This window comes from Erwinia aphidicola, from assembly GCF_014773485.1.
Taxonomy (GTDB): Bacteria; Pseudomonadota; Gammaproteobacteria; order Enterobacterales; family Enterobacteriaceae; genus Erwinia; species Erwinia aphidicola.
Window position 1 is genome coordinate 229344 of record NZ_JACXBP010000004.1, and the last position, 57479, is coordinate 286822.

A 57479-nucleotide genomic window follows, 5' to 3' on the forward strand; every position below is an offset into this window, starting at 1 on the left:
ACAGCTCGCCGGTCAGATACTGCGCCACGCCATTGCCGAAGCTCCAGTCGCCTTTGTCGTTGGTGATAAAGGTCATCATCACATCAGTCGGCAGGATCCCACAGCTCTCTTCCAGTTCGCGGCACAGTTCTGCCATAAAGAGCTGCTTCTGCTCGCTGCTGCGCGGGCTGGTAAACACCCTCACCATCACCAGATTATCGGTACGCGGCAGATCCAGGCCGGTATCCTCGAACACCATCTGGTAGCCTTTATTCTCGTGAACAATCTGATAGCGGTCGCGCGCTGGCACGTTAAACGCCGTCAGGACTGCACGGTGGGCGGCATCCAGCAGGGTTTTTAGCTCGGACTCTGAACGGCCCTGAATGACATCGAATTGCAGTAACGGCATAGATACCCCGACTTGGTCATTGTTTAGTGAGGCAGGCAGTATCGCCTGTCAACGCGGGCAATTTAACCCTGATGCGCGGCGGGAAAAAGCGCTATGCTTGAAATGATTATTTACTATAGTGAACAATAAAAATGAAAGAGCTGAAGACGGATGCGCTGTGGACGCATCTGCACTGGCTGACGGTGCTGGCCGAGCAGGGCAGTTTTACCGCAGCCGCAGATCGGCTGGAGGTCAGTAAGGCGGCGATGTCGCAGAAGATCAAAGAGCTGGAGCAGCTGGCTGGAGTACCGCTGGTGACGCGCACCACGCGCAGCCTGCGCCTGACCAGCGCCGGGGAAAAGCTGGTGGATGACCTGCGCGCGCCCTTTGCACAGATTGCCCAAAGTTTTTTCAGCGTGCGCGACTCTGCCGGACCGCTGCGCGGGATGGTGCGCGTGACTGCACCGGTGGCGTTTGCCCGCCAGCAGCTGGTGCCGCATATCACCGCTTTCCTGCGCGAGCATCCGCAGGTGCGCGTGCAGCTGGAAGTTTCTGACCGCCTGGTGTCGCTGGCCAGCGAAGGATTTGACCTGGCCATTCGCCACAGCACCACCTTACCGGAAACCCATGTCGCGCTGCCGCTGTGCCCGACGCGCGCCGTGGTGGTGGCTTCTCCGGCCTATCTGGCACGTTTCGGTCATCCCGCCAGCCCGCATGCCCTGAGTGAACACCTCTGCCTCTACTACCCACGCGGCGTGGAAGCGCCGCGCTGGCGTTTTCAGCCGCTGGCCGGGGGCGAACAGACAGCCGTGAACGTGAGCGGGCCGTTTGCCACTAACAACAGTGAATCGATTCGCGATGCGGCGCTGGAAGGGCTGGGCATTGCGCTGCTGCCGGACTTCAGCGCGCAAGCGGCGCTAAAGGATGGCTCGTTAGTGCAGCTGCTGCCGCAGTGGCAGGCGGTGGGCGCCTTTGCCGAGACGCTGTACGTGGTGCGCCCGTGGTCGGCTCAGGTGCCGCGTGCCGTCAGCGCTTTTATTCACTGGCTGCGTGAGGCGTTTGCGCATAAATCTGGTGAGAATTGTTAAAGTTTTCGCCACTTTCTGCCGATGGTTTAGCATAGTGCAGGCAAGTTGCTGCAGGATCCAAACAATCATAACAAGGTCGTTATATGCAAACCCATCAGCACGTAACCCAGCAGGAGCATCTGCTCGACGACGATACCACTCTGATGACCACCACCGATGCCGACAGCTACATCACCTACGCTAACAGCGCGTTTATTGAGGTGAGCGGCTACGATCGCAGTGAAATCGACGGTCAGCCTCATAATCTGGTACGCCACCCCGATATGCCAAAGGCCGCCTTTGCCGATATGTGGAGCACCCTGAAACAGGGGCTGCCGTGGACCGGGCTGGTGAAAAACCGCCGTAAAAATGGCGACCATTACTGGGTGCGCGCCAACGTGGTGCCGGTGATCCGCAATGGCGAAATCCTCGGCCATATGTCGGTGCGGGTTAAGCCCGGCGCCGGAGAGGTGCGTGGCGCTGAGCAGCTGTATCAGAAGATGAATCAGGGGCGGCTCAAGGGCTGGCGTTTGCATCGCGGCCTGCTGCTGCGCACGGGCTGGCTGCGCCCGCTCTCCCTGTTGAAAACGCTGTCACTGCGCTGGCGCATTCATAGCGCGGTGCTGGCGCTGTGGCTACCGCTGGTGGCGGCGGCGGCAGTCGCCGGGCTGCAGGGCACGGCGCTGGCCGGTTTTAGCGCCTTTTCGGTGCTGATCGCGCTGGGGGTGGATGCCTGGCTGCAAAGCCAGATTGCCCGCCCGATGGCTGCCGTCTGTCGCCAGGCGCTGGACGTGGCCAGCGGCGCTAATCCGCAGGTTGAGCACCTCAACCGGGTTGATGAGATCGGTATGACGCTGCGGGCGGTGGGGCAGCTGGGCCTGATGTTCCGCTGGCTGATCAAAGACGTCAGCGATCAGGTACTCGACGTGCATCGCGCCAGCGACGAGCTGGCACGCGGTAACGACAAGATCAACAGCCATACCGAACAGACCGCAGCCAGCGTGCAGCAGACGGCCAGCACCATGAACCAGATGACCAGCACGGTGCAGCGCAACGGCGAGAGTACCGAGCAGGCCAATCAGTTCTCGCATACCGCCAGCAACGCGGCGGTGAAGGGCGGTGAGGTAATGCAGAACGTGGTGGTGACGATGGATGAGATCGCCGCCAGCTCGCGCCAGATTGCCACCATTACCGGCCTGATCGACAGCATCGCTTTCCAGACCAATATCCTGGCGCTGAATGCGGCGGTGGAAGCCGCGCGTGCCGGCGAACAGGGTAAAGGCTTCGCCGTGGTCGCCGGAGAAGTGCGCAGCCTGGCGCAGCGCAGCGCCGGTGCAGCCAGTGAGATCCGCCAACTGATTGCCGCCAGTAATCTCAAGGTGGAGTCCGGTGCCGGGCAGGTGCATGAAGCGGGCAAGGCGATCGGCGATATTGTCGATAAGGTGCAGAACGTCACCGAACTGCTGCAGCAGATCAGCGTGGCAACGGCCGAGCAGAGCGCCGGGCTGGGCGAGGTCGGGCAGGCGGTAGAAGCGCTCGACCGCCTGACGCACGATAACAGCGCGCTGGTCAGCGAGGGCGCGCAGGCGGCGCAGCGTATGAAAAGCCAGGCCAGCCGTCTGGTAGAGGCAGTCAGCGTGTTCCGCTAATCTGAACGCGGGCCTTGCACGGCCCGCGATGGCTGATGCGTACAGCGTGCCTGTTCGGCAGCTTCTGCCGCCAGATACCCCAAAAAAAGCAGCACAAACGCGTCACCTGGGCGAAGATGTTATCTTGCTGGTTATATTAATCATCTAAGGAGCATCATGAAAAGCTATCAAGTGGCGGTGATCCCCGGGGACGGAATCGGCGTGGATGTGATTAACGCTGCCTGGCATGTGCTGGTCCACAGCGCGGCCAAATTTGATTTCGCCCTTAGCGGCGAGTGGTTCCCGTGGTCGTGCGAATACTATCTTGAGCACGGTGAGATGATGCCGAAAGACGGCATCGATACGCTGAAGAAATTTGATGCGGTGCTGCTGGGTGCGGTTGGCTGGCCGGAAAAAGTGCCGGATAACGTCTCGCTGCACGGCCTGCTGTTGCCCATCCGCAAGCAGTTTGACCTGTTTGCCAATGTACGGCCGCACCGCCTGCTGGCGGGAGTGGAAGGCCCGCTGCGCAAAAGCGAGTTTGATATCCTCTGCATTCGTGAAAACACTGAAGGCGAGTACAGCGGCGCGGGTGGGCGTATTCACCAGGGAACCCCGGCGGAAGTGGCGGTAGAAACGTCAATTTTCACCCGTCGTGGCGTTGAGCGCATTCTGCGCTTTGGCTTTGAGATGGCGCAAAAGCGCAGCAAGCGGCTGGCCTCCGTTACCAAATCCAACGCGCAGAAATACACCATGGTGATGTGGGATGAAGTCACCGAGGAGGTGGCGCGCGACTATCCTGATGTCACGGTTAACCGCTATCATATTGATGCGATTGCAGCACGAATGGTGATGAACCCGGAAACGCTCGACGTGATCGTCGCCTCCAACCTGTTTGGCGACATCCTCACCGATCTCGGCGCGGCCATTCAGGGCGGGCTGGGCTATGCGGCTTCTGCCAACCTCAATCCCGACCCCGCTGTGCCTTCGATGTTTGAACCGGTGCACGGCTCCGCGCCGGATATTGCCGGGCAGGGCATCGCTAACCCGATTGCTGCTATCTGGTCTGCGGCGATGATGCTGGAACATCTGGGCGAGCAACAGGCAGCACGCGCGATCCTGCACGCCGTTGAAACCGTCACCGCGCAGCAGAAAATAAATCACGGGCTGAGCACCGAAGAGATCAGCGCAGCAGTCATTGCCGCGATTTAAATCACGATGGCTGCCGCACGCGTGGCAGCCCGCTAGCAGGGAGAGAGTGATTCATGGAAGCACACGGCATCAGCGATATTATCCAGCCCGGACTGAGAGTGCTGTTCTGCGGCATTAACCCAGGAAAATCCTCCGCCCACACGGGTTTTCATTTTGCGCATCCGGGTAACCGCTTCTGGAAAACCATTTTCCAGGCGGGCTTTACCCGCAGCCAGCTCAAGCCCGGGCAGGAACAGCAGCTGCTGGAGACCGGTTGCGGTATTACCATGCTGGTGGAGCGGCCAACGGTGCTGGCCAGTGAACTGGCGGGCAGCGAGCTGCGTGAGGGCGGCCAGGCGCTGGTGGATAAGATTGAGCGCTATCAGCCCGCGGCGCTGGCGGTGCTCGGCAAGCAGGCTTATCAGCAGGCATTTCGCCGCAGCAAGGTGGAGTGGGGCAGGCAGCCTGTGACGATTGCTGGCACCGAAATCTGGGTACTGCCGAATCCCAGCGGCCTGAATCGTGCTTCGCAGCAGGAGATGACGGCGGCCTATGCGGCACTCGATCAGGCATTGCGTGAGCAGGGGCGTTGATTGCATTACCGTTGCATAAAAATCAGACAGAGCACTGATTTCGGCAATCTGAAGGCGTTGATTTAAAAGCGGATGCGTTACACTGCGCGACGGGTGCTCAGGATCTTTCTGTCCTGAGCCTTGGGTAAGGGACAGATAGAGAAAAGCCCCACTTGAGTTGTACTCAAAGTGAGGCTGCCCTTACGACCGGAAACGTAAAGGTAGCCTTTTACCTGCTGAAAAGCAATGGAGAAGGAGGCCAAAGATGGCGCAAAAACTGCTCGCTTTTTGTTTAATAGTTATGCTGATTTAAGCGCAAAAAAATGGCCCCTCAGTGAGGAGCCATCTTGTTACGCAGACCGTCGGTTAATCGTCGAGGAAGCTGCGCAGCACTTCAGAGCGGCTTGGATGGCGCAGTTTACGCAGCGCCTTCGCTTCAATCTGACGGATACGCTCACGCGTCACGTCAAACTGCTTGCCAACTTCTTCCAGCGTGTGGTCGGTGTTCATATCGATACCGAAACGCATACGCAGCACTTTCGCTTCACGCGCAGTCAGGCCAGCCAGCACGTCGTGGGTAGCAGAACGCAGGCTCTCAGAGGTGGCAGAGTCCAGCGGCAGCTCCAGCGTGGTGTCTTCGATAAAATCACCCAGATGTGAATCTTCATCATCACCAATTGGCGTCTCCATGGAGATCGGCTCTTTGGCAATTTTCAGCACCTTGCGGATTTTATCTTCCGGCATCAGCATGCGCTCAGCCAGCTCTTCCGGCGTTGGCTCGCGGCCCATCTCCTGCAGCATCTGGCGCGAAATACGGTTGAGCTTGTTGATCGTCTCAATCATGTGCACCGGAATACGGATGGTACGCGCCTGGTCGGCGATAGAACGGGTGATCGCCTGACGGATCCACCAGGTCGCATAAGTTGAGAACTTATAACCACGGCGGTATTCAAACTTATCAACCGCTTTCATCAGGCCGATGTTGCCTTCCTGAATCAGATCAAGGAACTGCAGACCGCGGTTGGTGTATTTCTTGGCGATAGAGATAACCAGACGTAAGTTTGCTTCAACCATCTCTTTCTTCGCACGGCGCGCTTTCGCTTCACCGATGGACATGCGGCGGTTGATATCCTTCACCTGCTCAATGGTCAGGCCGGTTTCTTGCTCAATCTGCTGCAGTTTCTGCAGGCCACGATGCACATCTTCTGACACGTCGTTCAGCTTTTCAGACCACGGCTTGTTCATTGCCAGTGCCGCTTTGAACCAGGTTTCGCTGGTTTCATTGCCGGTGAACAGAGTAATGAAGTTCTTCTTCGGCATTTTGCACAGTTCAACGCACAGCTTCATAATCAGGCGTTCCTGAGTACGTACGCGGTCCATCATCACGCGCATGCTGTTTACCAGGAAGTCGAACTGCTTCGGCACCAGGCGGAACTGCTTAAAGACGTCGGAAAGATTCTGGATCTCAGCGATGGCATCAGCGTGGCTGCGGCTTTTCGCTTTGATGACGGTACGGGTTTTCTCGTACTGTACGCGCAGATCGTTGAATTTTTCACGCGCCAGCTCCGGGTCGATGCTGTTGTCATCGTCCGAGCTGTCGTCATCTTCTTCGTCTTCTTCTTCGTTGTCGTCACGCTCAGCTTCAGACAGCTCGGAACCGACATGGGTCGCCGTCGGTGCGATATCTTCTTGCGCGTTCGGATCAACAAAACCGGTGATCAGGTCTGACAGGCGCGCTTCGCCCGCTTCAACGCGATCGTACTGCTCAAGCAGGTAGGTAATGGCTTCAGGATATTCAGCAACCGAGCACTGTACCTGGTTGATACCGTCTTCGATGCGCTTCGCGATGTCGATTTCGCCTTCGCGAGTCAACAGTTCAACGGTACCCATTTCACGCATGTACATGCGCACCGGATCGGTAGTGCGCCCGATTTCGGACTCTACGCTGGATAGCACCTGAGCAGCCGCTTCAGCAGCATCTTCGTCCGTATCGTTGTTGTTTTCATTCAGCATCAGATCATCGGCATCAGGCGCTTCTTCCACTACCTGGATGCCCATGTCGTTAATCATCTGGATGATGTCTTCAATCTGATCGGAGTCGACGATATCTTCCGGCAGATGGTCATTGACCTCGGCATAGGTCAGATAGCCTTGCTCCTTACCACGGGTGACAAGTAGCTTCAGCTGTGACTGCGGGTTTTGCTCCATAAGACGGTATCCACACTTCTGTTAAATTAGATTGGTGTCGGGTCGGCTAAGATGCCAACAATAACAGTGAGGGCGTTTAGATTATTGCCGCTGCCCGTCATGGCGGCTGTCAGGGGCTGCCTGACTCGAATTCGGCACTTAAGCCGCTGATATCTTTGTCGAGGCTATCTCACTTGCCATTTTGAACCCCCGGCTGTGCTCGCACTCCTCACGTACTTCAGTACGCTCCGGGTGCTGCGCGCAGGCGGGTGCGCAAACTAACTACGCCGATAACGCCTCTAAATTCTGTGTGACTTTGGGGCGAACCCTAAAATCTTCTGTGATGTAGGGGCTGACCCTCTTTTCCGGTCAGCCCGCAGCGCCTGGTTAAGCCTGCTGCGGTTACTGTTTCTTCAGAGCCTGGCTTAGCGTCCAGAACTCGCGGCGCTCTTCTGCGCTCAGTACGTGCGTGCGGTCACGAGCAATCAGCTCTTCCAGCCGACGCTCCAGCGCGTCATCGTACATACTGCCCAGCGCATCCTTAAACATGGTGTCCACTTCGTCATCTACTATCATGTGGTTCCATGTTGCCAGGGTTTCAAGGCTCTGGCTAAATTTTGTGCCGCGGTATAACTCTAGTAGCTGTCCGGTCGTCAGGCCAGGTTGAGCAACGCAAGTGCTCACTAACTCAACGAACAGCGGAAAACCGGGTAAATCCGACTGCTCCAGCCCATCAAGCGAGGGCACCATCATCGCCAGCTGCGGGTTCTGGATCAGCAGCCCAATAAGTATACGCATGGTTGTGCGTTTTAGCTGGGGCTGCGCGGGCGGTTTCGCATTTTCCGCTTGCTTTGGCAGCAGCTTCTCCAACTGGCTATCGTCAAGGATCCCCAGCTTGTTGCCCAGCTCCTGACGCAGGTAGATGCGCAGCGTCTCGCCCGGCACCTGACTAATCAGCGGCAGGGCCAGGGTGCTGAGCTGCGCGCGGCCGTCCGGCGAGCGCAAATCGACCTGCGGCATCAGCGTATCGAACAGAAACCCGGAGAGCGGCATTGCCTGCTCCATCCGCGCTTCAAACGCCTCTTTACCCTCTTTACGCACCAGCGTATCCGGGTCTTCGCCGTCAGGCAGGAACATAAAGCGTAGCTGACGACCGTCATTCATGTAAGGTAATGCGGTTTCCAGCGCACGCCAGGCTGCCTCGCGGCCTGCACGGTCACCGTCGTAACAGCAAATCACGGTGTTGGTGGCGCGGAACAGCAGCTGAATATGTTCAGCTGTGGTGGAGGTCCCCAGCGAGGCCACGGCGTAATCCACGCCAAACTGCGCCAGCGCCACCACGTCCATGTACCCTTCAACCACCAACAGCTTAGGCGGTTCAGGATAATTTTTTTGTGCTTCATACAGGCCGTACAGCTGGCGGCCTTTATGGAAAATATCGGTTTCCGGCGAGTTGAGATATTTCGGCATCCCGTCGCCGAGTACCCGGCCACCAAAGCCAATCACCCGCCCACGCTTATCGTGGATAGGAAACATCACGCGCTCACGGAAGCGATCGTAGCTGCGGCCCTGATCGTTGGTGACCAGCATACCGGCGTCGATCAGCGACTGGCGGTCATCAGGATTACGGCCAAAGCGTTTAAGCGCGTTGTCCCAGCCCGCAGGGGCGAAACCGATAGAAAAATGCTTAATGACCTCTTCGCTTAGCCCGCGCTGCGCCAGATATTCACGCGCGCCTGCCGACTGGCTTTGAGCCAGCGCCTGCTGATAGAAATCGCGCAGACCGGTCATTAACTGATAAAGACTTTGACGCTGGTGACGCTCAAGCTGGCTGGGACCGTTACCGCTTTCATACGGCACTTCCAGACCATACAGGGTCGCCAGTTCTTCGATGCTTTCGACAAATTCCAGACGATCGTAATTCATCAGGAAGTCGATGGCGTTGCCGTGTGCACCGCAGCCGAAACAGTGATAAAACTGTTTCTCGCCGTTTACCGTGAAGGAGGGGGTTTTCTCATTATGGAAAGGGCAGCACGCGTGATAGTTTTTACCCTGCTTTTTCAGCTTCACCCGGGCATCAATAAGATCCACGATGTCCGTGCGTGCGAGTAAGTCATTGATAAATACGCGTGGAATTCTTCCTGCCATAAGCCCCGGTTGATCAGCTCATAAACGACAACAAGCCGCGCATTCCTTTCGGAAGCACGGCCTGATAACTACTAACTGGTCTGTATAACGAGAGGGCGAACCCTCAGGCTACTAGTACAGACGAGTGCGGCGTGCGTTTTCGCGAGCCAGTTTCTTCGCGTGGCGTTTTACTGCAGACGCTTTAGCGCGCTTACGTTCGGTAGTAGGTTTTTCATAAAACTCACGACGACGAACTTCAGCCAGAACGCCTGCTTTCTCACAAGAACGCTTGAAGCGACGCAGTGCTACGTCGAATGGCTCGTTTTCACGTACTTTAATTACCGGCATGTAACTCTCACCTCGATAAATTCGGTTTTGCTGCTGACATCGGTGCCAGCTCATTTCAAAATGGTGCGGAATTTTACTCCAACACAGGCTGCGTTGTAAAGCACCATAGCTTAATGTAACCAACAGATGCGCCTGTGCGGCTGCCGGTTTTTTTCAGGGGGCTGATTATACACGAAACCAGCGTCCCTGGTGGGAAAAAAAACGCCTTATTGGTCAAGGCATAACCGCTGAGTCGCTAAAATTGCCGCCCGGCAAAGCGCCGTCATGCTACACTGCGCGCCGCAAGAATGAGGTGAAAAAGCCATGCGTGTTCTCGGAATTGAAACATCCTGCGATGAAACCGGTATTGCCATTTATGACGATGCGGCCGGTTTGCTCGCTAATCAACTTTATAGCCAGGTAAAGCTCCACGCCGACTACGGTGGTGTGGTCCCCGAACTGGCTTCGCGCGATCACGTGCGTAAAACGGTGCCGCTGATCCAGGCCGCGCTGAAAGAAGCCGGGCTGCAGGCGCAGGATATCGATGCGGTGGCCTACACTGCCGGCCCGGGCCTGGTCGGTGCGCTGCTGGTTGGCGCCACCATTGGTCGCTCGCTGGCGTTTGCCTGGGATGTTCCGGCGATTGCCGTGCACCATATGGAAGGGCACCTGCTGGCTCCGATGCTGGAAGATAACCCGCCCGAGTTTCCGTTTGTCGCGCTGCTGGTTTCCGGCGGCCATACGCAGCTGATCAGCGTCACGGGCATCGGTGAATACACCCTGCTGGGCGAATCCATCGATGATGCGGCAGGCGAAGCCTTTGATAAAACCGCCAAGCTGCTGGGGCTAGACTATCCCGGCGGCCCGATGCTGTCGAAAATGGCGCAGCAGGGAGTGGAAAAGCGCTTTGTCTTCCCGCGCCCGATGACCGATCGCCCGGGGCTGGATTTCAGCTTCTCCGGCCTGAAAACCTTCGCGGCAAATACCATTCGCGATAATGACAGCAGCGAACAGACTCGCGCTGACATCGCGCGCGCTTTTGAAGATGCCGTCGTCGATACGCTGGCAATTAAATGCCGCCGTGCACTCGACCAGAGTGGTTTTAAGCGCCTGGTGATTGCCGGGGGCGTCAGCGCTAACCGCACGCTGCGCAGTAAGCTGGCAGAGATGATGCAGAAGCGGGGCGGCGAAGTGTTTTATGCGCGCCCGGAATTTTGTACCGATAACGGCGCGATGATTGCCTATGCAGGGATGGTGCGGATGAAAGGTGGTGCGCATGCGGAGCTGAGCGTCACGGTGCGCCCGCGCTGGCCGCTGGCAGAGTTACCTGCTATTTAACTGCTCGCCTGTTGTGGGTCAGGCATGCCTGGCCCATCAGCACATTCACCGCGTTTTTGTCGGGGTTAAGTAACCCACTTACCGATGCGAATTCACCGTGATTTGGCAGGGGTGAGGCATGCCTCGCCCGTATCTTTACGGATCCTTTCTCTTCTTCTTCCAGATCTTGGTTTCCTGCCCGCGCCACAGGCGCTGAATATTGTCGTGATGACGCAGCAGGATCAGGCAGGAGAGCATGGCGACCGGGAAGGTAAACTGCGGTTTAAACCACCAGACGTAGAACGGCGCGATCAGCGCGCTGATAATCGCCCCCAGCGAAGAGTAGCCGCTCAGCAGTACCGTCAGCAGCCAGGTCCCGGTCATCAATCCCGTTAAATCCCAGCCGATAGGCGCGATAGCACCAAAGGCAGTGGCGACGCCTTTACCGCCTTTGAACTTAAAGAATACCGGGTAGATATGGCCAAGACAGGCCGCAATGGCGGTCAGACCGAGGTAGAGCGGGGTGACGCCGAAGCGATACGCCAGCCAGACCGGCAGCATGCCTTTAAGCACATCAAACACCAGCACCATGGCTGCCGCACCTTTACCGCCGATGCGCAATACGTTAGTGGTGCCGGGGTTGCGCGAACCGTGGTGGCGAGGGTCCGGTAATCCAAACAGCCGGCAAACCAGAATCGCGCTGGAGATGGAGCCACACAGATACGCGAAAATGATCATACCAAGCGCGAATACACTCATAACTCTATTCCGTCTTGTTGGGGTCGTCTTAAAGTCTGCATCCGTGGATAATACGCATAAACCGCCGGGGATGATATCCGGCAACCGTAAAAACAGAGAGCCGTATCATGGATATTGTATTTATAGATCACCTGTCCGTCATCACTACCATTGGCGTTTACGACTGGGAACAGACGATTCAGCAGAAGCTGGTGTTCGATGTCGAAATGGCGTGGGACAACCGCAAAGCCGCGGCCAGCGATGACGTCAATGACTGCCTGAGCTATGCCGACGTCTCACAGGCGATTATCGATCACGTTGCCAACGGTAAATTCGCACTGGTTGAGCGCGTTGCGGAGGAGATTGCCACGCTGTTGCTGGCTCGATTCGCCTCGCCGTGGGTGCGGATTAAGGTCAGCAAACCGGGAGCAGTCGCTCAGGCGCGTGAGGTCGGGGTGATCATCGAACGCGGGACTAATCCGAAATAAACGCAATCTCATTGCCATGACAATGAAACCAAACCACATTATGGTCTGTCTTAAGGTTGCCCTAATTCAGTCCGGGCACAATTTGGCGGTAGCGCAAAGCGACCGCCTTTTTAATGGTTTTAACTTGGTTAGAGGTAGAATTTGATGGCAGATATTCATCAGCTATGGGTGGCAGCAATACTCGGCATTGTTGAAGGGTTGACGGAGTTCCTTCCTGTTTCCTCCACCGGGCACATGATCATTGTCGGTCATCTGTTAGGTTTTGAAGGCGAGAAAGCAGAGACTTTCGAAGTGGTTATCCAGCTTGGTTCAATTCTGGCCGTGGTGGTGATGTTCTGGCGCCGTCTGTTTGGCCTGATCGGTATTCACTTCGGCAAAGAGCCGCATGAAGGTACCGGTACCGGCAAATTAACGCTGATTCATATTCTGTTGGGTATGGTGCCGGCGGTAGTCATTGGTCTGCTGCTGCACGACCAGATCAAAACGCTGTTTAACCCGGTTAACGTGATGTATGCGCTGGTGGTCGGTGGCGTGCTGCTGATCGCGGCGGAGCTGCTGAAGCCGAAGCAGCCAAAAGCCGTGGGCGTGGATGATATTACCTATCGCCAGGCATTCGTGATTGGCTGTTTCCAGTGTCTGGCGCTGTGGCCGGGCTTCTCGCGTTCCGGTGCGACCATTTCCGGCGGGATGCTGATGGGCGTGAGCCGCTATGCGGCTTCTGAGTTCTCTTTCCTGCTGGCCGTGCCGATGATGATGGGCGCTACCGCGCTGGATCTCTATAAGAGCATGGGCTTCCTGACCATGGCCGACTTCCCGATGTTCGCCGTCGGTTTTGTCACCGCCTTTATTGTCGCGCTGATCGCGATCAAGACCTTCCTGCACATCATCAAACGTATCTCGTTTATCCCGTTTGCTATCTACCGCTTTATTATCGCGGCAGCGGTTTACGCGGTGTTTGTTCTGTAAAAACTACCTGTAGGGGCCGATCTTTTGTTTCGATCGGCCCTGGGGTCGTTTGATTCGATCAGCCCTGGGGTCGTTTATTTCGGTCGGCCCGTTACGATGTTATGACGACTTCCACTGTTCCAGCGCGGCCACTCGCCGCCGCGTTAGCTCTTCTCTGACTTCGCTGCCCTTGAATCCGGCCTCAACCACCTCTTTGGTCGACACGCTTTGTGCCACCCGCCAGGCGGTGCGCAGGTAGTCGCCCTGCGGATAAGGATTGCTTTCAAAACCGGTGCGCCCACGCGCATCGGCTTCGCTGGTGATAGCAATCTGCTCAACGCGCTGCGGCTTACGCCAGGCATCCACGCGGTCAAACAGGGCAATCAGCGTAGCGGCTGACTGATTCTGTACGGTGTGCACCAGATCGTGAAATTCGGTAACCAGCAGGGCAAGGTCGCGCACGGTATTCGGCACGCGCAGGCGCTCGCACAGCGCGGCAACCAGCGGCACGCCAGCCGGGCCGTGCCCGTGGTGGCTGGGCCACCTCTCCGGCGGCGTCAGGCCTTTGCCGACGTCGTGAAACAGCGTGGCGAAGCGAATATCCAGCTCCGGGCTGAGCTGGGCGGCCATCGCCAGCGTCATCAGCGCATGCACCCCGGTGTCAATCTCCGGGTGCCATTTGGCCGGGGCCGGCACGCCATACAGATTATCCAGCTCGGGGAACAGCACCGCCAGCGCACCGCAGTCGCGCAGCACCTGGAAATAGACCTGCGGGTTGCGGGTGAGCAGGGCGCTCTCCGTCTCTTTCCATACGCGTTCCGCCGTCAGATGCGCCAGCTCGCCGCTTGCCGCCATGGCGCGCATCAGCGCCATGGTTTCGTCAGCGACGCGGAAATTGAGGTGGGCAAAACGTGCCGCAAAGCGCGCCACGCGCAGTACGCGCAGCGGATCTTCGTTGAATGCGGCCGAAACATGGCGCAGCAGGCGCAGCTTAAGGTCTTCACGCCCGCGATAAGGGTCGTAAAAGTTGCCGTCAGCGTCCTGGGCAATGGCATTGATGGTCAGATCGCGTCGGGCCAGATCCTGCTCCAGCGTGACGTCGGGCGCGGCATAGCAGACGAAGCCGGTATAACCGCTGCCGGACTTACGCTCGGTGCGCGCCAGCGCATACTCTTCGTGGCTGGAAGGGTGCAGAAATACCGGGAAATCGCGGCCAACCTGCTCGTAGCCAGCATCCAGCATCTGCTGGGGAGAGGCTCCCACCACCACCCAGTCTTTGTCTTTCAGCGGCAAATTCAGCAGTCCATCGCGCACGGCGCCGCCGACAAGGTATGTTTTCACTGCGGGTCTCCACAAAGCGGATAATCGGAATTAACCGATCATTAATCGGAACACTATAACATCCATGTTGCACAAATGATAAATCGCAGGCACGACAAAAAGGGCATCCGCAGATACCCTGATTTGTCATCGTTTGGATTAATTCATCCAGCGGTCGCTTTTCTTCCTGCGCGGGATCATATGCGGCAACAGCAGGCCAAGCAGCAGGCCAACACCGGCTACGCCGCCGCCGTACATAAACCACTGCATAATGATGGTGCGCTGTTTATCGTCAAGCTGTACGTTGGCGGCATCCACTTTCTTTTTCGCCACCACCAGCTGGTTTTTCAGCTGCTGATTCTCTTCTTTCAGGCTGTTGATCGCCCCATCGCTGCCGGCGACTTTTTTCTGCATCTCGGCGGTGCGTTCGTTCCAGCTACCGTCGATATTGGCCAGTTTGGCCGTCAGGTCTTTGACCTGCTGCTCCAGCTGCGGCACGCGCGAACGCAGGCTTGGCTGCTCGCTCAGCTGTGCCAGCGGGATCCAGGTGGTGCGCCCCTGGCTGTCACGGATTTGCCCATATTTGCTATTGTCGTTTGACTGCAGCAGGGTGACTTCTTCGCCGGCGTTCAGGGTGCCGATCAGGCGATAATCATTGCCAGGACCGCTGCGGACCCAGGTGGAAAGCTCGTCGGAAATGTAGCGTTTTTCTTCAGCATGAACCGATGTTGCAACGCTAAAAGTGAGTAAAGTCAGTCCAATAAGGTGAGTTTTATTCATTCGAACTCTTATTCGTAAGTGCTGGAAAAAAGTAAAGGCACAGTCTGGAGCGGCCTCGCAGAAAGCTGAATGAGAACTATCCTGGTCTCAGAGAGCGTGAGAGCGGGCACGCGAAAGCGTAATAAAGCAGAGACAGCCCTGTCGCTTGTGCATTACTCTTCGGGTTAAGCTACCTGTCATAAAGCAGGCATAATCAGTTACCTTAACCGTTTACCGTGCCGTTAACGACGTAAATAAGACAATATGACCATCGAAATCGAATTAAAGTTCATCGCCGCGGCAGAAGCTGCATCAAAAATTGCCGATAAACTGGCGAACTGGCCTCACCAGCACAGCGCGGGGCAGAAGCTCACCAACATCTACTTTGAAACCGACGACAGCCAGCTGCGCCGCTGGGATATGGGCCTGCGCATCCGCGGCTTTGGCGACAGCTACGAGATGACGCTAAAAACCGCCGGGCAGACGGTGGGCGGGCTGCATCAGCGGCCGGAATACAATGTGGCCCTCGGCCAGCCTGAGCTCGATATCGCCCTGCTGCCTGCCGACGTCTGGCCTGCAGGCACCGACGTGGCCGCGCTGCAACAGCGCCTCAACGCGCTGTTCAGTACCCATTTCGTGCGCGAAAAGTGGGTGGTTACTTACCTGCAAAGCGAGATTGAAGTGGCTTACGACTGCGGGGAAGTCAGTGCCGGTGCGTTAAGCGAGCCGCTGCGAGAAATCGAGCTGGAGCTGAAAAGTGGCCAGCGTGACGATCTGCTGGCCTTTGCCGCCGAGCTGGCCACGCTGGAGGGCCTGCGCCTCGGCAGCCTGAGCAAAGCCGCACGCGGCTATGCGCTGGCGCAGGGCAATCCACCGCGCCCGCTGCGCCCGGTTCCGCTGCTGAAGGTCAAGCCGAAAGCAACGGTAGAAGAGGGGATGCGCAGCGGGTTCCTGCTGGCTCTCAGCCAGTGGCAGTATCACGAAGAGCTGTGGCTGCGCGGCGTCAGCGGCGCACTGCCGCAGATCAAGGATGCGCTGGAGACGCTGCGTCAGGTCTTCTCTCTGTACGGCGCGCTGGTTCCGCGCAAGGCCAGCAGCGATCTGCGCCAAAAACTGACCGTGCTGGAAGAGGCGCTGCTGGAAGAGAATGTCAGCGCTGAAAAGCTCTGTTTCAGTCCGGTCTGGCTGGAGACCCAGTTAGCGCTTACTAACTGGATCGTCACCGAAGGCTGGCGTGCGTTTGTCGATCAAAAGGCGGATGCCAAGCTGCAGGGCTCATTTAAACGCTTCAGCGATATCATGCTCGGGCGCATTGCCGCCGACCTGAAAGAGACCTTCGCTCACGTCAACCATTCGGGCGAGTATCAGGACAAACTGACGCGCCTGCATCGCCAGCTGCTGGCCGTTCATCTGCTGGCCGGTGCCTATCAACCTGATGTGGTCAACAGCTGGCTGCAAAGCTGGCAGCAGCTGCAGCAGGCGATTGTCAGCCAGCAGGAAGTGTGGCTGGACAGTCATCGCCAGCAGGCGCTGAAACAGGCGGCGTTCTGGAAGAACGGCAGCGTGTAAAACCTTTGGCGTGCGGCTTTTTATAAGGGAGTGATTATGTTGCCATCGTTACTGACCGGGCAGATCGCACTGCTCGATCCCATTTTCAGCGGGGCCAGTGAACAGCAAAAGGCGGTGCTGGCATTTAGCGATTTTATCAGCGATAACCTGGCAAAATGCCCCGACTGGTGGCAGCAGATCCAGCAGCAGCCGCCGCAGCCGGATGAATGGCAACACTATCTGCAGTGGTTACAGACGCAGCTGGCCGCGGCGCAGGATGAAAATGCGCTGATGCGCGAGCTGCGCCTGTTCCGCCGCCATATGCTGACGCGTATCGCCTGGATGCAGACGCTGGCGACCAGCAGTACAGAGCAGAGCCTGCGCCAGCTGAGCGAGCTGGCGGAGACGCTGATAGTCGCCGCCCGCGACTGGCTGTGGCACGCCTGCTGCCGCGATTTCGGCACGCCGGTGAATGCCGCCGGGGAGCCGCAGCCGCTGCTGATCCTCGGTATGGGCAAGCTGGGCGGTGGCGAGCTTAATTTCTCCTCTGATATTGACCTGATCTTCACCTGGCCGGAAAACGGCACCACCCAGGGGGGCCGCCGCGAGCTGGATAATGCGCAGTTCTTCACCCGCCTTGGGCAGCGCCTGATTAAGGTGCTGGATCAGCCCACCGTGGATGGCTTTGTTTACCGTGTGGATATGCGCCTGCGCCCGTTTGGCGACAGCGGCCCGCTGGTGCTGAGCTTTGCCGCGCTGGAAGATTATTACCAGGAGCAGGGGCGCGACTGGGAACGCTACGCGATGGTGAAAGCGCGCCTGATGGGCGACAGCGACGACCGCTGGAGCGAAGAGCTGCGCCAGACGCTGCGCCCGTTTGTCTTTCGCCGCTACATTGATTTCAGCGTGATCCAGTCGCTGCGCAATATGAAAAGCATGATCGCGCGTGAAGTACGGCGGCGCGGGCTGACCGATAACATCAAGCTGGGCGCTGGCGGTATCCGCGAAACCGAATTTATCGTGCAGGTCTTCCAGCTGATACGCGGCGGTCGCGAACGATCGCTGCAAATGCGCTCCTTATTGCCGACGCTGCACGCGATTGGCGAGCTGCATCTGCTGCCGCAAGGGCAGGTTAGCCAGCTGCGCGATGCCTATCTGTTCCTGCGTCGCCTGGAGAATCTGTTGCAGAGCATCAACGACGAACAGACGCAGACGCTGCCGGTGGCTGAGTTGGACCGCGCCCGCCTTGCCTGGGCGATGGATTTCAGCGACTGGCAGGCATTGCATGACCAGCTTGATATCCATATGGCGCAGGTGCGCACCATCTTTAACGATCTGATCGGCGACGATAGCTCAGAGAGCGGCGACAGTCGCGACGCGGGTGAATACGGCGTGCTGTGGCAGGATCAGCTGGAAGAAGCCGAGCTGGCACCGCTGGTGCCGCATCTCGACAGCGCCGCCCGCCAGCTGCTGTGGCGCACCATCACCGAATTCCGCCTGGATGTGGATAAACGCACCATTGGTCCACGCGGCCGCCAGGCGCTGGATCAGCTGATGCCGCGCCTGCTGAGTGAAGTGGTGCCGCGCGATGATGCCCCGGTTACGCTCAGCCGCCTGACCCCGCTGCTGCTAGGCGTGGTCACCCGCTCGACCTATCTCGAACTGCTGACCGAATTCGACGGCGCGCTGAAACATCTGATCCGCCTGTGCGCCGCCTCACCGATGGTTGCCAGCCAGCTGGCGCGCCACCCGCTGCTGCTTGATGAGCTGCTCGACCCGGCCACGCTGTACCAGCCGACCGCCACCGATGCCTACCGCGACGAGCTGCGCCAGTATCTGCTGCGCATCCCGGAAGAGGACGAAGAGCAGCAGCTGGAGGCGCTACGCCAGTTTAAACAGGCGCAGCATCTGCGCATTGCCGCCGCCGATATCGCCAAAACCCTGCCGGTCATGAAGGTCAGCGACCATCTGACCTGGCTGGCAGAAGCGATGATCGAAGCGGTGGTACAGCAGGCATGGAATATGATGGTGCAGCGCTACGGTCGCCCGACGCACCTGACCAGCGACAGCGAGCGGGGCTTCGCCGTGGTCGGCTATGGCAAGCTGGGCGGCTGGGAGCTGGGCTACAGTTCCGATCTCGATCTGGTATTCCTGCACGACTGCCCGGTGGATGCCGTGACGCTGGGTGAGCGCAGCATCGACGGGCGCCAGTTTTACCTGCGCCTGGCGCAGCGCGTGATGCATCTGTTCAGCACCCGCACCTCCTCCGGCATTTTGTATGAAGTCGATGCGCGCCTGCGCCCGTCCGGTGCGGCGGGGATGCTGGTCAGTACCTTCGATGCCTTCGATGATTATCAGCGCAATGAAGCCTGGACCTGGGAGCATCAGGCACTGGTGCGGGCGCGCATTGTGTTTGGTGATGGGGCGCTGAGTCAGCGCTTTGACCAGATCCGCCGTGGCATTCTTTCGCTGCCGCGCGAGCCTGACGCGCTGAAAACCGAAGTGCGGGAAATGCGCGAGAAGATGCGCGCGCACCTTGGGCACAAGCATAAAGGGCGCTGGGATCTGAAAGCGGATGAGGGCGGTATCACCGATATTGAATTCATTACGCAATACCTGGTCTTACGCTACGCCGCCCAGGATCCGACGCTGACGCGCTGGTCCGATAACGTGCGCATCCTCGAACTGTTGGCAAATGGCGACAAGATGGCGCAGGCCGAGGCGCAAGCGCTGACCCAGGCCTACGTTTCGCTGCGCGATGCGCTGCACCATCTCGCTTTGCAGGAGCTGCCGGGGCACGTAGAGGAGAGCGCATTCAGCGCGGAAAAGGCCCAGGTCAATGCCAGCTGGCAGAAGTGGCTGGGAGCCTGAGTGGGTGTTCGGCGCGTGATGATGGTCAGCAGCAAGTTGTGCTATCATCGCGCGCATAATTTTTCCTGTTTAAACTGCAGTCTGGAGTGTCTGGAATGAAAATTACACTGCCCGATTTTTCGCGCGCGGGTGTTCTGGTGGTTGGCGATGTGATGCTGGATCGCTACTGGCACGGCCCAACCAGTCGCATCTCCCCAGAGGCCCCGGTGCCGGTGGTCAAAGTGGACCATGTGGAGGAGCGCCCGGGAGGCGCGGCCAACGTGGCGATGAATATCGCTTCTCTCGGTGCCGGTTCGCGTCTGGTGGGCCTGACCGGGATTGATGAAGCCGCGCAGGCGCTGAGCGCGACCCTGGCCGGGGTGAACGTGCGGTGTGATTTCGTGGCGGTGCCGACGCATCCAACCATTACCAAACTGCGCGTGCTGTCACGCAGCCAGCAGCTGATCCGCCTCGATTTTGAAGAGGGCTTTGACGGGGTTAATCCGGAGCCAATGCACGAGCGCATCCGTGAGGCGCTGCCGAAAATTGGTGCGCTGGTGCTGTCTGACTACGCCAAAGGCGCGCTGGCCAGCGTTGAAACCATGATCGCGCTGGCACGCGAAGCGGGCGTACCGGTGCTGGTCGACCCGAAAGGGACTGATTTCTCACGTTATCACGGTGCAACGCTGCTGACGCCAAACCTCTCCGAGTTCGAAGCGGTGGTGGGCAAATGTAAAAGCGAAGCGGATATCGTCGAGCGCGGTACGGCACTGATGCAGCAGCACGGCCTGTCGGCGCTGCTGGTCACGCGTTCCGAGCACGGTATGACGCTGCTGCAGCCGGGCAAAGAGCCATTCCATATGCCAACTCAGGCGCAGGAAGTGTTCGACGTTACCGGTGCCGGTGATACGGTGATTGGCGTACTGGCGGCCGCGCTGGCGGCAGGCAATACGCTGGAAGAGAGCTGCTTCCTGGCGAATGCCGCGGCGGGCGTGGTGGTCGGTAAATTGGGGACCTCGACGGTTTCCCCGGTTGAACTGGAGAACGCCATTCATGCGCGCCCTGAATCCGGCTTTGGCGTGATGGATGAAGCACAGCTGATTGCTGAAGTCGCCAAGGCGCGCCAGCGCGGCGAGAAAGTGGTGATGACCAACGGCGTGTTCGACATTCTGCACGCGGGCCACGTCTCCTATCTTGCCAATGCGCGTAAGCTGGGGGATCGCCTGATTGTGGCGGTCAACAGCGATGCTTCAACCCGTCGCCTGAAGGGCGAAACGCGCCCCGTAAACCCGCTGGTCAATCGTATGATCGTGCTGGGTGCGCTGGAAGCTGTGGACTGGGTCATCGGTTTTGAAGAGGACACGCCACAGCGGGTGATTGCTGAGGTGCTGCCGGACCTGCTGGTGAAAGGCGGAGACTATAAGCCGGAAGATATCGCGGGCAGTAAAGAAGTGTGGGCTAACGGCGGTGACGTGCGGGTGCTGAACTTCGAAGACGGTATTTCAACCAGTAATATCATCAAGACAATTATTTCAGGCACCGGTAAAAGCTGATAGCTGGCGGCTGCCCTTGCGGGCAGCCGCTTAACTCACTCAGTTTGGCGCTTTCGGCTCGCTGGTGGCCGCTGTTGCAGAGGTCGCTGGTGTTGCGGAAGCCGCTGGCGTTGCAGCTGTAGCAGGCTGTGCCACTTTCGCTTCCAGCTCGGCCAGGCGTTGTTCCAGCGCGGCCAGTTTCTCACGCGTGCGCAGCAGCACCTGAGTCTGCACATCAAACTCTTCGCGATTCACCACGTCCAGACGGGTTAACTGCGCCTGTAATGTCTGGCGAATTTTCTTCTCCACATCATCACCCAGCTCGCGGATCCCTTTCGGCATGGAGTCATGGACCTGACGGGCCAGTTGTTCAATTTTTTTTGCGTCGATCATAGCGGCTTCCTGGTAGCAGCGGGTTTTACCTTAGTGTAATCCCTGACGCTAAAAGGTTAAACCTGAAATGAATAAACAGGAAATGCCTTAGTCATCTGCTGACAATCTATTTGATGTTTTTGTTCGTTGCTCTGCTACTTTTTCAGCGTTATGATGTTTTTGCTTATTCTCAGGGCGGGGCGAAATTCCCCACCGGCGGTAAATCAGCTGACGCTGAAAGCCCGCGAGCGCTTCAGGAGCAATTCTGAAGGACAGCAGACCCGGTGTGATTCCGGGGCCGACGGTTAGAGTCCGGATGGGAGAGAGTAACGAATCTTGTCGGGCTTTTGCCTGCCTCGCGTTATTTTTTGTCACTGCATGACACTCCTAAGCACGCCCTGGTTCTGGTAACCCATAAATTAATTAAGGTTTTTTTACCATGAATCAGTCGCTACTTTCTGAATTTGGCACGCCTGAACAGCGTGTAACCCGTGCTATCGAAGCGCTGCGCGCTGGCCGCGGTGTGATGGTTTTAGACGATGAAGATCGTGAGAACGAAGGCGATATGATCTTCGCCGCGGAAACCATGACCGTTGAGCAGATGGCGCTGACCATCCGTCACGGCAGCGGTATTGTTTGCCTGTGTCTGACCGAACAGCGTCTGCAGGAGCTTGAGCTGCCGATGATGGTGCAGGACAACACCAGCGCTTACGGTACGGGTTTTACCGTGACTATCGAAGCCGCCAAAGGTGTCACCACCGGCGTTTCTGCTACTGACCGCCTGACAACCATCCGCACCGCGATTGCCGATGATACTAAGCCGAGCGATCTGAATCGCCCTGGCCATGTATTCCCGCTGCGCGGCCGTGCTGGCGGCGTGCTGACCCGTGGTGGCCACACCGAAGCGACCATTGACCTGGTGACGCTGGCCGGCTTCAAGCCTGCGGGCGTGCTGTGTGAGCTGACTAACGACGATGGCTCAATGGCACATGCCCCTGAAGCAATCGTGTTTGCTAAGCAGCACGACATGCCGGTTGTGACCATCGAAGACCTGGTGGCTTACCGCCGCAGTCACGAGACGCGTCAGGCCAGCTAAATCCCCGTCATACTTCAAGCTATGTGGGCGTTGGCTACATTACTCGGCCCATCCCTGGGCCGCGCCCCTGCGGGGGCGCTGTAAACAGCGTTCAAATCTGCTCCAGGCAGAGTTGTCGCGCACCCCGGTCACGTACTCATCTACGCTCCCGGGGGATTATTTCCCTGAATCTCAGGGGGCAGAAATTCACTTCCCCGTTCCCCTTCAAATTTTCTGAATATCTCCGTCAGGCTTATCCAGGTTCATCCGTGAAATAAAGCGCGTAATGTAGGCGTCATTGAGCACAATATTGCCTGGAGTTTTAACATGAGCCACTCACGTATGCCCGCGCTTTTCCTTGGACACGGCAGCCCGATGAACGTGCTGGAAGAGAATATCTACACTGAAACCTGGCGTGAGCTGGGTAAAACGCTGCCGCGCCCGAAAGCGATTATTGCGGTTTCCGCACACTGGTATACGCGTGGCACCGCAGTCACTGCGATGGAGAAACCGCGCACTATCCATGACTTCGGCGGTTTCCCGCAGGCGCTGTTCGATACCCACTATCCGGCACCGGGTTCGCCCGCGCTGGCACAGCAGGTTGCCGATGCGCTGGCTCCGGTAGCGGTAGAACTCGACCGCGAGTGGGGTTTTGACCACGGCTCCTGGGGCGTGCTGATCAAGATGTATCCCGATGCCGATATTCCGGTCGTGCAGCTGAGCGTTGACGGTACCAGGCCGCCTGCTTACCACTTTGAGCTGGGCCGCAAGCTGGCGGCGCTGCGCGAACAGGGCATCATGATCGTGGCCAGCGGTAACGTGGTGCACAACCTGCGCATGGTGCGCTGGGGCGGCGATGCCGCAGCCTATCCCTGGGCGGAGTCGTTCAATCAGTACGTGCGCGATAATCTGAGCTGGGAAGGAGAATCAGAGCAGCATCCGCTGGTGAACTTTATGCAGCATGAAGGCGCCGCCTTGTCGAACCCGACGCCGGAGCACTATCTGCCGTTGCTGTATGTGCTGGGCGCACGCGCCGCGGGCGAGGCGATAGCGATCCCGGTGGACGGGATTGTGATGGGGTCGTTAAGTATGTTGTCGGTGCAGGTGGGATAACAGGCTATTTTGCTCACCATTTTGTTGGGATTGGGCAGTGCTCGCTCTCCTCAGGTACTGATGTACGTTGAGGGAGCTGTGCGCTGGCCGCACCCAAACTGGCATCGCCAATAACGCCTGTTGGTAACCTTATTGTAAGCGATTTCCAGGGGCGGACCTTATGTTGCGGCCCGCCCGCCACAGCGCGCGATTACTCGATAAACGCGTGCGGATAAAATCGTGACAGATCCTGGGTGATCAAGTCGCGATCCTCGCGCAGACCAATTCCTGCTGGCCGATCGTTGATCAGCCACGAACCAATCAGCGTATAGCTATCGCCAAACTTCGGCAGCGGATGAAACTGCTGTACGATCATTCCTTCCTCACCGTACGGACCGTCAACGCGGGCAATCTCCTGACCGTTTTCCACAATGCGAATATTCGCGCCTTCACGGGAAAACAGCGGCTTCACCACGTATTTATCCATGTGCGGCACGTTGTCTTCGGCAAAGTAGGCGGGTAACAGATTGGGGTGATCCGGGAACATCTTCCACAGCAGCGGCAGCAGCGCTTTATTAGAAATAATGCTCTTCCAGCCCGGCTCCAGCCAGCGCACGCCCGCATCGGCCAGCTTGGTGGAGAACACCTCGCGCAGCATAAATTCCCACGGGTAGAGTTTGAACAGATTGGCGATCACCTGGTCATGCTGATCGGTAAACTGCCCTTTCTCGCCGAGGCCAATCTCATCCATATAGAGGAATTCGCTCGGCAGGCCCGCTTCGGTAGCGCAATCCTGCAGATACTGCACCGTGCCGCGATCTTCATCGGTATCGCGGCAGCAGGCGAAGTGCAGCCAGCTGAATCCGTGCTGCTGGTGCAGCTCGGCGAAGCGCTCGATTAGCTTCTCCTGCAGGCTGTTAAACTGGTCGCTGCCGACCGGCAGCTGGCCGGCGTTCAGCTGGTCCTCCAGCCACAGCCACTGGAAAAAGGCCGCTTCATACAGCGAAGTTGGCGTATCCGCGTTGTTTTCCAGCAGCTTAGGTGGCGACACACCATCCCAGGCGAGATCGAGGCGGGAGTAGAGCGACGGCTGGCCGCTTTTCCACGACTCGCGCACGAAGTCCCAAGTGTGTTTGGGGATGCGAAACTTCTCCAGCAGCTCGTCGCTGCCGACCACCATCTCTACCGCCTGCAGGCACATCTGATGCAGCTCGCTGGTGACATCTTCCAGCGTCTCAATCTGCTCTAAGGTGAACTGGTAATAGGCATCTTCACACCAGTACGGCTCGCCGTGCATGGTGTGAAAACGAAAACCAAACTCCGTGGCCTTTTCCCGCCAGTCTGGGCGTTCAGTGATGGCAATACGCTTCATCAGCGATTAGCCCCCAAAGCTGCGGCTGGAGCCGGAAGCCGCGCTGCTGCGTGACATGCTGGTCTGCTTGGCAACGCTTTCACCAAAGCCGCCGCGCATTACGGTGCTGGTAGTGGCAGGTTTTGGTGCCATGGCGGATTTAGGCACCGTCATGGTACGGCCAGGGGTAGCTGCGCCGTAGCTTTTGCCGCTGGCATCAACGAATTTGCCGTTGGCCGGGCTGGCTGGGTTTTTAGAGGAGAACAGCGGCTGCTGCTGGCCCATACCGCCGCCCATCATGCGGCCCATCATGTAACCGGCCATCAGCGGCATCCAGAAGCTGCCGCTGGACTGAGATTCAGCATTGGTGGTGCCCACGCCAGCCTGAGCCGGAGCCTGCTGACACTGGCCTTCACCGAATTCCGCCACGCAGTCTTCGCGGGTGGCATATTTCGGTGCGGTTTTCACCGCCTCTTCTTTAGCTTTGTTATAGGCCGTGGTGCACTGCTCGCTCTTGCCCGGGTTGGCGCTCGAACAGTCATCGGCGTTCATATAAGTCGAGACGGTCTCGTCTGACTGCTCACAACCGGCCAGCATAAATACGGCGGTAACCGCCAGCGCCACCGGCGTTAAATGGCGTGCGCTCCAGCTTTTGCGAAAGGAGGCATGATTAATCTGTTTAGTCCGTTTCATCACTTTTCGTCCTGTGCCCAAAGGTAGTGCATAGGATAGGGGAATAGCGGTGAAAAATGAAGCGATGAGGCGCGACAGACCGGGGATCTTTACTTAGCTATACGTTTGATTGTGAAGGAGAGGTTAAGACAGGTGGGATCGAAATAAAACGGGGCAGCGTTGGCTGCCCCGCGGGGAGATTACTGACTGAACGGATTGCCGCTGCTGCGGTTTGCTGCCGGGCGGCTGGTGGCTGCTGCCTGGCGCGCGGCCGGGGCGCTTTCATTGCCGTCGACGCGGGCAACCTGCTGTGGATTTTCTGGTGCCACAGCTTCCGGTGAGGTATTGATATCCTTGCCCAGATGATTATTCAGCGTCGCCAGATCCTGCTCGTTCAGCGTACCGAGCGCAGATTTGATGTTCAGCTGGTTGATCATATAGCTGTAGCGGGCGTTAGCCAGCTTCTGCTTTGCGTCATACAGCGTGGTGGTCGCATCCAGCACGTCAACGATGGTACGGGTACCTACGGAGTAACCCGCTTCCATTGCATCCAGCGAGCTCTGGGCAGAAACCACGGCCTGCTTGTACGCTTCGATGCTGCTGATGGAGGCATTCACGTTGTTAAACGAGGAGCGGACGGTCTGCACGGCGGAGCGGTGCGCGCCTTCCAGCTGCTCGCTGGCTGCCACAAACGCATACTGCGCCTGCTTCACCTGTGACGACACCGAGCCGCCGCTGTACAGCGGCAGGTTGAAGCTTAAGCCAACCTGGTTGCTACCGCTGATGTTGTCGTTATTGGTGGCGCGATCGCCGCTGTAACGGTTGTTCGACAAACCGGTTGACGCGGTCAGGTCTACGGTTGGCATATGGCCAGTTTCCGCAGAGCGGATCTGCTCACGCGCCAGGTCTTGCGACAGACGGGCAGAGAGCAGGCTGAGGTTGCGGCTCTCGGCCTCTTTCAGCAGCGCGTTAACCGGCTGTGGCTTCTCGGTTTTGAAGTTATCAACGTTAAGCGAGGCGAGGCTCGGGTAGTAATTCCCGGTCACCTGGCGCAGCGTTTCAACCGCGTTATCAAGATCGTTACGCGCCGTCACTTCGTTGGCCAGCACGGTGTCGTACTGTGAGCGCGCATTCTGCACGTCGGTGATGGCGACCAGGCCCACGTTAAAACGCTGAGTGGTCTGATCCAGTTCACGGTAGATCGACTGTTTCTGCGCTTCGGTGTAGGAGAGGGTATCAATCGCATTCAGCACGTTGAAATACGCTGTCGCGGTGTTGAGGATCAGCGTTTGCTGCGCGGTCTGATAAGTGACATCCTGAATCCCGGCGGTTTTTTCCTGCAGGGTCAGCGCGCGCCATTTTGACATATCAAAAATGGTCTGAGTCAGCTGCAGTGAGGTGCTTTTCGAGGTGCTGTTCGAATCGCGCGCGTCGCGGTAGCCGTTGTTGTAGCTGTAGTCGGCACCCAGCCCCAGCTGAGGTAACAGCGGGCTACGTGCTTCATTAATCTTCTCAAATGCCGCATCACGATCGGCTGCTGAGCTACGAAGGTCAGGATTGGATAAACGAGCCTGCTGATACACCTGCAGCAGGTTCTCAGCCTGGCTGGCAACACTGAAGCCGCCCAGGCTCAGACCGATGAGTAAAGGGAGCAGTTTGTTCATTTGCATTCCTTGTAGTGCAGCAAAATTGCTATGGTAGCGCTGACGTAAGCCAAAAATTATCGCCGATGATAGCAGAGAGTTCCGAGAAGGTAAGTTGGCTGAAAGTGCCATCCTGCCTTAATTTACTTAAATATTTCATTAAGAACCAGACATCAGGCGGATTACGATTGCATTTTACGTTTTGGCCACCATTTCACAGGAGCTGTTGTTATGGCAACAAGTAACAAATACCCGGTGACTTTCACCAAAAACGATGTAGAAATTATTGCACGAGAGACCCTCTATCGTGGTTTTTTTTCGCTGGAGCGCTACCGCTTTCGTCACCGCTTGTTTAATGGCGGGATGAGTGGTGAAGTATCACGAGAAATTTTGGAGCGCGGTCATGCCGCAGTGCTGCTACCCTATGATCCGCTGCGCGACGAAGTGGTGTTAATCGAGCAGATCCGTATCGCCGCTTACGACACCAGCCCAACGCCGTGGGTGCTTGAACTGGTGGCGGGGATGATGGAACCGGGTGAAACGCCGGAAGAGGTCGCCAGACGCGAAGCGCTGGAAGAAGCCGGGCTGACTCCCGGGCGCATTAAACCCATAATTAACTACCTCTCCAGCGCGGGAGGAACCTCAGAACGCCTTGCGGTGTTTGTGGGAGAAGTGGATGCCAGCGTGGCGCAGGGAAACCACGGTCTGGAGGAAGAGAATGAGGATATTCTTGTGCATGTGGTCAGCCGTACTCAGGCTTACCAGTGGGTGGAACAGGGGAAAATAGATAACGCCGCTGCTGTCATTGCTTTGCAATGGCTGGAGCTGCACCATAAACAGCTTTGTGATGAATGGAACCCCGAATAATGAAACGTTATGTCCCTGACTTTCCAGAAATGATGCGCGTTTGCGAAACCAATTTTGCGCAACTGCGTCGCCTGTTGCCCAAAGAGGACCAGGCGGGGGAGTCCGTGACGTATCAGGTTAATGGCGCCAGTTACCAGATAACTATCCTGGAATCAACGCGCTACACCACGCTGGTTGAGGTAAAACAGACCGCACCGGCCGTCAGTTACTGGAGCCTGCCATCGATGTCGGTTCGCCTGTATCATGACGCGATGGTGGCGGAAGTGTGTTCCACTCAGCAGATCTACCGCTTTAAAGCACGCTATGATTATCCAAATAAAAAGCTGCATCAGCGTGATGAAAAGCATCAGATTAACCAGTTTCTTGCGGACTGGCTGCGCTACTGTTTGTTCCATGGCGCAATGGCAGCCCCGGTTTTTTAGAACGCTGCGACAATTTCAGAGCGAGTTAAGGACTTTGATTGGATAGCCTGTTAAAACTTCCTGTGGCGAGTGGGTCCAGAGTCAGGATTTTACAGATAACGGATACCCACCTTTTTGCAGGTAAACACGAAACGTTACTCGGTGTGAACACCTGGGCCAGTTATGACGCGGTACTGGAGGCGATCGCCGCCGGGCAGCGTCATTACGATCTGATTGTCGCCACTGGCGACCTGGCGCAGGATCACTCGGTCGAAGCCTATCAGCATTTTGCTGAGGGTATTGCTCGCCTGCCGGCTCCCTGCGTCTGGCTGCCCGGCAATCACGACTTTCAGCCGGCGATGTTCAGCACGCTGGCGGAGTCGAGTATTGCCGATGAAAAGCAGGTGCTGGTGGGCGATCGCTGGCAAATCGTGCTGCTGGACAGCCAGGTGTTCGGCGTCCCGCACGGTGAGTTAAGTGACTACCAGCTGGAGTGGCTGGAGCGCGCGCTGGCCGCTGAACCCCAGCGCCACACGCTGGTACTGCTGCATCATCATCCCCTGCCTTCCGGCTGCTCCTGGCTCGATCAGCACAGCCTGCGCAATCCGCATATGCTGGATGCGGTATTACAGCGCTACCCGCTGGCAAAAACCTTGCTGTGTGGGCATATTCATCAGGAGCTTGACCTCGACTGGCACGGACGGCGCGTGCTGGCCAGCCCGTCCACCTGCGTCCAGTTTAAACCCCACTGCACCAACTTCACCATTGATGCGGAAGCGCCGGGATGGCGCTGGCTGGATCTGTATGATGACGGACGGCTGGAAACCGAAGTTCAGCGTCTGGCTACCCGCAAATTTAACCCCGATCTCGACTCAGAAGGATACTGATCGATGGCAACCCTGCTCTATCTGCACGGTTTCAACAGCTCTCCGCAGTCGGCAAAAGCGACCATCTTTAAACAGTGGCTGGCGCAGCACCACCCAAAAATTACCCTGCATGTGCCGCAACTGCCGGCATTTCCCGCTGAGGCTGCGGCCCTGCTGGAGGAGTTTGTCATGAAGTCGGCGGGCGAACCGCTGGGTATTATTGGCTCTTCCCTTGGCGGCTATTATGCCACCTGGCTGTCGCAATGCTTTGCGCTGCCTGCGGTGGTGGTGAACCCGGCGGTACGCCCGTTTGAGCTGCTGGCGGATTACCTTGGCAATAATGAGAACCCATACACCGGCCAGCAATATGTGTTAGAGTCTCGCCATATTTACGATCTAAAAGTGATGCAGATTGACCCGTTAGAGTCGCCGGATTTGATCTGGCTGCTGCAACAAACGGGCGATGAAGTGCTCGACTACCGCCAGGCTCTGGACTACTACAGCGCCTGTCGTCAAACGGTAGAAGAGGGCGGAAACCATGCTTTTATCGGATTCGAACGCCATTTCTCCGCAATGATCGATTTCCTGGGCTTCCGGGACTGAGATAAGCCGGAGTCTGGACACGCATTTTTAGCCATTATCAATCAGATTGTAACGATGACTCAATCCAGCTATAACGCTGATTCCATTGAGGTTCTCAGCGGCCTTGAACCCGTGCGTCGCCGCCCGGGCATGTACACCGATACCGTGCGCCCTAACCATTTAGGTCAGGAAGTGATCGACAACAGCGTGGATGAAGCGCTGGCCGGTCACGCCAAGCGCGTGGAAGTGATTTTGCACGCCGATCAGTCGCTGGAAGTTATCGACGACGGGCGCGGCATGCCGGTGGATATCCACCCTGAAGAGGGCGTGCCGGCCGTTGAGCTGATTTTCTGCCGCCTGCATGCCGGGGGCAAATTCTCCAACAAAAACTACCAGTTCTCCGGCGGCCTGCACGGCGTGGGGATCTCGGTGGTTAACGCCCTCTCCAAACGCGTGGAAGTGACCGTACGCCGTAATGGCGAAATCTACGAAATGGCGTTTGAGAACGGCGATAAGGTTCAGGACCTGGTGGTAACCGGCACCGTCGGTAAACGCAACACCGGCACCCGCGTGCAGTTCTGGCCTGATGAATCCTTCTTCGACAGCCCGCGCTTCTCGGTTTCGCGCCTCAGCCACTTGCTGAAAGCCAAAGCGGTACTCTGCCCGGGCGTAGAAATTGTCTTTAAAGACAAGCTGAACAATACCGAACAGAGCTGGTGCTACGCCGATGGTCTGACCGACTATCTGATGGAGGCGGTTAACGGCCTGCCAACGCTGCCGGAAAAAGCTTTTGTCGGTGCTTACGCCGGAGATGTGGAAGCGGTGGACTGGGCGCTGCTGTGGCTGCCGGAAGGCGGTGAGTTGCTCACCGAAAGCTACGTTAACCTGATCCCGACCATGCAGGGCGGCACGCACGTTAACGGTCTGCGTCAGGGCCTGCTGGATGCGATGCGCGAGTTCTGCGAGTTCCGCAATATCCTGCCGCGCGGCGTGAAGCTGTCGGCGGAAGATATCTGGGATCGCTGCGCCTACGTGCTGTCGGTCAAAATGCAGGATCCGCAGTTTGCCGGGCAGACCAAAGAGCGCCTCTCTTCGCGCCAGTGCGCCGCCTTTGTTTCCGGCGTGGTGAAAGATGCCTTCAGCCTGTGGCTGAACCAGAACGTGCAGGCGGCAGAAATGCTGGCCGAGCTGGCCATTTCCAGCGCTCAGCGCCGCATGCGTGCCGCCAAGAAAGTGGTGCGTAAAAAGCTCACCAGCGGTCCGGCGCTGCCGGGCAAGCTGGCGGACTGTACCGCGCAGGATCTCAGCCGTACCGAACTGTTCCTGGTGGAAGGGGACTCGGCGGGCGGATCGGCCAAGCAGGCGCGCGATCGTGAGTATCAGGCGATCATGCCGCTCAAGGGTAAGATCCTGAACACCTGGGAAGTCTCTTCGGACGAAGTGCTGGCGTCGCAGGAGGTGCACGACATCTCGGTGGCGATCGGTATCGATCCCGATAGCGAAGATCTCAGCCAGCTGCGCTACGGTAAGATCTGTATCCTTGCGGATGCGGACTCCGACGGTCTGCACATTGCGACCCTGCTGTGCGCGCTGTTCGTGCGTCACTTCCGTACCCTGGTGCAGAACGGCCACGTCTATGTTGCCATGCCGCCGCTCTACCGTATTGACCTGGGCAAAGAGGTCTATTACGCGCTGGATGAGGAAGAGAAAGAGGGCGTGCTGGAGCAGCTGAAGCGCAAGAAGGGCAAACCTAACGTACAGCGCTTTAAAGGGCTGGGCGAAATGAACCCGCTGCAGCTGCGTGAAACCACCCTCGATCCCAATACCCGCCGTCTGGTGCAGCTGACCATCAGCGAAGAGGACGTGGCGCAGACCCTGGCAGTGATGGATATGCTGCTGGCGAAAAAGCGCTCCGAAGATCGCCGCAACTGGCTGCAGGAGAAAGGCGACACCGCGGAAATCGAGGTTTAACGCTTCGTAGTGGCATTAACAGTCAGCCCGAAGTGGAAACCCCCTTCGGGCTGAGTTTTTATTATTCGCCGGCCAACCTCGGCAGATTGCGCTGAATATCGTTAATTAAAATGCTGGTGGCGTTAATTTCCTGGCCGCCATTACACCACTTCAGGCGACAGAAAGCGTGTATTTCCACAGGATTGCCTCACTTTCTCTTTTATAAGTTAAGTTGCATTGAAAGCCGAATGTATAAATTTGATTTCAAACTTCAGCGTTGAAACAGCTTACTGTTAAGAAAAATATGAAGTAATCCCATGGCTCCATGAGCGAAAAAATAGATTTCAACAAACGTTGTCAGATTTTTATGCCAGTGTATCACGCTATGCGCCAGCGGGTTTTGCGCAGCATTCAAGAGAAACCAGATCCCCCCGGAAAGGGCAACGCCCAGCAGTGACAGCACGCCCAGCCCCTGAATGGTGGCAGCGATACCTCCTGAATGGGCTTCAGGCAGACGCAGGCGCTTCAGCGTGGCGATATCTTGCGCAATGTCGCTAAAATCAAAATGTAACCAGGAAAAATAATAGCGCGCACCGCGCTGCGCTAACATCCAGCCCAGCATGAGGGCGCCCAACATAATTAGAGAGAACCCGGAAATAACATGCATCCAGGTGATAATGCTCGTCAGGCCTTGCTCATCCAGCGCTTCCCGTTCAGTAAAGTTAGAATTAATAATCTGCGCAAGGATCATCAGCGCAACGAGAATATGCAGGCCGCGAAAAAATGGCGCATCTGCGTGCGGTAGCGAGATCCTGATAGCTTTATTCACGAGGGTTTTCCCGTTAATTTTGTTCTTCTGGCTGATGCTAGCGATTGTGACAAGGAATGATTAAATTAACCTTAATGAAAAAATGAAGGATGATATTGAGTCTGGCAAAACAGACCTGCGGCCGGACGCGGGCTAAAACGGCATGTTTTTTATCAACTTCTGTTAGAATTGATACGCCATTCGCATCCAGTTGGGTGCGCTCTTCTAACCACAAGGCCCTCTCGTGAAAATCACCCTTGAAGAGTTACGCGCGTGGGTGGTGGTGGTCGACACCGGTTCGATCACCGCTGCTGCAGACCAGCTAAACCAGACCACCTCCGGCATCAGCCGTGCGCTGAGTCGCCTGGAGAGCAAGCTGCAGACCACGCTGCTGCACCGCACCACCCGCCGTATTGCGCTGACTGAGGAAGGGCAGATCTTCCTGGAGCACGCCCGCCAGATTATTCGTTCGGTAGAGACTGCCGAAGAGCAGATCGCCCAGCGGCGAGAAATCCCTTCCGGGCGCCTGCGCGTCAATGCCGCCACGCCGTTTATGCTGCATGTGATTGTGCCGCTGATGGCGGAGTTTTCACGCCGCTACCCGCTGATCCAGCTGGAGTTAAATACTGATGAGGTGGTGATCGACCTGCTGGAGCAGCAGACCGATATCGCTATCCGCATCGGCGACCTGCGCGACTCCACCATGCACGCGCGCGCGCTCGGCAGCAGTAAGCTGCGGCTGATGGCCAGCCCGGACTATCTTGCCCGCCACGGTACGCCGCACAGCGTGGCAGATATGGTGGAGAATCATCAGCTGCTGGGCTTTAGCAATCTCGATCAGCACAACGTCTGGCCGGTGTGGCGTTCGGAAGGGGTGTTTTTGCAGATCAAACCGACGGTGTTTGCCTCCAGTGGCGAAACGCTGCGCCAGCTGGCGGTTAACGGCATGGGGATTACGCGTATTTCTGATTTTCTCAGCCGCGAGGATCTGGCTGAAGGCCGGTTAATCCCGGTGCTGGTTGCTGAAACGCACGAGATGCGCCATCCCATCCATGCGGTTTACTACCGCAACAGCACGCTGTCGACGCGCATCAGCTGTTTTCTGGACTACCTCAGCGAACAGTTCGCCAGCAAAACGCTGTTATAGGACGTTCAAGGGCCGACCGAAAAAGAAGGTCGGCCCCTACCTGATGCGAGGGTTTAAAACGCCGGCTCTAGGACGAAAATCTTCACATCAACCACATCATGCTTAATCGCCGTGCGGTGGCGTTCCATATGGTCGGCCTGCTGGTGCTGCTCAAGGTGGCGCAGCGACTCCCAGTGCTCAACCATAAAGATCGACTCCGGCGAATGCTGCTTCCACGGCACCTGGGCTTTGTGGTCGATCAGCGTCTGATAGCTGCCGCAGCCCTCTTCAGCCAGCACGATTGGCGTTAACGTCTCTATCGCCTGCAGAACAGCAGTACGGCGGCCTGGCTTGATACAAATTTCCGCAATCACGGTCAGCATACTGTTTTCCTTCTTACTCGAATGGGCGAACTACCAGTTAAGCAAAAATTTCGCTCAGATGAGTCCGATAGCGTGCGATATCCCCGGCAATATCCGGCTGTTTGATCACATCGTTACAGATAAAGGTCGGCAGACCGTCCATGCCAAGGAACTGGTTGGCTTTGTGGAAGTGCAGATACAGGCCGTCGACGCCGACGCCCTCGAAGAACTGCTCAGGGTCGGTAAACGCCTGCAGCGGTGCATTCCAGGTGAGGGAGAGCATATAGTTTTTACCCTGCAGCAGGCCGCCTGAACCATATTTTTTCGCCGCGTCGGAGCGGGTCCGGCCATCGCTGGCGTACAGTTTGCCGTGACCTTCGGTAAACACTTCGTCGATGTATTTTTTCAGCGTCCACGGTTCGCCCATCCACCAGCCCGGCATCTGGTAAATGAGGGTATCGGCGGCGAGGTATTTTTCAATTTCGTCGGCGACCACATACCCGTCGTCGACCACGGTGACATTGACCTGGTGACCGGCATCGCGCAGGAAGCTGGCGGCAACGTTGGTCAGGGTATGGTTTAACTCGCCTTTGGAGTGGGCGAAGGCTTTACCGGCATCAATAATTAAAATCTGGCTCATGAATTTCTCTCAGCTGTGTGCAATTTCTGTGAGTCTACCGGAGGACAGCGCCGGGAAAAATGTGGTATCAATCACAATACTCTTGCGTTTTAAGCAACAATGCAGGGAACAGGACCGACAGTGATAACAACAATGAGAGAAAAAGCATGATGATGAAATCCGGGGTGGTCATCGCCCTGATGCTAGTGGCAGGTAGTGCCAGCGCCCAATCGCGCCTCGACCGCGTGATGCAAAGCAAGACCTTAACCGTGTGTACTACCGGGGATTATAAGCCTTACACCTACCTGCGCCCGGACGGCAGTTACGAAGGCATTGATATCTCACTGGCGCAGTCGCTGGCGAAAAGCCTCGGTGCGGAAGTGAAGTGGGTGCCGACCAGCTGGAAAACCATGACCCCCGATTTTATTGCCAAGCAGTGTGACGTGGCGCTGGGCGGCGTATCGGTGACGCTGAAGCGCCAGCAGACGGCATGGTTTGCTAACCCGCTGGACACCGACGGCAAAATCCCGCTGGTGCGCTGCGCCGATAAAAAGAAATACCGCACCGTTGAGCAGATGAACAAAGCGTCGGTGCGCCTGATCGAACCGGCGGGCGGCACCAATGAGGCCTTTGTTCATGCGTATCTGCCGCAGGCAAATCTGACGTTATTCCATGACAACGTGACGATTTTCCAGCAGCTGGTAGATAAGAAAGCCGATGTGATGATCACCGATGCATCGGAAGCGCTGTACCAGCAGAAGCGTTTTCCGCAGCTGTGCGCGATCAACCCGGATAAGCCGCTGCAGTACGGCGAGAAGGCGTGGATGCTGCCGCGTGATGATATCAGCTGGAAGATGTACGTTGACCAGTGGCTGCACCTCAGCAAAGCCACCGGTGAGTATCAGCAGGTTGTCGGGCAGTGGTTAGCCGCCAAATAACCTGACAGGGTCGGGCATGTCCGACCCTGGATTCACTTCCCGGTTAACGATACAGATCCGCTTTCCCGGCCGAGCCAAACAGCGACATCTTGTAGGCGATCACCTCTTTTGCCGCCTGGATCGGCTGCGGATAGATCACGTTCGGATCCCACCACGCCTCAAGGCTTAAGATCTCACGCGCTTTGGCAAAGTAGGCATACTTCATATCGCTGGAGATGTTGATCTTGCCAACGCCGAGCGTCACCGATTCGGCGATCTCCGCATCCGGGTTCGCCGAGCCGCCGTGCAGCACCAGCGGGATCGTCACGCGCTGCGAGATATCGCGCAGAATATGCATCTGCAATTCCGGCTTGAGATCCTTCGGATAGATGCCGTGCGCGGTACCAATGGCCACCGCCAGCGTATCGACGCCGGTGCGCGCCACAAAATCCTCCGCCTGTGCCGGATCGGTGTAGATCACTTTACTCACGCCCCCCTCTACCGAGGTGCCGGTATCGCCAATGGTGCCCAGCTCGCCCTCCACCGAGATCCCCACCGCGTGCGCCAGCTTTACCACCTCCTGCGTCAGCGCCACGTTCTCTTCATACGGCAGCAGCGACCCGTCGATCATCACCGAGGTAAAGCCGCACCGAATGGCGCGCTGCACGTGCTCAACCGACGCGCCGTGGTCGAGATGGATCACAAACGGGATGCGGCTGCGCAGCGTGCGCTCGCGCACGTAGCCAAAGAACTCATCGGTCACGAACTCCAGCTCGCTGGGGTGGATGGAGATAATCGCCGGGCTGTTGCTGGCTTCAGCCTGCTCAACCACCGCGCGGATAAAGCAGCTGTCGGCGACGTTAAACGCCCCAATGGCGAAGCGGTTTTCACGGGTGGGTTTTAACAGTTCGTGCATTGACATCAACATGGTCTATTTCCTCAGGGTCAGATTTCAGGCAAGACTTTCCTGCACCAGTGACGGGTCACTGACGGAATGCAGGGCGAACGGAAAAAATTAACGGTGACGCTTTACGGGCAGAGCGGGAGCCGCAGAGAGGCTCCAGCCCCACTTCATTCCAGGGTAAATTTAATGTCTTCGTCGCGCACGCTGGCGTCGTCCACGTCGTCGAACTCTTCATCCGCCGCCGTCACCGGCTTCTTCAGCAGCGACAGCATCACGCCGCAGATGACCGTGCCGATGCCCAGCGCCAGGCAGAACAGCGCGGGTTTGGTGAACAGCGGCACCACAAACATTCCGCCGTGCGGTACCGGTGCCTCCACGCCCCAGACCATGATCAGCCCGCCAGCGATGGCCGAGGCAACGACGCAGCTGCCGACCACGCGGAACAGGTCGCGGGCGGCAATCGGGATCACCCCTTCGGTGATCAGGCAGATGCCCATCGGGAACGCCGCCTTCAGCGCCTCTTTCTCTGCCCGGGTGTATTTATTGCGCGTCAGCAGGAAGGAGAGGGTGATGCCAAACGGCGGGATCATTGAGCCGACAAACTTCACCGCTTCCGGCCCGTAAATGCCGTCGACCAGCATGCCGTCAGCGAAGAGCGACATGGTTTTGTTTACCGGCCCGCCGAAGTCAAAGGTGGCCATTGCGCCGAGGATAGCCCCCATCAGGAAGCGGGAACCGCCCTGCATCGACTCCAGCAGGTGGTACAGCGCTTTCTGCAGCCAGGCGATCGGCTGGCCAATCAAGGTCATCATCAGCAGCCCGGCGATAATGGTGCTGAGTACCGGCAGGATCATCACCGGCATCAGCCCCTGCATCGAAGCAGGCAGTTTGATGGTGCGCCGCAGCAGCAGCACGGTGTAACCGACCAGGAATCCGCCGAGGATGCCGCCGATAAACCCGGTGCCGATCTGTCCGCAGATAAAGCCGACGATCAGTCCCGGCGCAAAGCCGGGGCGGTCGGCAATCGACCAGGCAATGGCAGCCGCGATCAGCGGCACGATCAGCCCCATCCCCCAGCCGCCAATTTGATTCAGCATCCAGGCGATAGTCCCCGGGTGTTTCCCCACGTCCGGCCCGCCGATCACCTGGCCAAGCGCAATACAGATCCCGGCGGCGACGATCAGCGGGATCATCCACGAGATGCCGGTCAGCAGATGCCCCTTTATCTCTTGTCCTATGTTGCTGGTTTGCGTACGCATAGTGATTTCCCCGAATGACGGTTCAGGCGCGCTCTAACGAGCCGGCCACTTTTTCCAGGAATTTCACCGGGGACTTGATCACGATATCGGTTTTGACCCGTACCACCGGCTTGCCTTTGAAACGCTCTTCGCCGTTGATTTTGATATCCACCGCGAGGATCACCACGTCAGCGGCGGCGATATCCGCTGCGCTCAGGGCATGCTCGGTGCCGATGGTGCCCTGGGTCTCCACCAGGATGTCGAAGTTGAGCGCTTTCGCGCCCTTAATCAGTTTTTCACGCGCGATGTAGGTATGCGCGATGCCTGCGGTGCAGGCGGCCACACAAACGATTTTCATGATGTGCCTCGCTTCTTATTAACAGAGGTCTGTTTCCGCGTACTGGCTGAACAGTTGGATAATGCTGTCGGCATCCTGCTCCTGTAACAGTTGGGCAATCACCTCATCATCGGCCAGCGCGCAGGCCACCTGAGACAGCAGGCGAATATGCGTGGTGTTTTGATCCTCCATGCGTACCGCGAACAAAATAATGCAGCGCACTTCGCTGCCGTCGAGCGTTTCCCACGGAATATCGGCGCGGGTGCGGCCGATAGCCAGGGTGGTCTGCTTCACCGCCAGCGATTTGCCGTGTGGAATGGCGATATGATTTTCAAAGCCGGTGGAGCCCTCTGCTTCACGTAAATAGACGTCGTGAATAAAATCCTCTTTTGAGGTCAGGGCGCCATCCGCATACAGCAGGTCGGTCAGTTCACGGATCGCTTCATCTTTACTGCGGGCGTTCATGTCTAACTTGACGCGCCGGGCGCTGAGAATCTTATTAATATCCATCGGCAAACCTCTTTAAAAACGTTATGAAAAGGCGTGTTCACAAGCCTTGATGCGATCGGAAGCCAGCTGCAGTTTGCTGGCGATAACTCTTTCGGTGACGCGCTTGATATCGTCATCGTTAAAAAAGGCCGAAACATACACCACCGGCAGCGGCAGCTCGGCCAGATGAACGGTAGAGATCACCAGCTCAATATCCTGCTGCTGGCAGTGCTGCGTCACGGTGCTGGCGGAGACCACGCCAACGATCGTCCAGTCGGGGAAAGCGCGCAGAATGCGGCTTTTCAACAGGTGTGAGGTGCCGACGCCGCTGGAGCACACCACCAGGATGCGCTTGTGGGCAATTTGCCGCTCCAGCGCGGCCTGAAAATGCACCGTCAGATAGCCCACCTCATCGTCGGCAATGTCAGCCAGCTGGAAGCGCTGGCAAACGCGATGAATGGCGTGGCCCGTCAGCTGATAGATATCCGCCAGCTCCTGTTTAATATCTTCCAGCAGCGGATTACGAATGCGGATATGATATTTCAGGCGGTTCAGCAGCGGCTTAATGTGCACCAGTAATCCTTCGTGCAACAGGCGGTCATCGCGCAGGTCAATATTAATTACCTCGGAAAAAGTGGCGATTAAATCCAGCGTTAAACGGCGTGACTCACTGTTGGATAGCTGGCAGTACAGTGGCGGATTATTTTCACTCTCCTCAATGACAATGCCGGAGGAAATAATATATTGATAAACAAACCACACTTCATCGCGTGGCAGGATATTACCAATACGCCGTTCGATGTGATTGACCATCTGCTGCGCGATATTAAAAATAGCCTCATCCGGCTGCTGATTAATATTCTCTTCGTTGAGAATAAGCGGGTTACCTAAAGACATGCGGTGCATCATAATTAAAATATGGGTAAACAGATTGATGTAATATGGTTCACCCAGCGGGTAGCCCAGCTGCTGCTCCATCTGCTGCAGGATCTGCTGCACATACAGCACCTCCTCCTCGCCGAAATAGTGCGTCAGGGCTTTATAGCTGCCGGGGTCGAGGCGGGAATGATTGACGCTGCCCGGCTCCTGATAGTTCATCACATCGTTAATCAGCGTGGCCATCGCCTGGCGGATATGATTTTCGCTGCCCTCAATATGCGTCCCGCTCTGGCTGCGCACCAGCGTCAGGCCGAGCGGGGCAATCCAGCTCTCAATCATCTTCAGGTCATTGACGATCGAGGCGCTACTGATGAAGTAACGTTCGGACAGTTTACTGATGGAGGTTTCGCGCGGCGTATCGCTCAGCAGCTGCGAAGCAATTTTCACCCGGCGCGAATTGTTTGCCAGCGCTTCAGCGCCGCCGTCTTCCGGGGTGATGAGCTGCTCCAGCAGCATCAGGCGCTGGCTATCGTCGACCAGCAGCATAATGCCGCTGCCAATTTTTTTATCGCTGGCGATATTCCACTCGGCCAGCATCTCTTCGATAAACTGGATATCGCGGTGGACCGTCTTTTCCGATACCGCCAGCAGCTGGGCGATATTTTTAACCGGAACATACTCCTGATGTTGCAGCAGGTACTTAAGTAATTTGTTTTGTCGGGAGCTAAGTATTTGCATCATATCACCCTTTTTTGCCCGTTCGGCGGTGTCTTATTGTTAATAGATTCTCATGTTTTATTCATTCACCGTGCCGGACTGAATTTATCTGGCGCCAACTTATGATGATGAATTTAGTCGCTGCGGGGAAAGGGGACAATACTAAAGGTTGTCCGTCAGGTGGGACAAAATTAAAACGATCCCGCAAGAGGTAATTATTTGGGAGGGAGATCACATTAATCCATTTCTGAATAAATGTGATCGCGTTCTCATATTATTTTCATGAATGATTATAGCGGGCATAAATTACATTTTTCGCTCGTTAGCGACAATTTGTGGCTGACAGCACGGCTTAACCGCTGATCCCTGTGACAGACCCTCACCAGATAAGGTACTATCCTCGCCAAACTTACCGCTGTGTGGCGCCTTGCCCTTAACGCGCCGCGAAGTGAGGAAAAGAGAACAATGAGTGACCTGACGCAGGATGGCGCAGAGCGCCTTCCCCTGCACACCTTTACCGAAGATGCGTACCTGAAGTACTCCATGTACGTCATCATGGACCGTGCGCTTCCTTATATCGGCGATGGCCTGAAACCGGTTCAGCGCCGCATTATTTACGCCATGTCCGAACTGGGCCTGAGCAACAGCGCCAAATTTAAAAAATCGGCACGTACCGTCGGTGACGTGCTGGGTAAATACCATCCGCACGGCGACAGCGCCTGCTATGAAGCGATGGTGCTGATGGCGCAGCCGTTCTCCTACCGTTATCCGCTGGTCGATGGCCAGGGCAACTGGGGGGCACCGGACGATCCAAAATCCTTCGCCGCGATGCGTTACACCGAATCGCGCCTGTCGAAGTATGCGGAAGTGCTGCTGGGCGAACTGGGTCAGGGTACCGTTAACTTCGTACAGAACTTCGATGGCACCATGCAGGAGCCCTCCATGCTGCCGGCGCGCCTGCCGAATATTCTGCTGAACGGCACCACCGGCATCGCGGTCGGCATGGCAACGGATATTCCGCCGCACAACCTGCGCGAAGTGGCGAAAGCCGCCATCACGATTATCGATAACCCGAAAACCACGCTTGATGAGCTGCTGGATATCGTGCAGGGGCCGGACTATCCGACCGAGGCCGAAATCATCACGCCGCGCAATGAAATCCGCAAAATCTACCAGAGCGGTCGTGGCTCGGTGCGTATGCGCGCGGTGTGGAAAAAAGAGGATGGCGACGTGGTGATCACCGCGCTGCCGCACCAGGTTTCCGGTGCGCGCGTGCTGGAGCAGATTGCCACGCAGATGCGCAATAAAAAGCTGCCGATGGTGGAAGATCTGCGGGATGAATCCGATCACGAGAATCCGACGCGGCTGGTGATTGTGCCGCGCTCTAACCGCGTGGACATGGATCAGGTGATGAACCACCTGTTTGCCACCACCGATCTGGAGCGCAGCTACCGAATCAACCTGAATATGATCGGCCTGGATAACCGCCCGGCGGTGAAAAACCTGCTGGAGATCCTCTCCGAATGGCTGGTGTTCCGCCGTGACACGGTGCGCCGCCGCCTCAACTATCGTCTGGAAAAAGTGCTCAAGCGCCTGCATATCCTTGCCGGTTTGCTGGTGGCCTTCCTCAATATTGATGAAGTCATCCACATCATCCGTAGTGAGGATGAGCCGAAGCCGGTGCTGATGTCGCGCTTCGACATTTCAGAGACCCAGGCCGAAGCGATCCTCGAACTGAAACTGCGCCATCTCGCCAAGCTGGAAGAGATGAAAATTCGTGGTGAGCAGGATGAGCTCGAGAAAGAGCGCGCCCATCTGGAAGCGCTGCTGGCCTCCGAGCGCAAAATGAATACCCTGCTGAAGAAAGAGCTGCAGGCCGACAGCGATGCCTACGGCGACGATCGTCGTTCCCCGCTGCGCGAGCGTGAAGAAGCGAAAGCGATCAGCGAAAATGAGCTGGTGCCGTCTGAGCCAGTCACGATTGTGCTGTCGCAGAGCGGCTGGGTACGCAGCGCCAAGGGGCACGATATCGACCCGACCGGCCTGAGCTACAAAGCCGGTGACAGCTTCCGCGCTGCCGCACGCGGCAAGAGCAATCAGCCGGTGGCCTTTATCGACTCCACCGGGCGCAGCTACGCGCTCGACCCGGTCACGCTGCCTTCGGCACGCGGGCAGGGTGAGCCGCTGACCGGCAAACTCACCCCGCCGCCGGGCGCAGTGGTGGAGCAGGTGCTGATGGAGAATGACGATCAGAAACTGCTGATGGCTTCCGACGCCGGTTACGGCTTCGTCTGTACCTTCAGCGATCTGGTCTCGCGCAACCGCGCCGGTAAAGCGCTGCTGAGCCTGCCGGAAAACGCCAAAGTGATGACGCCGATGGCGATCCACAGCAATGACGATCTGCTGCTGGCGATCACCACTGCCGGACGGATGCTGATGTTCCCGGTGGGCGACCTGCCGCAGCTGTCGAAGGGCAAGGGCAACAAGATTATCTCTATCCCTGCGGCGCAGGCCGCTTCGGGTGAAGACAAGCTGGCCTGGCTGCTGCTGCTGACGCCGCAAAGCGACATCACGCTGTACGTGGGCAAGCGCAAGCTGACGCTGAAAGCTGCCGATTTGCAGAAATTCCGCGCCGAACGCGGCCGCCGTGGCACCCTGTTGCCGCGCGGCCTGCAGCGTATCGACAAGGTAGAAATCGAAGGGCCGGTGCGCGCTGCTCCGGTGGATGACAGCGAAGAGTAACGACGGCGGCCTGCATGCGGGCCGCTGCCTTTAAGTGACGACGAGGTTTTGATGCTTGCTATTTTACGTACCATCATCGTGGTGGTGTACTCGATTCTGCTGTGTGTCTTTGGCTGTATTTACTGCCTGTTCAGCCCGCGTAACCCGCGCCACGTGGCAACCTTTGGCCACCTGTTTGGCCGTCTGGCGCCGGTCTTTGGCCTGAAGGTAGAGCTGCGTAAGCCGCAGGGCGCAGAGAACTATCCGAATGCAATTTATATCTGTAACCATCAGAATAACTACGACATGATCACCGCTGCCGCGATTGTGCAGCCCACCACGGTGACCGTGGGCAAAACCAGCCTGCTGTGGGTGCCGTTCTTCGGCCTGCTGTACTGGCTGACCGGTAACCTGCTGATCGACCGTGATAACCGCGCTAAAGCGCACGGCACCATCGGCGAGCTGGTGGCGCAGTTTAAGAAGAAGAAGATCTCATTCTGGATGTTCCCCGAAGGGACGCGCAGCCGCGGCCGCGGCCTGCTGCCGTTTAAAACCGGTGCCTTCCACGCGGCCGTCGCGGCTGGCGTACCGATTATTCCGGTGGTGGTCTCCAACACCCACGGCAAAATTAAGCTCAACCGCCTGAAAAACGGCCTGGCGATTGTCGAAATGCTGCCGCCGGTGGATACCGCAGCTTTTGCCGACCAGTCGGTGCGTAAGCTGGCGACCCACTGTCGCGAGCTGATGGCGGCTAAGCTCGATGAATTAAATGCCGAAGTGGCCGAGCGCGAAGCCGCAGGTAAACTATAAATTAACGCAGTGGCCGCACTGGCGGCCAGGCTGACCGCGAAAAACGGCAGCACAGGACGCGGCAGCACAGCCCGCGCACAATGATAAAAAATGGAATACGGCCACTGCGGTGGTCGGTTTTTTGGCTTACGGAGTGGGTATGTCCTTCAGTCGTCGTCAATTTATTCAGGCATCGGGCCTTGCCCTGTGCGCTTCTGCCTTACCCTTCAGCGCCCGCGCAGCGGGGCCGGGTAATCCCTTACCTGTTCCTCCGCTGATTGAATCCCGCCGTGGGCAGCCGCTGTTTCTGACGCTGCAGCGCAGCCACTGGTCATTTGATGGCAACAGCAAAGTGCCGGTATGGGGCGTTAACGGCCTGTACCTGGGCCCGACGGTGCGCGTCTGGGCGGGTGATGACGTGAAGCTGATCTACAGCAACCGCCTGAATGAGCCGGTGGCCATGACGGTCAGCGGCCTGCAGGTGCCGGGGGCCCTGATGGGCGGCGCGGCGCGCATGATGTCGCCGGGCGTTGACTGGGCGCCGGTGGTGCCGATCCGTCAGCCTGCCGCGACCTGCTGGTATCACGCCAACACGCCGAACCGTATGGCACCCCACGTCTATAACGGGCTGGCCGGGATGTGGCTGATTGAGGATGAAGTGAGTAAGTCCTTACCCGTGCCGAACCACTACGGCGTCGATGACTTCCCGCTGATTATTCAGGATAAACGTCTCGACAACTTTGGTGCGCCGGAGTACGACCCGCCGGAAAACGGCGGCTTTATCGGCGATACGCTGCTGGTCAACGGTATTCAGAATGCTTATGTGGAAGTGTCGCGCGGCTGGGTGCGCCTGCGCCTGCTGAATGCTTCGAATGCCCGGCGCTATCAGCTGCGGATGAGCGACGGTCGCCCGTTCAACGTGATTGCCAGCGATCAGGGCTTCCTGCCTGCGCCGGTGGCGGTTGAGCAGCTGTCGCTGGCCCCGGGCGAGCGGCGGGAGATCTTGGTCGATATGTCGCAGGGGGATGAAGTGTCGATCACCGCCGGGGAAGCCGCCGGCGTCATGGATCGCCTGCGCGGATTCTTTGAGCCATCCAGCATTCTGACCTCGACGCAAATACTCAACCTGCGGCCCACCGGGCTACTGCCGTTAGTGACCGATAACTTACCGATGCGCCTGCTGGCGGATCAGATGATTGAAGGCGCGGTCAGCCGCACCCGTGAATTCCGCCTTGGCGATTCCGTACCGGGTATCAACGGCGCGCTGTGGGATATGAACCGCACTGACGTGCAGGCGCAGCAGGGCAGCTTTGAACGCTGGATTGTCCATGCTGACACGCCGCAGGCGTTCCATATTCAGGGCGTGATGTTCCTGATTAAAAACGTCAACGGGGCGCAGCCAATGGCGGAAGATCGCGGCTGGAAAGATACGGTGTGGGTGGATGGCAGCGTTGAGCTGTTTGTCTCCTTCCCGCAGTCAACCTCGGAGCATTTCCCGTTCACCTATTACAGCCAGACGCTGGAGATGGCGGATCGCGGGACGGCGGGGCAGTTAGCGGTGAATCCAACGTTGTAATAAAAATCTGCATCGCCAATGCGGGCGGACCTGAAAAGCGTCCGTCCCTGCAAGCTGACGCGGCGCTTAAATCGTAGGGGGCGACCCATTTTCCGGTCGCCCCTGTTAACGATCTATCAATTAATTCAGTTCATCCGGGTTCGGGCCCAGACGTTTGCCCTGATCTAACTTGGCAATTTCGCTAATTTCCGGTTTTTCCAGACGGAAATCAAACACCTTGAAGTTCTCTTCAATACGCGATGGCGTGACCGATTTCGGGATCACCACCAGGCCACTATCGAGGTGCCAGCGGATGACGATCTGCGCCGGAGTCTTGCCATATTTTTTCGCCAGGTGCTTAATCACCTCCTGATCGAACACCCCTTTACCACCCTGAGCCAGCGGGCTCCATGATTCGGTCTGGATCTGGTGCATGGCATTCCACGCGTGCAGCGTGCGCTGTTGCAGCATCGGGTGCAGCTCCACCTGATTGACGACCGGGCTGACGCCAGTTTCATCCAGCAGGCGCTTGAGATGCGCTTCCTGGAAGTTACAGACGCCGATGCTTTTGGTCAGCCCCTGCTGCTGTAGCTTGATCATCGCTTTCCAGGCTTCAACGTAGTTATCTTTCTGCGGGCAGGGCCAATGCATCAGATAAAGATCGACGCTGTCCAGCTGCAGTTTCTTCAGGCTGGTTTCCATCGCGCTTTCGGCATTAAGCTGATCGTCATTCCACAGTTTGGTGGTGACAAAAATATCCTCGCGTGCCACGTCGGTCTCTTTCAGCGCCTGGCCAATGCCCTCTTCGTTCTTGTAGATGGCGGCGGTATCTATGGAGCGGTAGCCCACTTCCAGCGCTTTCACGGCGGCGGCGCGCGCGTCGTCAATCGTGGCCTGCCAGACGCCCAGCCCCAGCTGCGGCATCATGTTGCCATCGTGCAGTTTAATCATCGGTTGATCGGCCATGTTAATCTCCTTTTCAGCAAGTTACCGCCGCTCAGCAGCGGTAGATGTGATCAAGTCTAGTTGAATCACAGACGAATGCCGGGCGATTAGGAGGCATCCTGGTAGATACGGCGGCTGACGTCGAGGGTGATATCCTGGCGCTCGCCCAGCGCGGTCAGGCCTTTCTCTTCCAGTTTTGCCAGCAGCGCCGGGATTGAGGAGCCGTCGAGCTGATAATCGCTAAAGCGCGTCGGCACGCCCATCTGTTCGAAGAAGCTGCGGGTGGCGGCAATCGCGCCATCGATACGCCGGTCCTCGCTGCCTTCATTGATTCCCCAGATGCGTTCAGCGAACTGCAGCAGCTTCTCGCGCTTGGTATCGCGCTTAACGTTCATCAGCGACGGCAGCACAATCGCCAGCGTCTGAGCGTGATCGAGCCCGTGCAGCGCGGTGAGTTCATGGCCGAGCATATGGGTGGCCCAGTCCTGCGGCACCCCGGCGCCAATCAGGCCGTTAAGCGCCATGGTGGCACTCCACATCACGTTGGCGCGCACGTCGTAGTTTTCCGGCTCGGCCAGCGCGCGCGGGCCTTCCTCAATCAGCGTCAGCAGCAGGCCTTCGGCGAAGCGGTCCTGCACGCGGGCATCAACCGGGTAAGTCAGATACTGCTCAATGGTATGCACAAAGGCATCGACCACGCCGTTAGCAATCTGGCGCGGCGGCAGGCTGTAGGTGTAAACCGGGTCGAGCACGGCAAAGCGCGGGAAGACGTGGTTATTGCGAAACGCCTGCTTGTCGTGGGTCGCACGGCGGGTGATAACCGCGCTGCGGTTGGACTCCGAACCGGTGGCGGGCAGGGTCAGCACTGAGCCAATCGGCAGCGCTTGTTCAATCTCTGCTCCGCCGGTTTGCAGAATATGCCACGGGTCCTGCGGATAGAACGCCGCTGCGGCAATAAACTTGGTGCCGTCCAGCACCGAGCCGCCGCCGACCGCCAGCAGGAAGGTGATCTTCTCGCGCTTCACTACCTCCACCGCCTGCATCAGCGTTTCATAGCTCGGGTTCGGCTCAATTCCGCCAAACTCCTGCACGTCAAAACCCTGCAGGGCGCTGTAAACCTGGTCCATCACGCCGTTGTTTTTCACGCTGCCGCCGCCGAAGGTGATCAGCACTTTGCTGTCAGCGGGGATCTCAGCGGCTAAATGGGCAATCTGGCCCTGGCCAAACAGAATGCGGGTCGGCGTATGCAGTACAAAATTATTCATGTCGATAATCCTGGTGAGTGGCGGCGGCAAAGTCTGAGATTGATTGTGAGCAGTGCTGCTGCTTTGCTCAATGCACATTTCTACCTGTTTCTTGCCTGATCCTCCAAAGGGCTGGAGAATTCGCAGGCAGCAGGCGATGATATCGTCACTGTTTTTTCAGCAGCGGGAACCTCTATGGATCGTAAGGCAATCTGCGCCCGACTGGCGCAACAGGTTATTGGGCTGGTTACGCAGGATAAAACCCGCGTTGCCCCGGTGCCGGGCATCAGCCTGATCTATGCCGATCAGCACTGGGCGCGCCAGCCGGTGATGTACCAGCCTGCCATTGTCATCCTGTTTCAGGGGCAGAAAACCGGCTACCTTGGCAGCAGCGTGTTCAGCTATGACGCCACCAAATATCTGATGCTAACCGTGCCGCTGCCGTTCGAATGCGAAACCTTTGCCACGCCGGAAGCGCCGCTGGCCGGGCTATCGCTGCGCGTTGATGCGCTGAAGCTACAGGATCTGCTGATCGACATTGGCGATGACGACGGTTTCCACCCGGAGCCGCAAACCCGCGGCATCCACTCGGCGCTGCTGACGGAAGAGATGCTGTGCGCCACCGAGCGCCTGCTGGACGTGATGAAAGACCCGCGCGATGCCCGCGTGCTCGGGCCGCAGATCGTGCGCGAAATTCTCTACCACGTCCTGCAGGGGCCGTGCGGCGGTGCGCTGCTGGCGCTGGTCAGCCGCCAGACGCAGTTCAGCCAGATAGCCAGGGCGCTGCGGCGCATCGAGCACCATTTCACCGACAGCCTGAGCGTGGATCTGCTGGCGGCGGAGGCGAATATGAGCGTCTCCGCGTTCCACCACAACTTCAAGGCGGTGACCAGCACCTCGCCGTTGCAGTATCTGAAAAGTTACCGCCTGCACCAGGCGCGCATGATGATGTTACAGGAAGGGATGAAGGCCAGCGTGGCGGCGATGAAGGTCGGTTATGAGAGCGCATCGCAGTTTTCCCGCGAGTTTAAGCGCTACTTTGGCGTGACGCCGGGCGAAGAGATGACGCGCATGCGCCAGAGCGGTTAAGCAACAAGCCCGGATTCACCGGGCTTTTTTTCTGCGCATCACCAGCGCAATACTGCCAATAAGACCGATGGAGAGCATCACCAGCGGCAGCACCATCAGGCAGGCCATCACCTGGTCTTCATGGCGTTTAATAAACGGTACCTGGCTGATGGCATAGCCGAATCCCACCAGAATCAGCACCCACAGCAGACCGCTCAGCCAGTTGAACAGCTGGAAACGGGTGTTCTTTAATCCGGCAATCCCGGCAAGGGTGGGCAATATGGTACGGACAAACGCCAGGAAACGGCCGACTAGTAGCGCCATCAGGCCGTGGCGGTTGAACAGGTTCCATGCCCGCTGGTGATACTGAGCGGGCAGGTGCATAAGCCAGCCCTGAACCATTTTGGTGTTGCCCAGCCAGCGCCCCTGCAGATAACCCAACCAGCAGCCGAGGCTGGCAGCGGTAGTCAGGATCAGCAGCGTGGGGATAAATGCCATCGCCCCTTTGGCGATCATCGCTCCTGCCAGCAGCAGCAGGCTGTCACCGGGCAGAAACGCCGCGGGCAGCAAGCCGTTTTCCAGCAGCAGCGTCAGAAACATAATCCCGTACACAATCCAAATCACGTCCGGATTGGCCAGCGCGGCGAAATCCTGATGCCACAGCGCCTGAACAATCTCGTGTAATACACCCATTAGTTATCCCGTAACCTGCATAGCCTTGATACTTGACGCCACAGCTGCATTAGCTGCGTACGGACACCCAGGTGACTGACTTCTGTAAGCTCCCGGGGATGCGCGTACTTGCCGCCTTGCCGTCACGCCAATTATTTTGGCTATTGAAATTTCGCTGTCCATTGTAGCTGCAATTTCGCTTCAACACCTTGATCAAAGGCGCGAAGCCGGGAGGCTATTAACACTTTGTTGAAGCTTTAGGGCATGACTGGCTTAAGCGTGCAAATCCGGCAGCAAGGTCGTCAATCAGATCGTCGACGTTTTCCAGCCCGATATGCAGGCGCACCAGCGTGCCGCTGAAATCGATGCCGCCCGCGGGACGGATCGCCGCCAGCTCTTCCGGCTGGTTCGCCAGAATCAGCGACTCATAGCCGCCCCACGAGTAGGCCATGCTGAAATGGCTGAAGTTGTCGAGGTAGTGTGCCAGCTGCTCGCGGCTCAGCTTCGCCTTCAGTACAAAGGAGAACAGACCGCTGCTGCCGCTGAAATCACGCTGCCAGAACTGATGTCCTTTGCACTGTGGCAGCGCCGGGTGGTTGACCACCGCCACTTCCGGGCGTTCGGCCAGCCAATTGGCAACGCGAATGCTGCTCTCTTCATGCTGACGCAGGCGCACTGCCAACGTGCGCAGGCCGCGGCTGGTCATATAGGCGGTGTCGGCATCGACCATCTGGCCCATCAGGTAGGAATTCTCGCGCAGCTGCGCCCAGCAGCGCGCGTTGGCGACGGCGGTGCCGATCATCGCATCCGAATGGCCGATCAGATATTTGGTTCCGGCCTGGATCGAGATGTCCACGCCGAAGTCCAGCGCGCGGAACAGGATCCCGGCACCCCAGGTGTTGTCGATCATGATGATCGCATCCGGCGCTTTGCTGCGGATCGCCGCGACAATGGCCGGAACGTCCTGCACTTCCATGGTGATCGAAGCCGGAGATTCGAGGAACACCACGCGCGTATTGGGCTGCACCAGCTCGGCAATTTCGCTGCCCGCGCTGTGATCGAACCAGGTGGTCGTGACATTCATTTTACTGAGGATTTTTGTGCAAAAATCCTGAGTCGGCTCGTACACGCTGCCGCTCATCAGCACGTTATCCCCCGCGCAGACAAAGGCGAGGATAGCGTTGGCTACCGCCGCTGCACCACAGGGATAGAGCACACAGCCCGCGCCGCCTTCCAGCTCGGTCAGCGCCTCCTGCAGGGAGAAGTGGGTGAGGGTGCCACGGCGCCCGTAAAATAGTTCGCCGTCGGCACGCCCGGCGGTGGCGCGTTTTTTATCGGCCACGCTATCAAACACCAGCGATGATGCGCGCTGGATAATCGGATTAACCGAGCCTTGCGTGTAGCGTTTAGCGCGTCCGGCCGCGATCAGCGCGGTTTCAATTTTTTTGCTGCTCATGAAATACCCGTATGATTTTTTGCCCTATTTCAACGTTAACACGCCAGCCTGCCGCGCGGTATGCAGCCTGCGGATAAGTGATAAAAATTCATTATCGCTGCGACAGCGCAGCGCGGGAGATAAAAAAATGTGCAAAAAATGTCCATTAAGTTGTAAATAGTAATGAGAACTACTATCAATTCCCGGCTGTTTTGGTATGATCCGCACTGAATTTTTCCGCTATCGGCTATTAGACGTTGGAGACACAGCGTGACAAATGATTTGATGCAGATGGACCTTTCCGTCTGGGGCATGTACCAGCATGCAGACATCGTGGTGAAAGCGGTGATGATTGGCCTCCTGTTGGCATCGGTTGTCACCTGGGCCATTTTCTTCAGCAAAAGTATCGAACTCAGCGCGGCACGCAAGCGCCTTAAGCGCGAGCAGTTGGCGCTAGCCAACGTGCGTTCGCTGGAAGAGGCCAGCCAGACCTGTGCCGGTTTTAAAGGCTTTAGCCTGAGCACGCTACTGGTAAAAGAAGCGGAAAACGAGCTGGAGCTGTCTGCAGGCTCTGATGACAACAACGGTATTAAAGAGCGTACCGGTTTCCGCCTTGAGCGCCGCGTCGCGGCTATCAGCCGTCATGCCGGTCGCGGTAACGGTTTCCTTGCCACCATCGGGGCTATCGCACCGTTCGTCGGTCTGTTTGGTACCGTGTGGGGCATTATGAACAGCTTTATCGGCATCGCTCATACGCAGACCACTAACCTCGCCGTGGTTGCGCCGGGTATTGCGGAAGCGCTGCTGGCGACGGCGGTGGGCCTGATTGCTGCTATCCCTGCGGTGGTTATCTATAACGTCTTTGCCCGTACCATTGGCAGCTACAAAGCTTCTCTCGGTGACCTGGCCGCCCAGGTTCTGCTGCTGCAGAGCCGCGACCTTGACCTCGCCGCCAGCGCACCGCGCGTTCAGCCCGCACAGAAACTGCGGGTAGGTTAAGCACTATGGCAATGCGATTAAACGAAGATCTCGATAACAACGGTGAAATGCATGAAATCAACGTGACGCCGTTTATCGACGTCATGCTGGTGCTGCTGATTATCTTTATGGTCGCCGCGCCGCTTGCCACCGTTGACGTGCGCGTCAATCTGCCTGCCTCCACCAGTGCGCCACAGCCGCGCCCGGAAAAGCCGGTTTATCTGTCTATCAAAGCCGACAAGCAGCTGTTTATTGGCAATGATGCGGTAACCGAAGAGACGCTGGTCGATGCGCTGACCAAACAGACCGAAGGTAAGAAAGACACCACGATTTTCTTCCAGGCCGATAAGTCCGTCGATTACGCAACGCTGATGGGCGTGATGGATAAACTGCGTCAGGCGGGGTATCTGAAGATTGGTTTGATGGGTATGGAAACTGCCGGGAAATAATCCCGTGTAATGGGTCGACCAAAACGGTGGTCGCCCCTACACCCGGATCGCAGGGGCCGATCGTATGGTGATCGGCCCTTGTCATAATCGCGTTATACCTGAATTGCCGGCTCCATCAGGCGCCTTGCCTGATACTGCTTCACCAGCCGTTTGATAATCAACGTCCCAATTAATCCGCACACTGCCGCAAACGTCAGCCAGACGCCCGGCATCGCTTTATCTCCCGTCACATGGATCAGATAGCTGCACACCGCCGGAGTAAAGCCGCCGAAGAGCGCTGTCGCCAGGCTATAGGCCAGCGAGAAACCGGTGGCACGCACCTCCGCCGGCATCACCTCCGCCAGATACACCACCATGGCGCCGTTATAGCTGCCGTACAGGAATGAGAGCCACAGCTCGGCTTCCAGCAGATGGGCAAAGCTCGGTGAACCGACCAGCCAGTGCAGCACTGGCCAGGCGGTGATAATCATCAGGATAGTGAAGATCAGCAGCAGCGGACGGCGGCCATAGCGGTCAGAAAGCGCCCCCATCACTGGCAGCCAGAACAGGTTGGAAATACCAATGCACAGGGTGACAAAGAAGCTCTCTTTATCGCTCATCATCAGCACCGTTTTGCCAAAGGTCGGGGTGAACGCGGTGATCATATAGAACATCACCGTGGTGGTGACCACCATCAGCATGCCCGCCAGCACCAGCGCCCAGTTGCGGCCAACCGAACGGACAATCTGCCCCATGCTCGGGTGATGTTTACGCTGGCTGAAGGCTTCGGTCTCTTCCAGCATGCGACGGATCCAAAACAGGAACGGCACGATCAGGCAGCCAATCACAAATGGAATACGCCAGCCCCAGTCGGTAACGGCTTCTTTTGCCAGCAGATGATTGAGCAGCAGGCCGAGCAGCGCGGCGAAGATCACCGCAATCTGCTGGCTACCGGACTGCCAGCTGACGTAGAAGCCTTTCTTGCCCTTTGGCGCGATCTCAGAGAGATAAACGGAAACCCCGCCAAGCTCGACCCCGGCCGAGAAGCCCTGCAGCAGTCGGCCCAGCAGGATCAGCACCGGCGCCGCCATGCCCAGCGTGGCATAGCCGGGCACCACCGCAATGGTCAGCGTACCGATCGCCATCAGTCCCAGCGTCAGCAGCAGCCCTTTACGGCGGCCGTGGCGGTCAATATAAGAGCCGAGGATAATCGCCCCCAGCGGCCGCATCAGGAAGCCGGCGCCAAAGGTCATCAGCGTCAGCATCAGTGAGGCAAACGGGTCATCTCCGGGGAAAAAGGTTTTTGCGATGGCGGTAGCATAGTAGCCAAACACCATAAAGTCGTACATTTCGAGGAAGTTACCGCTGGTAACGTTGAAGATAGTTCTGGCACCGCCCTGCCGCGATGTCCCTGTCATTGAGTTGCTCATGTTACTTCCTGTGGGTTTTTTCCTCGTTTTTAGCCTGCCGGGGCGGGTTTTAATGTGACGGCGATCACCTTTAATGGCTTACAAAATGTTCACATTAGTAACCAATAATTAACAGTGGTAGTTTTGGCTAAAATTTGCACATTACTTGCGTCGATATTATTCGCCTGAGAGGGGCTGTTCATATTTGGTTATATTTTATTGCATTTAAATTTTGCCATTTTTTCCTCTGAAATCAGTTCTATACTCGATATTAATGTTTCCCTCGTCGACAGCCGATGAACGTGGACTACGCTTAACCCCGAACGAAACGAAATGAATATATCGCCAAGCGGAGGAACCATGGCAGACCAATACGAAATGCAGAATCCTCTCACGCAATATCCAGCGGAAGACTTCCCCAAGCAGCGCCAGCCTGCGCCCGGCGTGCAGGCTGAGATGCGGCCGGTGCCGGACTGCGGCGAAAAAAGCTATCGCGGCAGCGGCCGTTTGCAGGGGCGTAAAGCGCTGGTGACCGGTGCCGACTCCGGCATTGGCCGCGCGGCAGCCATTGCCTATGCTCGCGAAGGCGCGGACGTGGCGCTCTCCTACCTGCCTGACGAGCAGCGCGATGCCGAAGAAGTGGCAAAACTGATTGAGCAGGCCGGGCAAAAAGCGGTGCTGCTGCCGGGTGATATCAGCAATGAAGCGTTCAGCAAGAAGCTGGTGGAAGATGCGCGTGAGCATTTAGGCGGCCTGGACATTCTGGCGCTGGTGGCTGGTAAGCAGGTGGCGGTAGAAAACATTGCTGACCTGACCACCGAGCAGTTCCGTAAAACCTATGAGACCAACGTGTTTTCGCTCTACTGGATCACCCAGGCAGCGATCCCGCATCTGCCGGCGGGTAGCAGCATTATCACCACCTCGTCGATTCAGGCCTATCAGCCCAGCGCACACCTGCTCGACTATGCGTCGACCAAAGCGGCTATCCTGGCTTACACCCGCGGCCTGGCGAAGCAGATTGCTGAGAAAGGCATCCGCGTGAACTGCGTGGCACCGGGTCCAATCTGGACGGCGCTGCAGATTGCGGGCGGTCAGACGCAGGATAAGATCCCGGAATTCGGCCAGCAGACGCCGATGAAACGTGCCGGACAGCCTGCAGAACTGGCGCCGGTGTACGTTTATCTGGCGTCGCAGGAGTCAAGCTACGTGACCGCTGAAGTACATGGCGTCACCGGTGGTAATCACCTGGGTTAGAACGACAAGTCCACCGTAATGGTATCGCTGTAGCTCCCCGCTACCGGCGTTGCCTGGCTGGTCAGCACCTGAGCATTATAGTTAAAGGTGCGGGTCAGCCCGTCGGTGCTGACGCTGTTAGCCGCCGTGCTCTGCATGCGTTCTGCAGTCACGGTTCCCCCCCAGCGGTTGGCAGTGCCCGACCCTTTATAAATCTCATAGGCCAGCAGGTTCGTCCCGCTGGCCATGTAGCGCTGCGCTCCCACCGCATGGATCCCGTTGTTCATCCCCACGCTGTAGGTACTGCCCTTGGTGCAGATCACGTTGATCGACTGGCTGACGCCGGTAAAGCTGCTGACCAGCGGGGCGCTGCCGAAGTTCACCGCAGGTGAAGTAATGGTGGTGCAGTCGTTGGCAATGGCGATGGTCGCGGTCAGCGGCAGGGTCGTGGTGCCGCTGTTTTGCGAACCGAGCAGGCACAGGCCGCCAATGCCTACCCCGGTGCAGACGTTGTACACCACCTGCACGTTGAGCGTCACGGTGTAGGTGCCGGCCGCCACCACGGCGCCGGGCACGGTGCGCAGGAAGAACGGCAGGCTGAACACCACCTGGTTGCCGGTGCCGATACTCAGCCCCAGCAGCTGGCTGCGGCTGTAGGTGACGAGGGTGCCACCAATGCCCAATTCCGTGGCGCAGGCGGAGTCGGTACACAGCTGCACCGGGATGGTATCGCTCAGGCGCAGCGTGCCCCGATTGCCAGTGGAGCTGGTGGCGCTGACTAACTGCACGGTGACGCTGTCCGATGACAGCAGCGCCAGCACCCCGGTGCCGCAGTTGAGGGTGCCGGGCGCAGAAACCGTGCTGGCCGTCGTATTGACGGTAAACGAGCTGACACCGCCAAAGGCCGCGCTGACCGGCGCGGTGGTACAGGCCGCCAGGGCCGGAAGCGAACCGCCCATCAGCAGGATAAAACTACACAGCAGCAACAGTTTTTTCATCGGGTATTTCCTGTTGGTAACGGGGAGAGCACACAGGTGAGCGGGCCGTAAGTGGTGAGGGATTTAGGCCGCCCGCCCGGCACCGTCAGTTCGGTATCGCAGTGGCGTCCGTCCGGGGTTTCAGCGCGGAGGGGGTTATGTTCAGACAGATTCTCCATCCAGGTGATGCCGTCCCAGCCAACGTACCCGCTCTGCTGACCCTCGCGGCTGATAACGGTTGAGACCGGCAGCGGCTCGCCGTTGCTGTCATGCAGGATCACGCTGGCGGCGCGCAGCGGCTCAATCGGGAAGTGCAGCAGATAACCGCTCTGGCGCTTCACCGAGAAGCGCTGCTCGACGCTGCTGGCCGCCATGTCGGCAGGCAGGTCAAGCGTGTCGATATCGTATTTCGCCGGGTAGTATGAGCTGATGGCCGGAACCAGCAGGTAGCCGTCGCTATCCGTTTTTCCCATCAGCTGGTTTTCATAGCGCACGTTGACGTTCGGGTAGTCGGTTTTCACCAGCACGAAGGCGTCCGTCACCTGATTTGCGGCAAATACGCTGTTATCCATCAGCACCAGCGAACCGGAGAGATCGGCAAATTCCGTGCTGTAATTATCATCGCCATAGAAGCCCGCCGAGGTTTCAAACTGCTGATTACGCCAGCGCAGATTGCCCTGACGATAGCTGCCGCCGCTGCTCTGATTCGCCCAGGAGGCATCGTAAGCGATCCCGCCATCGGTCGGCATCGCGCGCGAAACGGAGAGCCGTTCAGCGGTGCCGCCCTGCCGATCGCGCTCCATGCTGATGCTGGCATTGCTCAGATCGCTGAACGGGATCATCAGCGAAACGGCACCGGACCAGTTCCCCTCCTGCTGGTCGCGACTGGCGGAAAGGTACAGGCTGGTATTGCCCCACAGGTTTTTGCTCCAGGAGAGGTTGAGCAGGCGGGTGCGATCGCCGCTGCCGCTGGTGATATCAATCAGCGCCGCGCCGAGGCTGCCGTAGCGATCGAGCGCCACGCTGGCATTGTATTGCGCGCTGCTGCGGCTCAGCGTATAGGTCTCTGCCGTTGCCACCCCGCTTTCACGGTCGCCATACAGCGCAAGGTTACCAAAGCCGGTGGTACGGCGGGTTTGCTGCATTCCCACGCTGAAGCGGCTGGTGTTGTACTGGTAGCCCCAGCTGTACTGACGGCCGCTGTCGCCCTGCATCTGGCTCTGGGTGACGGCACCGTTCACCACCCCCCAGGCTCCCATTTTGAGCTGCACGCCCGTCCCGCCAAGCGCCAGCGACTGCGCCGCCTCGGCATGGGTCTCCAGCGTCAGCCATTCGGCGATCCCGTAGCGATAAGAGCCGCTGCCGGCGGCAGAGCCGTAGTCGAAGTTCTTCAGCCCGTAGTTCTGGCGCAGCGCCCCGGCGGAAAAGGAAAAGTCAGACAGGCCGCTTTTCAGTAGATCGCTGGCCACGTAAAACGGCAGGGTGGTGCTGACCCGCCGCCCCTGGGCATCGGTGGTCACCACCACCGCATTACCGGCACCGTTGACAAACGGCATATTGGTCAGCGAGTAAGGGCCGGGCTGTACCGAGTTACTGCTGGTCTTATAGCCGTTGACGAACAGATCAACGGTCGAGGGTACCGCCGCCTGGCCGGAAAATGAGGGGAGGGGATAAGTGACCAGGTCAGGGCGTACCGAGAAGTCACGCGCAATCTGAATACCGCCGAGGCGCACGCTGCTGCTCCACGCCAGCGAATCGGTGATTAAATCCCCCACGCGCCAGCTCAGTGCCCGCT

At 57.7% G+C, this 57479-nt stretch carries 52 protein-coding genes and 1 riboswitch (2 of these 53 cut by a window edge); of the genes, 26 read left to right on the plus strand and 26 right to left on the minus strand.

All coding sequences use genetic code 11. The features are described from left to right. Positions 1-388, minus strand: the 5' portion of a protein-coding gene (locus tag ID864_RS11210) for a tautomerase family protein (protein WP_048914560.1). 2 nt of this gene lie to the left of the window's left edge; 388 of the gene's 390 nt are visible here — the first part of the coding sequence; it begins with the start codon at positions 386-388; only part of the stop codon is in view: it crosses the left edge, with 1 base visible at position 1. 131 nt (positions 389-519) lie between these two features. On the opposite strand from ID864_RS11210, the gene ID864_RS11215 reads away from it, so the two are divergent. From ID864_RS11215 to mug, 4 genes are all read left to right on the plus strand, one after another. Further along, positions 520-1455: a LysR family transcriptional regulator gene (locus ID864_RS11215; protein ID WP_048914561.1), complete on the plus strand. Its 936-nt coding sequence runs from the start codon at positions 520-522 to the stop codon at positions 1453-1455. Positions 1456-1538: 83 nt separating this feature from the next. Then, the gene (locus tag ID864_RS11220) at positions 1539-3083 is read left to right on the plus strand and encodes a methyl-accepting chemotaxis protein (RefSeq protein WP_191149844.1); all 1545 of its coding nucleotides are present in this window, start codon (positions 1539-1541) and stop codon (positions 3081-3083) included. A gap of 156 nt (positions 3084-3239) precedes the next feature. Beyond that, the gene (locus ID864_RS11225; RefSeq protein WP_048914563.1) at positions 3240-4274 is read left to right on the plus strand and encodes a tartrate dehydrogenase; all 1035 of its coding nucleotides are present in this window, start codon (positions 3240-3242) and stop codon (positions 4272-4274) included. 53 nt (positions 4275-4327) lie between these two features. After that, positions 4328-4846, plus strand: a complete 519-nt coding sequence (gene mug, locus ID864_RS11230) for a G/U mismatch-specific DNA glycosylase (RefSeq protein ID WP_191149845.1) — start codon at positions 4328-4330, stop codon at positions 4844-4846. Between the two features lie 345 nt (positions 4847-5191). On the opposite strand, the gene rpoD is transcribed toward mug, so the two are convergent. The 3 genes from rpoD to rpsU form a co-directional block, all read right to left on the minus strand. Continuing rightward, complete coding sequence (rpoD, locus tag ID864_RS11235) at positions 5192-7033, minus strand: RNA polymerase sigma factor RpoD (RefSeq protein ID WP_048914565.1); 1842 nt, start codon at positions 7031-7033, stop codon at positions 5192-5194. A gap of 381 nt (positions 7034-7414) precedes the next feature. Further along, complete coding sequence (dnaG, locus tag ID864_RS11240) at positions 7415-9160, minus strand: DNA primase (RefSeq protein ID WP_048914566.1); 1746 nt, start codon at positions 9158-9160, stop codon at positions 7415-7417. Positions 9161-9271: 111 nt separating this feature from the next. Then, complete coding sequence (gene rpsU, locus ID864_RS11245) at positions 9272-9487, minus strand: 30S ribosomal protein S21 (protein WP_001144069.1); 216 nt, start codon at positions 9485-9487, stop codon at positions 9272-9274. A gap of 303 nt (positions 9488-9790) precedes the next feature. On the opposite strand from rpsU, the gene tsaD reads away from it, so the two are divergent. After that, positions 9791-10804 (plus strand): tRNA (adenosine(37)-N6)-threonylcarbamoyltransferase complex transferase subunit TsaD, encoded by a 1014-nt coding sequence (gene tsaD / locus ID864_RS11250; protein WP_187497846.1) that lies wholly within the window; start codon positions 9791-9793, stop codon positions 10802-10804. Positions 10805-10939: 135 nt separating this feature from the next. Here the strand turns inward: tsaD and plsY are convergent, their stop codons facing one another. Continuing rightward, a complete protein-coding gene (gene plsY, locus ID864_RS11255) occupies positions 10940-11542 on the minus strand; it encodes a glycerol-3-phosphate 1-O-acyltransferase PlsY (protein ID WP_191149846.1) in 603 nt (200 codons plus the stop codon). 107 nt (positions 11543-11649) lie between these two features. On the opposite strand from plsY, the gene folB reads away from it, so the two are divergent. Together folB and bacA are read left to right on the plus strand one after the other, a co-directional pair. Continuing rightward, positions 11650-12009 (plus strand): bifunctional dihydroneopterin aldolase/7,8-dihydroneopterin epimerase, encoded by a 360-nt coding sequence (gene folB, locus ID864_RS11260; RefSeq protein WP_048914569.1) that lies wholly within the window; start codon positions 11650-11652, stop codon positions 12007-12009. Positions 12010-12153: 144 nt separating this feature from the next. Then, complete coding sequence (gene bacA / locus ID864_RS11265) at positions 12154-12975, plus strand: undecaprenyl-diphosphate phosphatase (protein WP_048914570.1); 822 nt, start codon at positions 12154-12156, stop codon at positions 12973-12975. A 99-nt stretch (positions 12976-13074) separates the two neighbouring features. Here the strand turns inward: bacA and ID864_RS11270 are convergent, their stop codons facing one another. Together ID864_RS11270 and ID864_RS11275 are read right to left on the minus strand one after the other, a co-directional pair. Further along, a complete protein-coding gene (locus tag ID864_RS11270; RefSeq protein ID WP_191149847.1) occupies positions 13075-14295 on the minus strand; it encodes a multifunctional CCA addition/repair protein in 1221 nt (406 codons plus the stop codon). A gap of 138 nt (positions 14296-14433) precedes the next feature. Next, complete coding sequence (locus tag ID864_RS11275; protein WP_048914572.1) at positions 14434-15054, minus strand: TIGR04211 family SH3 domain-containing protein; 621 nt, start codon at positions 15052-15054, stop codon at positions 14434-14436. Between the two features lie 243 nt (positions 15055-15297). Here ID864_RS11275 and ID864_RS11280 point away from each other — a divergent pair, with 243 nt between their 5' ends. From ID864_RS11280 to hldE, 3 genes are all read left to right on the plus strand, one after another. After that, the gene (locus tag ID864_RS11280) at positions 15298-16602 is read left to right on the plus strand and encodes a CYTH domain-containing protein (RefSeq protein ID WP_048914573.1); all 1305 of its coding nucleotides are present in this window, start codon (positions 15298-15300) and stop codon (positions 16600-16602) included. A 36-nt stretch (positions 16603-16638) separates the two neighbouring features. Further along, on the plus strand, positions 16639-19452 hold the full coding sequence (gene glnE, locus ID864_RS11285; protein WP_191149848.1) for a bifunctional [glutamate--ammonia ligase]-adenylyl-L-tyrosine phosphorylase/[glutamate--ammonia-ligase] adenylyltransferase: 2814 nt from the start codon (positions 16639-16641) through the stop codon (positions 19450-19452). A 95-nt stretch (positions 19453-19547) separates the two neighbouring features. Then, the gene (hldE, locus tag ID864_RS11290) at positions 19548-20984 is read left to right on the plus strand and encodes a bifunctional D-glycero-beta-D-manno-heptose-7-phosphate kinase/D-glycero-beta-D-manno-heptose 1-phosphate adenylyltransferase HldE (RefSeq protein ID WP_048914575.1); all 1437 of its coding nucleotides are present in this window, start codon (positions 19548-19550) and stop codon (positions 20982-20984) included. 39 nt (positions 20985-21023) lie between these two features. Here hldE and ubiK read toward each other — a convergent pair whose 3' ends face one another. Continuing rightward, complete coding sequence (ubiK, locus tag ID864_RS11295) at positions 21024-21356, minus strand: ubiquinone biosynthesis accessory factor UbiK (protein WP_191149849.1); 333 nt, start codon at positions 21354-21356, stop codon at positions 21024-21026. 161 nt (positions 21357-21517) lie between these two features. After that, positions 21518-21667, plus strand: a riboswitch (FMN riboswitch). A 107-nt stretch (positions 21668-21774) separates the two neighbouring features. Here ubiK and ribB point away from each other — a divergent pair. Then, positions 21775-22431: a 3,4-dihydroxy-2-butanone-4-phosphate synthase gene (gene ribB, locus ID864_RS11300; protein ID WP_048914577.1), complete on the plus strand. Its 657-nt coding sequence runs from the start codon at positions 21775-21777 to the stop codon at positions 22429-22431. 306 nt (positions 22432-22737) lie between these two features. Next, positions 22738-23523: a 4,5-DOPA-extradiol-dioxygenase gene (ygiD, locus tag ID864_RS11305; RefSeq protein ID WP_191149850.1), complete on the plus strand. Its 786-nt coding sequence runs from the start codon at positions 22738-22740 to the stop codon at positions 23521-23523. Positions 23524-23713: 190 nt separating this feature from the next. Here ygiD and ID864_RS11310 read toward each other — a convergent pair whose 3' ends face one another. The 3 genes from ID864_RS11310 to tolC form a co-directional block, all read right to left on the minus strand. After that, complete coding sequence (locus ID864_RS11310; protein ID WP_191149851.1) at positions 23714-24874, minus strand: glutathionylspermidine synthase family protein; 1161 nt, start codon at positions 24872-24874, stop codon at positions 23714-23716. A 6-nt stretch (positions 24875-24880) separates the two neighbouring features. After that, positions 24881-25546 carry a DUF1190 family protein gene (locus ID864_RS11315; protein ID WP_048914580.1) on the minus strand — a complete coding sequence of 222 codons (666 nt, stop codon included), beginning with the start codon at positions 25544-25546 and terminating at the stop codon, positions 24881-24883. Between the two features lie 179 nt (positions 25547-25725). Further along, positions 25726-27189: an outer membrane channel protein TolC gene (gene tolC, locus ID864_RS11320; RefSeq protein WP_187497687.1), complete on the minus strand. Its 1464-nt coding sequence runs from the start codon at positions 27187-27189 to the stop codon at positions 25726-25728. A gap of 210 nt (positions 27190-27399) precedes the next feature. Between tolC and nudF the strand changes: the two genes are divergently transcribed. Genes nudF through parE form a run of 5 tightly spaced genes read left to right on the plus strand, consistent with a single transcriptional unit; the run spans position 27400 to position 31855 of the window. Then, positions 27400-28035 carry an ADP-ribose diphosphatase gene (gene nudF, locus ID864_RS11325; RefSeq protein ID WP_048914582.1) on the plus strand — a complete coding sequence of 212 codons (636 nt, stop codon included), beginning with the start codon at positions 27400-27402 and terminating at the stop codon, positions 28033-28035. Further along, positions 28035-28457, plus strand: a complete 423-nt coding sequence (locus ID864_RS11330; protein WP_048914583.1) for a DUF1249 family protein — start codon at positions 28035-28037, stop codon at positions 28455-28457. Before nudF ends, ID864_RS11330 begins: the two co-directional genes overlap by 1 nt. A 38-nt stretch (positions 28458-28495) precedes the next feature. Next, positions 28496-29323 carry a 3',5'-cyclic-AMP phosphodiesterase gene (cpdA, locus tag ID864_RS11335; RefSeq protein ID WP_048914584.1) on the plus strand — a complete coding sequence of 276 codons (828 nt, stop codon included), beginning with the start codon at positions 28496-28498 and terminating at the stop codon, positions 29321-29323. Positions 29324-29326: 3 nt separating this feature from the next. After that, the gene (yqiA, locus tag ID864_RS11340; protein WP_048914585.1) at positions 29327-29905 is read left to right on the plus strand and encodes an esterase YqiA; all 579 of its coding nucleotides are present in this window, start codon (positions 29327-29329) and stop codon (positions 29903-29905) included. A 54-nt stretch (positions 29906-29959) separates the two neighbouring features. Next, entirely contained in the window at positions 29960-31855 is a 1896-nt protein-coding gene (gene parE, locus ID864_RS11345; RefSeq protein WP_048914586.1) for a DNA topoisomerase IV subunit B, read from the plus strand. A 250-nt stretch (positions 31856-32105) separates the two neighbouring features. Here the strand turns inward: parE and ID864_RS11350 are convergent, their stop codons facing one another. Beyond that, a complete protein-coding gene (locus ID864_RS11350; RefSeq protein WP_318153232.1) occupies positions 32106-32663 on the minus strand; it encodes a cytochrome b/b6 domain-containing protein in 558 nt (185 codons plus the stop codon). A gap of 223 nt (positions 32664-32886) precedes the next feature. Between ID864_RS11350 and ID864_RS11355 the strand changes: the two genes are divergently transcribed. Next, a complete protein-coding gene (locus tag ID864_RS11355; protein ID WP_048914588.1) occupies positions 32887-33789 on the plus strand; it encodes a LysR family transcriptional regulator in 903 nt (300 codons plus the stop codon). A gap of 53 nt (positions 33790-33842) precedes the next feature. Here ID864_RS11355 and ID864_RS11360 read toward each other — a convergent pair whose 3' ends face one another. Together ID864_RS11360 and ID864_RS11365 are read right to left on the minus strand one after the other, a co-directional pair. Next, positions 33843-34151, minus strand: a complete 309-nt coding sequence (locus ID864_RS11360) for a putative quinol monooxygenase (protein ID WP_099753679.1) — start codon at positions 34149-34151, stop codon at positions 33843-33845. A gap of 37 nt (positions 34152-34188) precedes the next feature. Then, positions 34189-34770: an NAD(P)H-dependent oxidoreductase gene (locus ID864_RS11365; protein WP_048914590.1), complete on the minus strand. Its 582-nt coding sequence runs from the start codon at positions 34768-34770 to the stop codon at positions 34189-34191. Between the two features lie 146 nt (positions 34771-34916). Here ID864_RS11365 and ID864_RS11370 point away from each other — a divergent pair, with 146 nt between their 5' ends. After that, positions 34917-35687 carry a transporter substrate-binding domain-containing protein gene (locus ID864_RS11370; protein ID WP_396018878.1) on the plus strand — a complete coding sequence of 257 codons (771 nt, stop codon included), beginning with the start codon at positions 34917-34919 and terminating at the stop codon, positions 35685-35687. 43 nt (positions 35688-35730) lie between these two features. Here ID864_RS11370 and ID864_RS11375 read toward each other — a convergent pair whose 3' ends face one another. The 5 genes from ID864_RS11375 to ID864_RS11395 all read right to left on the minus strand — a co-directional run bounded on the left by ID864_RS11375 (position 35731) and on the right by ID864_RS11395 (position 40251). Further along, positions 35731-36594 (minus strand): ketose-bisphosphate aldolase, encoded by an 864-nt coding sequence (locus ID864_RS11375; protein WP_048914591.1) that lies wholly within the window; start codon positions 36592-36594, stop codon positions 35731-35733. 143 nt (positions 36595-36737) lie between these two features. Next, positions 36738-37829, minus strand: coding sequence for a PTS fructose transporter subunit IIC (locus ID864_RS11380; RefSeq protein ID WP_048914592.1), 1092 nt, complete (start codon positions 37827-37829; stop codon positions 36738-36740). 22 nt (positions 37830-37851) lie between these two features. After that, entirely contained in the window at positions 37852-38166 is a 315-nt protein-coding gene (locus ID864_RS11385; RefSeq protein WP_048914593.1) for a PTS fructose transporter subunit IIB, read from the minus strand. An 18-nt stretch (positions 38167-38184) separates the two neighbouring features. Next, positions 38185-38655: a PTS sugar transporter subunit IIA gene (locus tag ID864_RS11390; RefSeq protein ID WP_048914594.1), complete on the minus strand. Its 471-nt coding sequence runs from the start codon at positions 38653-38655 to the stop codon at positions 38185-38187. 21 nt (positions 38656-38676) lie between these two features. Beyond that, the gene (locus ID864_RS11395) at positions 38677-40251 is read right to left on the minus strand and encodes a BglG family transcription antiterminator (protein WP_191149908.1); all 1575 of its coding nucleotides are present in this window, start codon (positions 40249-40251) and stop codon (positions 38677-38679) included. 444 nt (positions 40252-40695) lie between these two features. Here ID864_RS11395 and parC point away from each other — a divergent pair, with 444 nt between their 5' ends. The 3 genes from parC (at position 40696) to ftsP (ending at position 45316) form a co-directional block, all read left to right on the plus strand. After that, positions 40696-42972 carry a DNA topoisomerase IV subunit A gene (gene parC, locus ID864_RS11400; protein ID WP_048914596.1) on the plus strand — a complete coding sequence of 759 codons (2277 nt, stop codon included), beginning with the start codon at positions 40696-40698 and terminating at the stop codon, positions 42970-42972. Positions 42973-43023: 51 nt separating this feature from the next. Continuing rightward, a complete protein-coding gene (locus tag ID864_RS11405; protein WP_048914597.1) occupies positions 43024-43761 on the plus strand; it encodes a 1-acylglycerol-3-phosphate O-acyltransferase in 738 nt (245 codons plus the stop codon). Between the two features lie 139 nt (positions 43762-43900). Next, positions 43901-45316 carry a cell division protein FtsP gene (gene ftsP, locus ID864_RS11410; protein WP_048914598.1) on the plus strand — a complete coding sequence of 472 codons (1416 nt, stop codon included), beginning with the start codon at positions 43901-43903 and terminating at the stop codon, positions 45314-45316. A gap of 120 nt (positions 45317-45436) precedes the next feature. On the opposite strand, the gene dkgA is transcribed toward ftsP, so the two are convergent. Further along, positions 45437-46261 carry a 2,5-didehydrogluconate reductase DkgA gene (gene dkgA, locus ID864_RS11415; protein WP_048914599.1) on the minus strand — a complete coding sequence of 275 codons (825 nt, stop codon included), beginning with the start codon at positions 46259-46261 and terminating at the stop codon, positions 45437-45439. Positions 46262-46347: 86 nt separating this feature from the next. Further along, positions 46348-47505, minus strand: coding sequence for an alcohol dehydrogenase (yqhD, locus tag ID864_RS11420; RefSeq protein WP_048914600.1), 1158 nt, complete (start codon positions 47503-47505; stop codon positions 46348-46350). Between the two features lie 174 nt (positions 47506-47679). Here yqhD and ID864_RS11425 point away from each other — a divergent pair, with 174 nt between their 5' ends. Next, positions 47680-48573: an AraC family transcriptional regulator gene (locus tag ID864_RS11425; RefSeq protein ID WP_048914601.1), complete on the plus strand. Its 894-nt coding sequence runs from the start codon at positions 47680-47682 to the stop codon at positions 48571-48573. 15 nt (positions 48574-48588) lie between these two features. Here ID864_RS11425 and ID864_RS11430 read toward each other — a convergent pair whose 3' ends face one another. Together ID864_RS11430 and metC are read right to left on the minus strand one after the other, a co-directional pair. Further along, entirely contained in the window at positions 48589-49245 is a 657-nt protein-coding gene (locus tag ID864_RS11430) for a DedA family protein (protein ID WP_048914602.1), read from the minus strand. Between the two features lie 217 nt (positions 49246-49462). Continuing rightward, a complete protein-coding gene (gene metC / locus ID864_RS11435) occupies positions 49463-50680 on the minus strand; it encodes a cystathionine beta-lyase (protein ID WP_048914603.1) in 1218 nt (405 codons plus the stop codon). Positions 50681-50929: 249 nt separating this feature from the next. On the opposite strand from metC, the gene exbB reads away from it, so the two are divergent. Together exbB and exbD are read left to right on the plus strand one after the other, a co-directional pair. Continuing rightward, positions 50930-51658 (plus strand): tol-pal system-associated acyl-CoA thioesterase, encoded by a 729-nt coding sequence (exbB, locus tag ID864_RS11440; RefSeq protein ID WP_099753684.1) that lies wholly within the window; start codon positions 50930-50932, stop codon positions 51656-51658. A 5-nt stretch (positions 51659-51663) separates the two neighbouring features. Beyond that, a complete protein-coding gene (exbD, locus tag ID864_RS11445) occupies positions 51664-52086 on the plus strand; it encodes a TonB system transport protein ExbD (protein ID WP_099753685.1) in 423 nt (140 codons plus the stop codon). A gap of 92 nt (positions 52087-52178) precedes the next feature. Here the strand turns inward: exbD and tcuC are convergent, their stop codons facing one another. Then, positions 52179-53495, minus strand: coding sequence for an MFS transporter (gene tcuC, locus ID864_RS11450; RefSeq protein ID WP_048914606.1), 1317 nt, complete (start codon positions 53493-53495; stop codon positions 52179-52181). 339 nt (positions 53496-53834) lie between these two features. On the opposite strand from tcuC, the gene ID864_RS11455 reads away from it, so the two are divergent. Continuing rightward, entirely contained in the window at positions 53835-54728 is an 894-nt protein-coding gene (locus ID864_RS11455; protein ID WP_048914607.1) for an SDR family oxidoreductase, read from the plus strand. Here ID864_RS11455 and ID864_RS11460 read toward each other — a convergent pair. Both ID864_RS11460 and ID864_RS11465 read right to left on the minus strand, forming a co-directional pair. Continuing rightward, positions 54725-55705: a Csu type fimbrial protein gene (locus ID864_RS11460; protein WP_191149852.1), complete on the minus strand. Its 981-nt coding sequence runs from the start codon at positions 55703-55705 to the stop codon at positions 54725-54727. The genes ID864_RS11455 and ID864_RS11460 overlap by 4 nt on opposite strands. Continuing rightward, positions 55702-57479, minus strand: partial view of a fimbria/pilus outer membrane usher protein gene (locus ID864_RS11465; protein ID WP_191149853.1) — the 3' portion only. The gene runs 643 nt beyond the window's last position; 1778 of the gene's 2421 nt are visible here — the last part of the coding sequence; its start codon lies off the right edge, out of view — the gene reads right to left on this strand; it ends in the stop codon at positions 55702-55704. The genes ID864_RS11460 and ID864_RS11465 overlap by 4 nt, the downstream gene beginning before the upstream one ends.

Coding starts and splice junctions, on each gene's coding strand:
- folB (WP_048914569.1), top strand. CDS start 11,650: ATGGATATTGTATTTATAGATCACCTGTCCGTCATCACTACCATTGGC.
- ftsP (WP_048914598.1), top strand. CDS start 43,901: ATGTCCTTCAGTCGTCGTCAATTTATTCAGGCATCGGGCCTTGCCCTG.
- dnaG (WP_048914566.1), bottom strand. CDS start 9,160: ATGGCAGGAAGAATTCCACGCGTATTTATCAATGACTTACTCGCACGC.
- ID864_RS11385 (WP_048914593.1), bottom strand. CDS start 38,166: ATGAAAATCGTTTGTGTGGCCGCCTGCACCGCAGGCATCGCGCATACC.
- metC (WP_048914603.1), bottom strand. CDS start 50,680: ATGAGCAGCAAAAAAATTGAAACCGCGCTGATCGCGGCCGGACGCGCT.
- bacA (WP_048914570.1), top strand. CDS start 12,154: ATGGCAGATATTCATCAGCTATGGGTGGCAGCAATACTCGGCATTGTT.
- ID864_RS11390 (WP_048914594.1), bottom strand. CDS start 38,655: ATGGATATTAATAAGATTCTCAGCGCCCGGCGCGTCAAGTTAGACATG.
- ID864_RS11315 (WP_048914580.1), bottom strand. CDS start 25,546: ATGAAACGGACTAAACAGATTAATCATGCCTCCTTTCGCAAAAGCTGG.
- dkgA (WP_048914599.1), bottom strand. CDS start 46,261: ATGGCCGATCAACCGATGATTAAACTGCACGATGGCAACATGATGCCG.
- ID864_RS11425 (WP_048914601.1), top strand. CDS start 47,680: ATGGATCGTAAGGCAATCTGCGCCCGACTGGCGCAACAGGTTATTGGG.
- ID864_RS11330 (WP_048914583.1), top strand. CDS start 28,035: ATGAAACGTTATGTCCCTGACTTTCCAGAAATGATGCGCGTTTGCGAA.
- ID864_RS11395 (WP_191149908.1), bottom strand. CDS start 40,251: ATGCAAATACTTAGCTCCCGACAAAACAAATTACTTAAGTACCTGCTG.
- ID864_RS11215 (WP_048914561.1), top strand. CDS start 520: ATGAAAGAGCTGAAGACGGATGCGCTGTGGACGCATCTGCACTGGCTG.
- ID864_RS11220 (WP_191149844.1), top strand. CDS start 1,539: ATGCAAACCCATCAGCACGTAACCCAGCAGGAGCATCTGCTCGACGAC.
- ID864_RS11225 (WP_048914563.1), top strand. CDS start 3,240: ATGAAAAGCTATCAAGTGGCGGTGATCCCCGGGGACGGAATCGGCGTG.
- yqhD (WP_048914600.1), bottom strand. CDS start 47,505: ATGAATAATTTTGTACTGCATACGCCGACCCGCATTCTGTTTGGCCAG.
- ID864_RS11460 (WP_191149852.1), bottom strand. CDS start 55,705: ATGAAAAAACTGTTGCTGCTGTGTAGTTTTATCCTGCTGATGGGCGGT.
- ID864_RS11375 (WP_048914591.1), bottom strand. CDS start 36,594: ATGTTGATGTCAATGCACGAACTGTTAAAACCCACCCGTGAAAACCGC.
- rpsU (WP_001144069.1), bottom strand. CDS start 9,487: ATGCCGGTAATTAAAGTACGTGAAAACGAGCCATTCGACGTAGCACTG.
- ID864_RS11275 (WP_048914572.1), bottom strand. CDS start 15,054: ATGAATAAAACTCACCTTATTGGACTGACTTTACTCACTTTTAGCGTT.
- ID864_RS11370 (WP_396018878.1), top strand. CDS start 34,917: ATGATGATGAAATCCGGGGTGGTCATCGCCCTGATGCTAGTGGCAGGT.
- nudF (WP_048914582.1), top strand. CDS start 27,400: ATGGCAACAAGTAACAAATACCCGGTGACTTTCACCAAAAACGATGTA.
- parC (WP_048914596.1), top strand. CDS start 40,696: ATGAGTGACCTGACGCAGGATGGCGCAGAGCGCCTTCCCCTGCACACC.
- glnE (WP_191149848.1), top strand. CDS start 16,639: ATGTTGCCATCGTTACTGACCGGGCAGATCGCACTGCTCGATCCCATT.
- mug (WP_191149845.1), top strand. CDS start 4,328: ATGGAAGCACACGGCATCAGCGATATTATCCAGCCCGGACTGAGAGTG.
- plsY (WP_191149846.1), bottom strand. CDS start 11,542: ATGAGTGTATTCGCGCTTGGTATGATCATTTTCGCGTATCTGTGTGGC.
- ID864_RS11405 (WP_048914597.1), top strand. CDS start 43,024: ATGCTTGCTATTTTACGTACCATCATCGTGGTGGTGTACTCGATTCTG.
- ubiK (WP_191149849.1), bottom strand. CDS start 21,356: ATGATCGACGCAAAAAAAATTGAACAACTGGCCCGTCAGGTCCATGAC.
- ID864_RS11360 (WP_099753679.1), bottom strand. CDS start 34,151: ATGCTGACCGTGATTGCGGAAATTTGTATCAAGCCAGGCCGCCGTACT.
- ID864_RS11365 (WP_048914590.1), bottom strand. CDS start 34,770: ATGAGCCAGATTTTAATTATTGATGCCGGTAAAGCCTTCGCCCACTCC.
- rpoD (WP_048914565.1), bottom strand. CDS start 7,033: ATGGAGCAAAACCCGCAGTCACAGCTGAAGCTACTTGTCACCCGTGGT.
- tsaD (WP_187497846.1), top strand. CDS start 9,791: ATGCGTGTTCTCGGAATTGAAACATCCTGCGATGAAACCGGTATTGCC.
- ribB (WP_048914577.1), top strand. CDS start 21,775: ATGAATCAGTCGCTACTTTCTGAATTTGGCACGCCTGAACAGCGTGTA.
- ygiD (WP_191149850.1), top strand. CDS start 22,738: ATGAGCCACTCACGTATGCCCGCGCTTTTCCTTGGACACGGCAGCCCG.
- ID864_RS11380 (WP_048914592.1), bottom strand. CDS start 37,829: ATGCGTACGCAAACCAGCAACATAGGACAAGAGATAAAGGGGCATCTG.
- hldE (WP_048914575.1), top strand. CDS start 19,548: ATGAAAATTACACTGCCCGATTTTTCGCGCGCGGGTGTTCTGGTGGTT.
- parE (WP_048914586.1), top strand. CDS start 29,960: ATGACTCAATCCAGCTATAACGCTGATTCCATTGAGGTTCTCAGCGGC.
- ID864_RS11430 (WP_048914602.1), bottom strand. CDS start 49,245: ATGGGTGTATTACACGAGATTGTTCAGGCGCTGTGGCATCAGGATTTC.
- yqiA (WP_048914585.1), top strand. CDS start 29,327: ATGGCAACCCTGCTCTATCTGCACGGTTTCAACAGCTCTCCGCAGTCG.
- exbD (WP_099753685.1), top strand. CDS start 51,664: ATGGCAATGCGATTAAACGAAGATCTCGATAACAACGGTGAAATGCAT.
- tcuC (WP_048914606.1), bottom strand. CDS start 53,495: ATGAGCAACTCAATGACAGGGACATCGCGGCAGGGCGGTGCCAGAACT.
- ID864_RS11280 (WP_048914573.1), top strand. CDS start 15,298: ATGACCATCGAAATCGAATTAAAGTTCATCGCCGCGGCAGAAGCTGCA.
- ID864_RS11310 (WP_191149851.1), bottom strand. CDS start 24,874: ATGAAGCGTATTGCCATCACTGAACGCCCAGACTGGCGGGAAAAGGCC.
- tolC (WP_187497687.1), bottom strand. CDS start 27,189: ATGAACAAACTGCTCCCTTTACTCATCGGTCTGAGCCTGGGCGGCTTC.
- ID864_RS11455 (WP_048914607.1), top strand. CDS start 53,835: ATGGCAGACCAATACGAAATGCAGAATCCTCTCACGCAATATCCAGCG.